The sequence below is a fragment of the Sphingomonas sp. ABOLH genome, assembly GCF_003951715.1.
GTDB classification, from domain to species: Bacteria; Pseudomonadota; Alphaproteobacteria; order Sphingomonadales; family Sphingomonadaceae; genus Sphingomonas; species Sphingomonas hankookensis_A.
Genome location: NZ_QQWV01000016.1, coordinates 1 through 57,671, shown reverse-complemented (window position 1 = coordinate 57,671; position 57,671 = coordinate 1). Strand labels below are relative to the sequence as shown.

The 57,671-nt window shown below is 67.6% G+C and carries 34 protein-coding genes (1 of these 34 running past the window's edge); 16 read left to right on the top strand and 18 right to left on the bottom strand.

From position 1 onward, the window contains the following. From CA237_RS09725 to CA237_RS09685, 9 genes are all read right to left on the bottom strand, one after another. Positions 1-2,309 carry the 5' portion of a LamG-like jellyroll fold domain-containing protein gene (locus CA237_RS09725; RefSeq protein ID WP_126013935.1) on the bottom strand. Its footprint begins 1,072 nt before the window's first position, so only the first 2,309 of its 3,381 coding nucleotides appear in the window; it begins with the start codon at positions 2,307-2,309; its stop codon lies off the left edge, out of view. Further along, positions 2,306-3,607 (bottom strand): sugar porter family MFS transporter, encoded by a 1,302-nt coding sequence (locus CA237_RS09720; RefSeq protein WP_066691231.1) that lies wholly within the window; start codon positions 3,605-3,607, stop codon positions 2,306-2,308. Before CA237_RS09720 ends, CA237_RS09725 begins: the two co-directional genes overlap by 4 nt. After that, on the bottom strand, positions 3,604-5,106 hold the full coding sequence (locus CA237_RS09715; RefSeq protein ID WP_126013933.1) for a tryptophan halogenase family protein: 1,503 nt from the start codon (positions 5,104-5,106) through the stop codon (positions 3,604-3,606). The genes CA237_RS09720 and CA237_RS09715 overlap by 4 nt, the downstream gene beginning before the upstream one ends. A gap of 233 nt (positions 5,107-5,339) precedes the next feature. Further along, positions 5,340-8,426 carry a TonB-dependent receptor gene (locus CA237_RS09710; RefSeq protein WP_066691225.1) on the bottom strand — a complete coding sequence of 1,029 codons (3,087 nt, stop codon included), beginning with the start codon at positions 8,424-8,426 and terminating at the stop codon, positions 5,340-5,342. A 142-nt stretch (positions 8,427-8,568) separates the two neighbouring features. Beyond that, positions 8,569-10,137 carry an alpha-L-arabinofuranosidase C-terminal domain-containing protein gene (locus tag CA237_RS09705; RefSeq protein WP_066691223.1) on the bottom strand — a complete coding sequence of 523 codons (1,569 nt, stop codon included), beginning with the start codon at positions 10,135-10,137 and terminating at the stop codon, positions 8,569-8,571. A gap of 87 nt (positions 10,138-10,224) precedes the next feature. Next, on the bottom strand, positions 10,225-12,612 hold the full coding sequence (locus CA237_RS09700) for a membrane-bound PQQ-dependent dehydrogenase, glucose/quinate/shikimate family (protein ID WP_126013931.1): 2,388 nt from the start codon (positions 12,610-12,612) through the stop codon (positions 10,225-10,227). 52 nt (positions 12,613-12,664) lie between these two features. Continuing rightward, positions 12,665-12,976, bottom strand: coding sequence for a hypothetical protein (locus CA237_RS09695; protein ID WP_066691219.1), 312 nt, complete (start codon positions 12,974-12,976; stop codon positions 12,665-12,667). Continuing rightward, positions 12,973-15,420, bottom strand: coding sequence for a cytochrome c oxidase subunit I (gene ctaD, locus CA237_RS09690; protein ID WP_066691217.1), 2,448 nt, complete (start codon positions 15,418-15,420; stop codon positions 12,973-12,975). Before ctaD ends, CA237_RS09695 begins: the two co-directional genes overlap by 4 nt. Then, complete coding sequence (locus CA237_RS09685) at positions 15,417-16,067, bottom strand: cytochrome B (protein WP_066691215.1); 651 nt, start codon at positions 16,065-16,067, stop codon at positions 15,417-15,419. The genes ctaD and CA237_RS09685 overlap by 4 nt, the downstream gene beginning before the upstream one ends. A gap of 39 nt (positions 16,068-16,106) precedes the next feature. Here CA237_RS09685 and CA237_RS09680 point away from each other — a divergent pair, with 39 nt between their 5' ends. After that, positions 16,107-16,631, top strand: a complete 525-nt coding sequence (locus CA237_RS09680; protein WP_066691213.1) for a DUF2231 domain-containing protein — start codon at positions 16,107-16,109, stop codon at positions 16,629-16,631. Here the strand turns inward: CA237_RS09680 and CA237_RS09675 are convergent. Further along, positions 16,601-17,092: a CopD family protein gene (locus CA237_RS09675; protein WP_066691210.1), complete on the bottom strand. Its 492-nt coding sequence runs from the start codon at positions 17,090-17,092 to the stop codon at positions 16,601-16,603. The two genes, CA237_RS09680 and CA237_RS09675, sit on opposite strands and share 31 nt — an antisense overlap. After that, a complete protein-coding gene (locus CA237_RS09670; RefSeq protein ID WP_126013927.1) occupies positions 17,089-17,799 on the bottom strand; it encodes a cytochrome c oxidase assembly protein in 711 nt (236 codons plus the stop codon). Before CA237_RS09670 ends, CA237_RS09675 begins: the two co-directional genes overlap by 4 nt. 370 nt (positions 17,800-18,169) lie before the next feature. Between CA237_RS09670 and CA237_RS09665 the strand changes: the two genes are divergently transcribed. Both CA237_RS09665 and CA237_RS09660 read left to right on the top strand, forming a co-directional pair. After that, positions 18,170-21,130, top strand: a complete 2,961-nt coding sequence (locus CA237_RS09665; protein WP_164523856.1) for a YadA-like family protein — start codon at positions 18,170-18,172, stop codon at positions 21,128-21,130. A 58-nt stretch (positions 21,131-21,188) separates the two neighbouring features. Beyond that, complete coding sequence (locus tag CA237_RS09660; protein WP_066691637.1) at positions 21,189-21,371, top strand: hypothetical protein; 183 nt, start codon at positions 21,189-21,191, stop codon at positions 21,369-21,371. A gap of 36 nt (positions 21,372-21,407) precedes the next feature. On the opposite strand, the gene CA237_RS09655 is transcribed toward CA237_RS09660, so the two are convergent. Continuing rightward, complete coding sequence (locus CA237_RS09655; RefSeq protein WP_066691635.1) at positions 21,408-22,370, bottom strand: carbon-nitrogen hydrolase family protein; 963 nt, start codon at positions 22,368-22,370, stop codon at positions 21,408-21,410. Between the two features lie 28 nt (positions 22,371-22,398). Between CA237_RS09655 and CA237_RS09650 the strand changes: the two genes are divergently transcribed. Then, positions 22,399-23,385, top strand: coding sequence for a LysR family transcriptional regulator (locus CA237_RS09650; RefSeq protein WP_198158582.1), 987 nt, complete (start codon positions 22,399-22,401; stop codon positions 23,383-23,385). A 4-nt stretch (positions 23,386-23,389) separates the two neighbouring features. On the opposite strand, the gene CA237_RS09645 is transcribed toward CA237_RS09650, so the two are convergent. Continuing rightward, a complete protein-coding gene (locus CA237_RS09645; RefSeq protein WP_232308009.1) occupies positions 23,390-24,067 on the bottom strand; it encodes a GNAT family N-acetyltransferase in 678 nt (225 codons plus the stop codon). Between CA237_RS09645 and CA237_RS09640 the strand changes: the two genes are divergently transcribed. Further along, entirely contained in the window at positions 24,060-24,299 is a 240-nt protein-coding gene (locus CA237_RS09640) for a hypothetical protein (protein WP_232308008.1), read from the top strand. The two genes, CA237_RS09645 and CA237_RS09640, sit on opposite strands and share 8 nt — an antisense overlap. A gap of 51 nt (positions 24,300-24,350) precedes the next feature. On the opposite strand, the gene CA237_RS09635 is transcribed toward CA237_RS09640, so the two are convergent. Then, positions 24,351-24,932 carry a tail fiber protein gene (locus tag CA237_RS09635; RefSeq protein WP_066691628.1) on the bottom strand — a complete coding sequence of 194 codons (582 nt, stop codon included), beginning with the start codon at positions 24,930-24,932 and terminating at the stop codon, positions 24,351-24,353. Positions 24,933-25,272: 340 nt separating this feature from the next. On the opposite strand from CA237_RS09635, the gene CA237_RS09630 reads away from it, so the two are divergent. Beyond that, entirely contained in the window at positions 25,273-33,084 is a 7,812-nt protein-coding gene (locus CA237_RS09630) for a putative Ig domain-containing protein (RefSeq protein WP_126013923.1), read from the top strand. Beyond that, positions 33,081-35,681 carry an autotransporter domain-containing protein gene (locus CA237_RS09625; RefSeq protein ID WP_126013921.1) on the top strand — a complete coding sequence of 867 codons (2,601 nt, stop codon included), beginning with the start codon at positions 33,081-33,083 and terminating at the stop codon, positions 35,679-35,681. The genes CA237_RS09630 and CA237_RS09625 overlap by 4 nt, the downstream gene beginning before the upstream one ends. Before the next feature lie 65 nt (positions 35,682-35,746). Here CA237_RS09625 and CA237_RS09620 read toward each other — a convergent pair whose 3' ends face one another. Further along, a complete protein-coding gene (locus CA237_RS09620) occupies positions 35,747-38,173 on the bottom strand; it encodes an ABC transporter permease (protein ID WP_126013919.1) in 2,427 nt (808 codons plus the stop codon). 180 nt (positions 38,174-38,353) lie between these two features. On the opposite strand from CA237_RS09620, the gene CA237_RS09615 reads away from it, so the two are divergent. The 3 genes from CA237_RS09615 (at position 38,354) to uxuA (ending at position 41,952) form a co-directional block, all read left to right on the top strand. Next, positions 38,354-39,595, top strand: coding sequence for a response regulator (locus CA237_RS09615; RefSeq protein ID WP_066691623.1), 1,242 nt, complete (start codon positions 38,354-38,356; stop codon positions 39,593-39,595). Positions 39,596-39,623: 28 nt separating this feature from the next. Then, the gene (locus tag CA237_RS09610) at positions 39,624-40,718 is read left to right on the top strand and encodes an ATP-binding protein (protein WP_241215465.1); all 1,095 of its coding nucleotides are present in this window, start codon (positions 39,624-39,626) and stop codon (positions 40,716-40,718) included. Between the two features lie 64 nt (positions 40,719-40,782). Beyond that, positions 40,783-41,952 (top strand): mannonate dehydratase, encoded by a 1,170-nt coding sequence (uxuA, locus tag CA237_RS09605; protein WP_066691618.1) that lies wholly within the window; start codon positions 40,783-40,785, stop codon positions 41,950-41,952. 63 nt (positions 41,953-42,015) lie between these two features. Here the strand turns inward: uxuA and CA237_RS09600 are convergent, their stop codons facing one another. Together CA237_RS09600 and CA237_RS09595 are read right to left on the bottom strand one after the other, a co-directional pair. Beyond that, complete coding sequence (locus tag CA237_RS09600) at positions 42,016-45,015, bottom strand: glycosyl hydrolase family 28-related protein (RefSeq protein WP_066691615.1); 3,000 nt, start codon at positions 45,013-45,015, stop codon at positions 42,016-42,018. Between the two features lie 59 nt (positions 45,016-45,074). Next, positions 45,075-45,323 (bottom strand): LuxR C-terminal-related transcriptional regulator, encoded by a 249-nt coding sequence (locus CA237_RS09595; protein ID WP_066691611.1) that lies wholly within the window; start codon positions 45,321-45,323, stop codon positions 45,075-45,077. Between the two features lie 250 nt (positions 45,324-45,573). Here CA237_RS09595 and CA237_RS09590 point away from each other — a divergent pair, with 250 nt between their 5' ends. Further along, a complete protein-coding gene (locus CA237_RS09590; protein WP_066691608.1) occupies positions 45,574-46,926 on the top strand; it encodes a gluconate:H+ symporter in 1,353 nt (450 codons plus the stop codon). A 27-nt stretch (positions 46,927-46,953) separates the two neighbouring features. Then, the gene (locus CA237_RS09585) at positions 46,954-47,631 is read left to right on the top strand and encodes a FadR/GntR family transcriptional regulator (RefSeq protein WP_066691660.1); all 678 of its coding nucleotides are present in this window, start codon (positions 46,954-46,956) and stop codon (positions 47,629-47,631) included. Positions 47,632-47,751: 120 nt separating this feature from the next. Here CA237_RS09585 and CA237_RS09580 read toward each other — a convergent pair whose 3' ends face one another. Next, positions 47,752-48,246: a gluconokinase gene (locus CA237_RS09580; protein WP_066691605.1), complete on the bottom strand. Its 495-nt coding sequence runs from the start codon at positions 48,244-48,246 to the stop codon at positions 47,752-47,754. A 234-nt stretch (positions 48,247-48,480) separates the two neighbouring features. On the opposite strand from CA237_RS09580, the gene CA237_RS09575 reads away from it, so the two are divergent. The 4 genes from CA237_RS09575 (at position 48,481) to CA237_RS09560 (ending at position 57,320) form a co-directional block, all read left to right on the top strand. Beyond that, positions 48,481-51,519 (top strand): glycosyl hydrolase family 28-related protein, encoded by a 3,039-nt coding sequence (locus tag CA237_RS09575; protein ID WP_066691657.1) that lies wholly within the window; start codon positions 48,481-48,483, stop codon positions 51,517-51,519. A gap of 127 nt (positions 51,520-51,646) precedes the next feature. Further along, complete coding sequence (locus CA237_RS09570; protein WP_126013917.1) at positions 51,647-54,616, top strand: TonB-dependent receptor; 2,970 nt, start codon at positions 51,647-51,649, stop codon at positions 54,614-54,616. 126 nt (positions 54,617-54,742) lie between these two features. Beyond that, positions 54,743-54,937: a hypothetical protein gene (locus CA237_RS09565; protein WP_066691596.1), complete on the top strand. Its 195-nt coding sequence runs from the start codon at positions 54,743-54,745 to the stop codon at positions 54,935-54,937. Positions 54,938-55,154: 217 nt separating this feature from the next. Then, positions 55,155-57,320, top strand: coding sequence for a M3 family metallopeptidase (locus CA237_RS09560; protein ID WP_066691594.1), 2,166 nt, complete (start codon positions 55,155-55,157; stop codon positions 57,318-57,320). The last annotated feature ends 351 nt before the right edge of the window (positions 57,321-57,671 follow it).

Below are 57,671 nucleotides of genomic sequence, written 5' to 3'. Positions count from 1 at the left end.
ACGTTCGACGATCCGGTGAACCAGCGCGTGCCGTCGAGCTGGAACACGGCATCGTCCAGCCCCTCGTTCAGCGCCGGATAGGGGACGCCCTCGTTGCGGCCGAACCACAGGATGATCGACGGGTGGTTGCGATAGCGTGCGATGGTGTCGCGGGCGTTGGCGAGGAACAGCGACGCATCGTCGGGTTCGATCTGGAAATTCTGGGTCGATTGCCAGAAATCGTTCAGGACCATCATGCCGTTTTCGTCGGCGAGGTCGTAGAACTCCTCCTCGGTATTCGTCCCCATCCAGTTGCGGATGACGTTCATGTGCGCCTCGCGCTGGAGGCGGAAGAAGGGGGCGAGCCAGGCATAGCTGACCCGCTTCATCGCATCGTCCATGCCCCAGTTGCCGCCGCGCGCGGCGATCCGCACGCCGTTGACGCGGATGGTCAGGTGCGGCTCGGGTAGCGTTTCGGCGATGGTCGTCACGGCGCGTGACGTCTCGCCCGCCGCGGTCAGCGATTCCGCCCATCCGGTCGGGGTCTGCTTGATCGCACCATGGCGGACGTCGATCAGCTTCTGCCCGGCAAGGCCGCCATCGGTCGTCTGGACATTGACCCGGCGCAGCGCGCCCTTCGCATCGAACAGCGACAGGTCGTAGCTGACCTCGCGGATGCCGAAGCGTCCCGCCTCGCGGTCCGACACGCCGTTCGCGTCGCTGACCTGATAAGTCGCGTGATAGAGATGCGGGTCGCCATAGCCGTTGGGCCACCAGAGTTTGGGATTGGCGACGCGCAGCGCGGGGAAGTCGGCGGGGGTGAAGCGGACGTCGCTGCGGCCGGGCGGGGCGGTAACCTGCCTTTCGACCGTCACCCCTTCGAACGCGACCTTGACCGTGACGGGGGCGGCGGGGCCGCTATTGTCGATCGGGACGGTGATGTGCACGTCGGCGCGGTCGGTGCGGGGCAGCGGCAGGTCGGTGACGACCTGCGGGTCGAGGATGCGGACCGCGCCATGCGCCAGCAGCTCGACCGGACGCCACAGCCCGGTATTGCGGTCGCGGATGCCCGGAATCCAGTCCCACCCCTCGGTCGCGACGAAGGTCGGGCCGTCGATCGCCAGCTGTCCGCCATTTTCGCCGACGCCACCCGCGACCGATTGTTCGTGCGGAATGCCGGGATGGGGCGGCGGCGATACGCGGACCGCGATCACATTCTCGCCGGCGACCGGCACGAAATCGAACTGGCCACGGATGAACGCGCCGCGCGTCGTGCCGAGCGCGGCTCCGTTCGCCCAGATTTCGGCGGCATAGTTGATCCCGCCGAACACGATGGTCAGCTTCTTGCCCGCGGCGTCCGCCGGCACGGTGAAGCGCGTGCGATACCAGTAATCCTGCCGCGCCAGCTTTTCGGGAATCTTCAGATTGTTCAGGCCGTAATAGGGATCGGGATAGACCCCGCGATCGACCAGCGTCTGCAGCACGGTGCCGGGTACGGTTGCGGCATGCCAGCTTCCCTTCGGGTTTCCCGGCCGCGACAGCGCTGCGCCGTCGCCCGCGACATCGGGCGCGGCGGCCAGTTGCCAGCCGTTGATCTGCCATCGGCCGGCGGCCAGCGGCTGGACCACCGGCGCGCCCGGCAGCGGCTTTGCCGCCGGTGCGCTATAGGCATCGCCCTTGCTCTGCGGCAGGGTCCACGCGTCCTGCTGCTGCGTCAGCCCGATATTGGCCTGTTTCTGGAACGGCCAGGTGACGCCGACCTCCCACAACTGGACATTGGCGAAGTCGGGACGCGGAAGGGCGGCGATGTCAGCCGCCGCCAGCGCGCGGTCGTGCAGCGTCACCCCGACCAGCGTACCGCCGAAATGGGGCCGACCGGGTATCGCGCGGGCGATATGCAGCGTTTCCTGCGTCGCGGCCGACGGGGCCACGCCGGTCGCGACGCGGCGGCCATCGACATAGATGGCGGCGCGGCGGCCGTCCGAACTGACGGCGACCTGCGTCCAGCGTCCGGGCGTGATGGCAGGGCCGGCAAGGGTCGCATCGCCATCGCGCAGCGCAAGACGCCCGTCGTCGAGCGATAACACGCGCCCGTCGCCGATCGCGACCAGCGGGACGGTGCCGTTCTGTCGGGCGTCGGCCTTGATCCACAGGGTCATGGCGTAGGGGGCGCTGGCCGCAGTCACCGGACCGGTGACGGGACGTTCGATGCCGATCCCGCCGGTCAGGAAGCTGGCGTTATAGGGACCGCCGTTCGCGGGCACCTGTGCCGCGGCGATGCCGCCCCATCCCGCACCGGCCAGCAGCGCTGCCAGAATGCCCAGTTTCATGCGGAAATCCTCTTTGTCAGTTCGGCGCTGATCGCTTCGAGATCGCGGCCACGGGTTTCGGGGAACAGACGCCAGACCAGCAGCGCCTGCAGCAGCATCGCGGCGGCAAAGCCCCAGAAGGGCAAGGCCCGGTCCCACTGCGCAACCAGCGGAAAGGCGAAGGACAGGACGGCATTGGCGACCCAATGGGTCGCGCTGCCGATCGCCTGCCCCCGCGCGCGCACGTCGGTCGGGAAAATCTCGCTGAGATAGACCCAGATGACCGCGCCCTGCGACATGGCGAAGGCGGCGATGAACAGGATCAGCAGCGGCAGCAGCAGGGCGGGCGAGGCCAGTCCCATATAGACCAGCGCGACGCCGCCCAGGGCGATCGCGGTGACGATGCCGCCGCCGATCAGCAGCGGACGCCGCCCGAAGCGATCGATCACGCCCATGCCGATCACGGTCGCGATCAGGTTGGCGACGCCGATCGCGATCGCCTGCACATCGCCCGACACGCCGGTAAAGCCCGCCGCCGCGAAAATGTCGTTCAGGTAATAGAGGATCGCGTTGATGCCCGACAGCTGGTTGAACAGCCCGATGGCGATGGCGAGCAGGATCGGCATGCGATGCGCGCGCCAGTGGAGCCGGCCGGTGCCGCCGCCCTCCGCTGCCGGGATCGCATCCAGCCCGAGCCGGGCGGCGGCATCGGCGGCCTCGTCGCTGCGTCCGCGCGCCGACAACCAGCGCGGGCTTTGCGGCAGACCGGTCAGCAGGATCAGGAACAGCGCCGCCGGCACCGCCGCGACGCCCAGTTTCCAGCGCCACGCGATATCGGCGGCGACTGCCTGCGCGACCAGATAGTTGCTGAGATAGGCGACCAGGATGCCGGCGACGATGTTGAACTGGAACAGGCCGACCAGCAGCCCGCGCCGCTTCGCCGAACTGATCTCGGCGATATAGACCGGGACCAGGACCGACGATGCACCGATGGCGAGGCCGCCCAGCACGCGAAAGGCGATGAAGCCGGTCAGCGTGGTGGCGATGGCACAGCCGACCGCCGACACGACATAGAGCAGCCCGATGACGCGGAGTACGGCAAGGCTGCCCCAGCGGTCGCCCGGTGCGCCGCTGAACAGCGCGCCGACCAGCGTTCCCCACAGCGCGGCGGAGACGGCGAGGCCGAGGCCCGCTTCGGACAGGGCATATTGGCTGCGCAGGGCATCGGTGACGCCGGAGATGACGGCGGTGTCGAACCCGAACAACAGCCCGCCGAGGCTCATCGCGATGACGGCGCGGGTGTGGGTCGCGCCGCTCATGCGCCTGCCACCCGGGCGAGGAACGCACCATGCGGTTCGGCATGGGACAGGGTCCGCGCGATCGCGGCGCGCATCCGCCCGAAGCTTTCGAGCAGGGCGTCTTCGCCGATCGCGTCGGCCAGCGGCGAATGCCGGTCGGGCAGGTCGCCGAACCCGGCATAGAGGCTCAGCCAGCTGGGGTCCTGGAATGTATCCCATTCGTTGCGCACGAATTCTCCTCCCGAACGCCATGCGTCCAGCTTGATCTGCAAGGGGGCGGGCGGTTCGACCGCGCGGATGGCCTGCCAGAACGGCTCGTCGCGGCCGTTGGCGAGATAATGGAGGAACAGGAAGTCGCGCAGCCGTTCGAATTCCAGCACCGATTGCCGGTTATAGGTGGCGGCGAGGCGGGGATCGCAGTCGCGGTCGGGGAACAGTGCGACGAAGCGTTCCAGGCCCGATTGGATCAGCGAGATGCTGGTCGATTCCAGCGGCTCGAGGAAGCCCGAGGCGAGGCCCAGGCCTACGACATTGCCGCTCCAGAAGCGTGCGCGGTGCCCGGTGACGAAGCGCAGGCGGTTGGGATCGGCGAGCGGGGCTCCTTCGAGCGTCGCGAGCAGCGCGTCCTCCGCATCGGCATCGGACTGGAAGCTGCTGCAATAGACGCTGCCATTGCCGATACGGTGGCGCAGCGGGATACGCCATTGCCACCCGGCCTTGCGCGCGGTCGCGACGGTATAGGGCGTCGGATCGCCCGGCGCGGCGCGGCACGGGATCGCCACCGCACGGTCGCATGGCAGCCAGTGGCGCCAGTCGACATAGGGCACGCCCAGTGCCTCGCCCAGCAACAGGCTGCGGAACCCCGACGCGTCGATCCACAGGTCGCCGGCGATCGTGCGCCCATCTTCCAGCGTCACCTGCGTCACAAGGCCGCGCGGCTGGTCGGTCGCGACCGATACGATCCGCCCGTCGACATGCGCGACCCGGTTGGCAAGCGCGGGGCGGCGCAGCAGCGCGGCAAAGGCGGCGGCATCGAAATGCAGCGCGAAGTTGAACACGCCGATATCGTTGGCCGGCCGGTCGACCGGCGGCAGGAACAGGCCGTTGCGGGCCAGTTGGGTGGCGAGGCAATAGTCGGCGAGCGGTCCGGCCTTGCCCAGCGCGTTCAGTCGCAGCCAGTATTGGTGGAAGGCGACGCCCTCCGCCCCGACGCCATACAGGCCGAAGGGGTGGAAGAAGCGGTGGCCTTCGCCGCCCCAGCCGTCGAAGCGGATGCCGTATTTGATCGTGCCGCCGGTTTCGCGCAGCACATCGGCCTCACCCAGCTCGATCGCCGACAGGAAGTCGCGGATCGCCGGGACGGTCGCCTCGCCGACGCCGACGGTACCGATCGCCGCGCTGTCGACGACGGTGATCGACAGGTTCAGATGGGCGAGCCGCCGCGCCAGATAGGTCGCCGCCATCCACCCCGCCGTCCCACCACCGACGATGACGATCGATCGAACCGGTTCGTGCGGCATCTGTCCCCCCCGTGTCGCTTGTGTCGTTCGTATCGCCTACTACCGTACCCCCGCGCAGGCGGGGTACGGCCACATTTTGCAAACATTCTGCCCCAGTCGTCACCCCAGCGCAGGCTGGGGTCTCCATGGGGCGGGTGCTGCGGTCCCCTCGCAGAGACCCCGGCCTGCGCTGCGGTGACGAAATGGCCAAGCAGGTGGCGACATGTCGGCAACCCGCCACGTCGCCACGCGGCTCAGAACTTCGCCCGCACGCCGGCGATGAAGCGGCGTTCGTAGATGTTCTCGTTGAACACCTGATCCTGCCAGGTCAGGTAGTAGCGTTCGGTCTCCGCGGTCAGGTTCGATGCCTGGCCGTAGATGCTGAAATGCGGCGTGATGTCGTAGGAGATCGACGCGTCGAGATAGTTGGTCGGTTCCTGATACTGGGCCAGCCCCTGAATGCCACCATAGTTGGACGAGGCGAGCCGCTTCGAGCGGAAGTTGTACGCGACGCGCGCCTGCAACCCGTACTTCTCGAACCAGAGGGCGGCGTTGACCTGATGCTTGCTGTTGTCCTGGAACGGCATCTTGTTGCCGGCGAGGTCGATCTGTCCGGCATCGCCCAGCGACAGCGTGTAGTTCGCGTCGACGCCGAAGCCGCCGAGGAAGCCGCCCACGCCGTAATCGGCGAGCGACTGGCGGGCCGATGCCTCGATGCCCTTCAGCGTACCGCCTTCGCCCTGCGCCAGCGTGTTGGTGACGACCGGGCGACGGATCACGCCGTCATTGTCGGGGATGTCGTTGCGCAGTTCGGTGGTGGTGGTGATGAAGCTGTCGACCGCGATGTAGAAGGCGCCGACCGCGACCAGGCTGGAGCGGCCGGTATAATATTCGAGGCTCGCTTCGGCATTGGTCGCGCGCCACGGGTTGAGGTTCGGGTTGCCGCGCGAATCCGCCGTCCGCGCCTCGAACCGGGCCGGATTGACCTGGGTATTGATCGCATAGTTGACGTTCAGGCCACCGCCCCATTGCAGGAAGTCGAGCACCGTCATCGTCTTGGAGAAGGCGGCCCGGGCGCGCAGCTTGTCGGTTACGTCGAACGCGACGTTGAAGGCGGGCAGGAAGTCGGTGAACTCCCGCTCAGTCGTCACGTCGCCGGCATCGACCCCCGACACGCCATAGGGCTGCGGCGCGCCGACGATGTTCTGGCGGACGTTCAGCCGGGTATTGACGACCTGAAGCCCGCCATTCGCCCGGAACGGCATGCCGAACAGCTCGCCCTCGCCCGAAACCTGGCCATAGCCCGAGATCTGGCGGACGTTGACGGTGAACGAGTCCGCCGGATTGACCAGATTCTGGCTGCCGGGATAGAATTTGTTCTGCCACGCCTCGCTGTCGTCCATCGCGTGCGGGTCGAGCACGTAGAGCGCCGGTGCGCCGGCGGCGGGCAGGGCATATTGCTTGACCAGTCCGGCGAAGACCGGATCGTTCGCCTGCCGGGTATAGCCCGCGGTATAGGCGTTGCCCTGCGCATCGAGCACGGCGCACTTGTTGTCGTTCAGGTTGACGTCGAACGCCTTCCACTTGACGAGGCATCCGCCCGCCGGGTTGGCGGCATTGTCGGTGTTGCCGGCATAGAAGGGCGAGACGCGGTCAAAGGTGAACTGGTCGACATTGCGTTCGCCATAGCGGCCACCGAACGACAGCTTCACACCGTTATCGGCGGTATATTCGCCATCGGCGCGCAGCGCCCACAGATCGCCTTCCTGATACACATTGCCTTCGGACGAGATCGTCTTCAGCCCGTAGCGCGAAGGATCGGACACCTGCGACAGGAAGGCCGGCGAGAAGCCGAACACCGGCGCGCCGCTGGAATAATCGACGGTCGCGGTCTGGCTGTAGATCTGGAAGCCGGTCGGGTTGAACCGACGGTCGCCGCCGAGCGAGGCGGGATAGTTGCCGACGCCGTTATAGGCCCATTGGCTGCCGTTGGTCAGGTTGAACTGGGTATAGGACTGGTCGCGGCGGCGCGACGCCTTGCCATAGATGCCGCGGATCGTACCCTTGAACTGGTCGCTCGGCTGCCAGTCGAGCTGAAGATTATAGTTCTGCGATTCGCTCTTGGTGCGGAAGGTTTCCGAATAGCTGTCAAAGTTGGGCAGGCTGTAGGTATATTGCTGCACCGTGTTGACGTTGTAGCCGCCGACGACCGCGCCGGTATCGCGCGACTTGGTCGGCAGGAACGGCGACGACAGCCAGTCGACGTTGGAAAACTGGAAACCGGCGGTGCGGTCATATTGCGTCTGCCGCGTGTAGAAGCCGTCGGCGGTCAGTTTGAGCGCATCGTTGATCTCGAACTGGAGCGAGGCGTTGGCGCCGAAGCGTTCGCGGTTGGTGATGCGGTTCCACGCGGTGTGTGACTGCGGCGTGATGAACGCGTCATTGGCATCGCCGTCGCCGTTCACGTCATAGCCGATGATCGCGCCCTGCGCATTGCGCACCGGCGTGCCGCGGCTGACGCCGTTGTTGCCGACCGCGAACGCGCCCGGGTTGGTCGCGCTACCGCCTTCGTTGTTCAGCGCGACGCCGTAATCCTGCACGCCGCGGAAGCTGTTGCCGAGCGTCAGGTCGCTATAGGCGGCCGACACCAGCACGCCGAAGCGATCGCCATGATAGGCGATCAGGCCGTTGGCCGACGGGCTCCAATTCTTGGTCTCGTCGCCATATTGCCCTTCGGCGGCCGCCGACAGCGTCAGCCCGCTCTTCAAATCCATCGGCCGACGCGTAAGCAGGTCGACCGTGCCGGACAGGCCCGCCTGTTGCAGCGACGCGGTCGGCGACTTGAACACCGTCGCGCCGGAGAAAAGCTGCGAGGGAATGTCGGTGAAGTTCGGCTGGACCGTCGTCACCGAATTGGCGCCGAGGAACTGTTCGCCGTTCATCAACGTGGTGACCTGCGGCAGGCCGCGGATGTTGACCGCGCCGCCTTCACCCGCCTCGCGGCGGATCTGTACGCCCGGAATGCGTTGCAGCGAATCCGAGATGGTGACGTCGGGGAGCTTGCCGATATCCTGCGCGCTGATCGCTTCGACCACGCTGGCGGCGTTGCGCTTGATTTCGACCGAGCGGGCCTGCGATGCACGGATGCCGGTCACGACGATCTCGTCGCCGGTGGCATCGACCTGTTCGGGGGCGGCGACCGCATCGGCGGGGGTGGTCGGCGCGGCGGGGGTGTTGCCGACCCCGGTTTGCGCCCAGGCGCCGCCCGATGCTGCCAGACCAAAAACCGATACTGCACCCAGCAATACCGAACGAACTACCGTCGACGAGTCGTAGCGCATCGGACCTCCCCAATGTTTCGTCAGGCGATCCGTTCGCCGCCTGATTCGATTAATTAAATTGATTATTCTTTTTGCGCCGCGATCTGTCAACCGGGGAGGTCATTCGGAAGGATGAATATTCGCGACGCATCTGCCCGGCCGGTCAGCGGCGGAAGTGCAGCACCGTGATCGAGTGGGCCGGGAAACTGTAGTGGTCGGGGATGGTGCCCAGCGTGCGGGACCGTTCCGCCACGACATTCTCCTCCGGCCGGTCGAGCGTATTGGCGCTGCGCGGCGAAGGGGCCGACAGTTCGTGCAGATCGACCCGGCGATAACCGGCCGGTCGCGCGATGCGGGTTGCGACCGCCCGGTCGGGATGCCGGTTGACGACGAACACGCTGATCGTGCCACCGGCATCGTCGATCGTCGCGGCGGTGTCGAGCGAGCGCTGCTGTTCCGCGCCGGGCAGCGCGAGCACCGGCGAGGGCAGGGTCGCCGACAGCCGGTGGCTGCCACAGAAGCGACGATAGAGCGCCATGACGAACCAGATGGTCTGCGCGATCGATCCGGTCGCATTGGTCAGGATCGGCGCCAGCACGTTCACCGTCTGTGCCCAGGTCGCCATGCCGATGATGTCGGCATTGCGGATCATGACGTTGTACAGCGTCGCCGTCGCCAGCGCGTGATTCCAGTCGTACCGGGTTTCCATGTTGTAGACGCCGCCGCCGGCATCTTCCCATATGCCGATTTCATCGAGCGCGATCATCATCGGCGCCGCGCGGGGCGGGAAGCGATACCATTTGTTGAATTCGGTCACCCGCGGCGGGGCGAGGCGGGCGATCTGGTCCCGGATCGTGCCGATCGTCGCCTCGGTATCGTCGGCGCTCTTGATGAGCGACAGTGGCACGCCGCCCTGCGTCTTGGGATAGAGATGGAGCGCGAGATAGTCGGCAACGGGGTGCAGCTCGTGGACGACCCGTTCGTTCCACGCCTGTCCGCCGCCCGCCGCGATCAGCTTGATCGACGGGTCCTGCAATTTCATCAGCTTGGCATAATACCATGCCTCCCGCACATAGTCGGCCGGGTCCTGCAACCGGCCGGCATCGGGTTCGGCGTCCTCTTCGTTGCCCAGCCCCCAATATTTCACGGCATGCGGCGCGTCGAAGCCGTTGCGGCGACGCAAATCGGCATAATGGGTCCTGCCGGTGCCGTTGCAATATTCGACCCAGTTCGACGCTTCCTCGGCGGTGCCGACACCCATGCTGACGGTGATGAACGGTTCGGCCTTGAGTTCGCGGGCGTAGCGAATGAATTCGTCGGTGCCGAAATGATTGTCCTCGACCCCGCCCCAGATCAGGTTGGGGCGGACACGACGCGTCGCCCGCGGGCCGATCCCGTCCTCCCAATGGTAGATTTTCGTTACCGTACCGCCGGGAAAGCGCAGGATCGTCGGTTGCAGTCCCAGCACCTTGGCCAGCACGTCACGCCGGAAGCCGTTGGCGTCGGAGAGCGGCGATCCCTCCTCGAAGATGCCGCCGGTAATCGAACGGCCGAGAAATTCGATGAACTGCCCGAAGATCAGCGGCGAGATCGGCGCCCGCCGCCCGGCGGTATCAATTTCGAGCGTGCCGACGCTCGTCCCGCCGACTTGCGCCCGTGCCAGCCGCGGAAGGCCGGTCGTCGCCACGATCGCCGATCCCGCCTTCAATATGTCGCGCCTGGCCCACATCATCGCCGCATCCCTCCGTTGCTGTCCGCCGCCCCATAGCAAGGACTGCGGATTTGTCAGAGTATTTTGCGACGAAGCGCGCTACGTCAATTACTTAGCCGGCGGGGTGGGCAGCGCATAGACCGTCAGGGCATCTCCCAGCTTCGTCTCGAACCGGGCGTGACCGGTCGCGCCGATCGCGACATATTGGCGACCGCGATGCATATAGGTCATCGCCGAGGACTGGCCGCCGGCGGGCAGTCGCGCCGACCATAGCAACCGCCCGGTGGTGGTTTCGAACGCGCGCAGATAATGGTCCTGCGCGGCGGCGATGAAGGTAAGGCCCCCGGCGGTCGTTACTGCGCCGCCCAGGTTCGGCGTACCGATGACGATGCGCAACTGCGACGGAATGCCCAGCGGCCCGGTATCGCGGCCGGTTCCCAGCGGTTGCGACCAGAGCAGCCGACCGCTGCGCAGGTCGGTCGCGGCGATATAGCCCCAGGGCGGCGCGATGCAGGGCACGCCCAGCGGCGACAGCCACATCGGCCGGTCGACGCCATAGGGTGCGCCCTTCTGCGGGGCGACCGCCTGGTCGGGGCGACGTCCGCCATCGCCGATCGCCGGATCGGCGACATCGGCGCGGGGGATCAGCTGGACACGGTTGGGCAGGCGGCTGTGGTTGCTGATGATGACGCCGCGCGCGGGGTCGAGTGCGATTCCGCCCCAGTTCATGCCGCCGACGGTGCCGGGGAACAGCAAGGTCCCTAGGCCCTTGCCGGTCGGCGGGGTGTAGATGCCGTCATAGCGCATGCGGTGGAACTGGATCCGGCACAGCGCGGCGTCGAGCGGGGTCAGGCCCCAGCTATGACGCGCATCGATGCGTTCGGGATCGCGTTCCGGACGCCCCGACAGATTGGGATATGCTACCGATTGCGGTTGTACCGGCGACAGCCGGTCGCCCGGCATGCCGTCGGTCGGGACCGGGCGATAGTCGACCGGCGTGACCGGGCGACCGGTGCGGGCATCTAGGACGAACAGCGACCCGGTCTTCGTTGCCTGGATCACCACCGGCCGTGCCGCGCCGCCCACCGGGAGCGTCGTCAGCACCGGCTGTGCGCCCGAATCATAGTCGAAACGGTCCCGCTCGACGGTGCGGAATGCCCAGCGGGTCGCCCCGGTCGCCAGGTCGACCGCGACGACCGCGCTGCTGAAACGGTCGTCCTCCGGATCGCGATTGCCGCCCCAATGGTCGTTGCCGGCATTGCCGGTCGCCAGCAGCACCAGCCCGAGCCCGGCATCGCCCGAGATGACGTTCCAGACGTTCGGCGTCCCCTTGGGCCAGGTCTGGTCCGCGTCGAGCGGGGCTCGGGCGTCGCTGCGCTTCGCGTCCCACGCCCAGCGCAGCGCACCGGTGGTGGCGTCATAGGCGCGCACGACGCCGGACGGCGCGTCGCGGCGCTGGTTGTCGCTCACCTGCTGCCCGACGACGACCATGTCGCCGATGACCGATGGGCCGGAATTGCTCGACGCATGGCCGGGTTCCTTGAGGCCCATGCCGGCGGTCAGGTCGACCGTGCCGTCGCGCCCGAAGCCCGGGCAGCGCCGCCCGGTCCGTGCGTCCAGCGCGATCAGCCGGCCATCGGCGACTGCGACGAAGATGCGGCGGGCGCAGATTGCTGCGCCCTCGCCTGGTGCCGCATGATAACCAACGGTGCGGCATGCGACCGAGAAGGCGGATTCGAGCGTGCGCGGCACGATGGTCGGCACGAACCGCCATTTCTCGCGCCCGGTCGCCGGGTCCAGTGCGAAGACACGGTTGCGTGGCGAGCATAGAAAGAGGGTGTCGTCGGCCTTGAGCGGGGTGTTCTGCGCCGAGAAGAAGACGCGTCCGTCCTGTTCGGGCAGGTCGCCGGTGTGGAACCGCCATGCTTCGCGCAGGGAGCCGACATTGGCCGGCGTGATCTGCGTCGCCGGGGAATAGCGCGTGCCGGCATTGGTGCCGCCGAAGGCGGTCCAGTCGGTGTCGGCTGGGCCGGGGGCAACCGCGACGGCGGTTCGCGCGGTTCCGGGACGCTCCCAGAAGAAGGCGAGGGTGGCGGCAATGGTCAGCAACAGGCCGACCGCGCCGATCGCGACGGTGCGCAACGGGCGGGTGCCGAGGGGTATCAGCCCGACGACGGCGGACGCCAGTACCAGCGCGCCGAGCAGGCCGACCCGACCGGCAAGGTCGAAGCCCCAGGACTCCATCCACCCCTTGCCCGCGATCTCGACCAGCGACCACAGCAAGGTGACGAGCAGCGCGACCCCACCGGCCACGACCGCCGTTGCCGGACGGCCGCGCCATGCGACGACGGCGCCTGCGACCAGCAGCAGGCCGGTGACGAGATAATAGGCGGTGCCCCCCAGCGTCACGAGCCACAGTCCCAGCGCCGTCATCGCTGCGCCGAGCAGGCCGGTAAGGGTCTGTAGCCCCAGGAACAGGATGCGGCGAGCGTTCATGCGGCCAACTCCCGGGAGGTGCAGCGCAAGGCGGCGGAGGTATCGTCGCGCATCACAGACACGCCGGCACGACGGCGATCGGGGCGAAGGTAATGAGCGTCGCGGCGAACCCGACCCACCCGAGCGCGGCTGCCGCACGATCGAGGCTGGTCGCGCGGAACCGCCGCAGCCACAGCGCGATCCCCGCCGTCGCGGCGAGCGAGAATGCCCAGCCGGCCAGCAGGACGGCGCGATGGACGCTCATACCGCCGACGCCGGCTCCCGCCCACCCGCCGGAGCAGCCGAGACCATGCAGGGCGTAGATCAGGCAGAAGGCCACGGCCCATCCGATCAGGCCCGCCGAAAGGCGCAGCAGCACGATCATGCGAGCCACCCCGGCAGCACGAGCAGGATCGCGACGAGGACGCCGACCCCGGCGGCATGATCGCTCCACAGCCGGACGATCCGCGCCTCGCCGCCACGCGTCGCCGAATGAAAGCCGCTGCGCGCCCGCGCCACCAGGAACCCACCCATGATCGCGGCCAGCGCGGCGTGGAAGACCGCATAGGCTACGAGCATCGCGCTGACCGCGGCATAGGCATGGGTGGTGGGGCCGGGGGCTCCGGTCAGCAGCCAGCCCAGCGCCGCCACGATCGCGACCTGCCCGCCCAGCAGCAGCGGATGGTTCCCCCCGCGCCCGCCAAGGCCCGCCGCGACCGCGCCAACGACCGCGACCAGCGGCACCAGCAGCGATGGTTCGATCAGCCGGGGCGGGGGCCAGTTGGGCGCGATGGTCCACAGAAAGGCATAGCCGAACAGCAACGACGCGAAGAGCGTCGCGCTGGCGCACAGTGCGAAGATGCTGCCCCACCAGCCGGTCGTGCGCGCGGCCTCGAAGCTGGTCGGCAGCGACAGGCCGTCACCGACCGCGACCGTCCCCACGTCGCGGCGGATGCCGTTGCTCCACGCCCAGCGCCAGCCGAGCCAGACCACGCCCAGCAGGAACACCGGCGCGACGATATAGACCCCGGCCAGCATCGCGAGGAAGAAGCCGCCCAGCATCGCGGCGGTGCCGATCGGCAGCCAGCTATTGCCCGGCAGGATCGTGACATGGTCGGGCGCGCCGGTGGTCATGTCCACCGCCAGCGTCTCGCGCCAGCCGTGGCGCGGCGTCGCCAGCAGCCCCCGGCCGCGCGCGAGCGACACGCCCAGATCGGGATCGTCGGCCAGCGGATCGCGGGTCGCCACCGTCGGCAGGCTGGCGAAGTTGTACGCCGTCGACGGGATCGGCATCGCCCATTCCAGCGTCGTCGCCCCCCAAGGGTTGCGGCGATGGATCCGCCCCAGCCAGATCTGCAGCACGACGTCGATCAGGAACAGCGCAAAGCCGAACGCCTGCAGGAAGCCGCCGACCGACGACAACAGGTTCAGCCATGTCCAGCCCATCCCCTCGGGATAGGTATCGATCCGCCGCGGCATCCCCAGCAATCCGGTCAGGTGCATCATGAAGAAGGTGAGGTTGAACCCGATGAAGATCAGCCAGAACGCCGCTTCCCCGATCCGCATCACCCGTTCGCGCCCGGTGATGTGCGGCAGCCAGTAATAGGCGGCGGCCAGCATCGGGAACACGAACCCGCCGACCAGCACGTAATGGAGATGCGCGGTGACGAAGGCGGTGTCGTGCGCCTGCGCGTCGAACGGCACCATCGCCAGCATGACGCCGGTCAGCCCGCCGATCACGAACACGATGAAGAAGCCGATCAGGTAGAGCATCGGCAGCTTCATTTCCGGCCGCCCCTGCCACAACGTCCCCAGCCACGCGAACACCTGCACCGCGGTCGGCACCGCGACCAGCGCGGAGGCGGCCGAAAAGAAGCCGAGCGCCATGTGCGGGATGCCGGTGGTGAACATGTGGTGCACCCACAGCCCGAAGCTGAGGAACGCCAGCGCCATGATCGCCGCGACGATCGCGCCGTGCCCGAGCAGCCGGGTACGCGCCATCACCGGCAGGATGGTCGATACCGCGCCGGCGGCGGGCAGGAAGATGATGTAGACCTCCGGATGGCCGAACAGCCAGAATAGATGCTGCCACAGCAGCGGCGATCCGCCGAGTTCGGGTGCATAGAAGGGCCAGCCGAACGCCCGCTCGACCTCCAGCAGGATCGACCCCAGGATCAGCGGCGGAAAGCCGAAGACCATCATCCCCGCCGTCCCCAGCAGATACCAGGCGAAGATCGGCATCCGGTCGAGCCGCATGCCCGCCGCGCGCAGTTTCAGGATCGACACGGTGATCTCGATCGCGGCGCACATCGCCGAGATTTCGACGAAGGTGATGCCGAGCAGCCAGACGTCGGAATTGATACCCGGCGTATAGGCCTTGCCCGACAGCGGGGGATACAGGAACCAGCCCGCATTGGGCGCGACCCCGGCCAGCATCGCGACGATGATGATCGTGCCGCCGAACAGGTAGCACCACCAGCCGAGCGAGGAGAGGCGCGGAAACGCCAGGTCGCGGCTGCCGAGCATCTTGGGCAGCAGATACATCGTCAGCCCTTCGAACATCGGGATGGCGAACAGGAACATCATGATGCTGCCATGCATCGTGAACAGCTGGTTATAGACCTCCGGCCCGACAAAGGCGCTGCGCGGCGTGGCGAGCTGTGCGCGGATCAGCATCGCCAGCACACCGCCGATCGCGAAGAAGACGAAGGCCGCGACGATGAACCGCTTGCCGATATCGCTATGGTTGACCGATCGGAAATGACCGCGCCAGCCCGGCTCCGTGCGCCAGATCGCGGTCAGTTCGCGGTGCAGTTTCAGCGCGCTCATCGTTCCCCTCCCGTGAACGCGGCCCATCCCGCCGCGTCATGCGCGACGACGGTGAAGCCATGGTCCTTGTGCCCGACCCCGCAATATTCGGCGCATTTGCCGCGATAGATGCCCGGCGCATCGGCGATCACCCGCAACCGGTTGGTATGGCCGGGGATCGCATCCATCTTTCCGGCCAGCCGCGGGATCCACAGGCTATGGATCACATCGGTCGAGGTGATGACGAGGTCTGCGGGCCGTCCGGCCGGGATGTGCAGCACGTTCTGCGTGGCGATGCCGCCCGGATGGACGACGTCCCACGCATATTGCCGCGCCGCCACGCGTATCTCGACCGCCGCCGCATCGGCCGTCGGCAGCGTGCCGATGCCGACGCTGAGCGCATAGCCGACCAGCGAGAGCAGCACGACGCCGGGCATGGCAAGGCCCAGCACGCCGATCCACAACCGCCCCGATGCCGCGCGGCGCTCGGCACTCCGGCGGCGGAACGCGAGCGCGAGGAGCACGAAAACCAGCCCGGCAAGGAGCGTCGATCCGCCCAGCATCACCCACCACATCGTCGCGACCGAACGGGCATGGGGACCGGCCGGATCGATCGTCGACAATTCGCCCGTGCAACCGGACAGCGCGACGAGCGTTGTCGCGCACATGCCGGCGCGGCCCGCCCCGGCCCGGAGAATAGCTGCCCCATGTCGACCGATTCCGCGCACACCGACACGGCCGAAACCCGGCTGGTCGATCCCATCGAGCAAAAGGAAGCGTTTCATCGCACCGAATCCAAGATCGCGGTGGCGGGCCATCCCATCCACGCCATGCTGGTCGCCTTTCCCATCGCGCTGACCACCTGCACGCTGGGCGCCGACCTGTTGTACTGGTGGACCGGCGACACTTTCTGGGCGCGCGCCGCTTTGTGGGCGTCGGGCGCCGGGTTTCTGTTCGGCGTGCTCGCCGGCATCGCGGGGACGGTCGAGCTGTTGCTGGTGCCCGGCATCCGTGCGCGTTCGGCCAGCTGGACGCATTTCATCATCGCGGTCATGCTGTTGTCGATCCTCGGCGCGAACTGGGGCCTGCGGCTGACCGGATATGAACAGGCGGTGCTGCCCTACGGGCTGCTCCTCTCGCTCTTCGCGGTCGCCTTTACGGGCTTCACCGGGTGGCACGGCGGCAAGCTGGTGTTCGAGTATCAAATCGGTGTCTCTTCGACAGGAAGCTGACGGTTCTGCGGTGACTTGAGCCAGGCCGGCGCGATGTCCGGCACGACCGGCTTGGCGAGCACCAGCAAGAGGACGACGGTCATCGTCAGGATGCTGGCGACGACCAGGGGCACGGCCGATGGCGGCGCATATTCCCCGCGCCGCTCGCTCATCAGCAGCACGACATGGCCGACAAAGGCATGAAGGCACACGAGCAGGCCGACCGCGACGAGCTTGGCGAACATCCACGGTTCGAACACGCCGCGCAGATAGATCAGCGCGGTGCCCGCCGCGATCGCCACGACCGCCGCCGGGGTGACGATCATCGTATAGCTGTCATGCGTCAGCAGTCGCAGCCGGGCATAGGTCGTCTGCGCCTCGTCGCGGCTATGTTTGGCGAGCACCAGCGGCAGCGCGATCAACCCGGCGCACCACAGGATCAACGCGGCGATGTGCAGCGCCTTGACGATGCTCAGGATCATGCCGCCACCATTCGGCGCCACGACGACCGCATCACCAGCGCCCCGATGACGGCATAGGGGATCAGGCCGAGCACCCACATCGCCAGACCGGCCAGCTGCTGATCGGCCAGCGGCCCGATGCCGAACGGCACCGTCGTCGACAGGTGCGTGGCATACAGGGGCCGCGCGACGAAGGTCAGGATCGCACCCAGCATCCCCATCTGTGCCGCGCCCACGCCGATCAGGGCGAGTGCCAGTGGCGGGGCGGCGTGGCGCACCGCCCGCCAATAGACCCAGGCGCTGCCCAGCAGGCTGGCCTGCATCACCCAGTACAGCGCCCTGTTGGCGAGGGCGGCGTCATAGGCGGCGGGCAGGTGCCATGCCCACAGCACGCTGGTGGAAAGCGCGAACGCGATGCTCGGGCTCGGCGCGCTACGTCCAGGCAGCGCGGCGGCCAGCAGCGGGGCGGCGACGCCGATCAGGAGCAGGTGGTGAAGCGTCCGGGCGGAGAACAGCGCCACCGACAGCGCGCATAGCGGCGACAGGAAAGCGATCCCCAGGACGATCGTCGCGACGATACCGCTCGACCGCCGCCTCGCTGGCAGGCGCGTGAACATCGCCGCCGAAAGTATCAGTAAAACAACGAGAAACAGATCGGTGTTCCACCGCCAATACCATGTCGCGGCGTCAGGCGCAGTACCGCAATAGCTGCCCAGTATATCGATCATTGCTTCCCCTCTTTTACACGTAACGCGTGCGACAATTCCCGGGTCCGTGACGGGTTTGAAACAAAATGTTGCTGCGATATTTTCCGGGGAACTCAGAATCTTGGCGGCGATGCGTGGTGATCGTTGCCGGACGCTGCAATAGTGATCGCATCAGGCGTAATCTGCTGATGGCGCCAGTTGCGGATATTGCGTCGGTTATACCTTATAACGCCGCACCTGCGGCCGACGCAGTGCGCGGAATCAACCTGCGTTGGTTAATTCCGTCCGCAAAATGCTGGAAACGCAACGGCTTGCCGTAAGCAGAATCGCGACCGGCGTTCGATCATCCTCCGTCGACCCAGTCCAACAGTCGGGTGACACAGGAGGATGTATGCGAGTTTCCCATACCCAGGCGCGTTCCGGCCGGTCGAACCGGTTGCTGAAGATCCTGCTCGGCACGACCATCTCCATCGGCGCCGCCACGGCGCAGCAGGCGGCCGCACAGACGCGCGTCGTCAGCGCCTGTAGCGGCGTCCAGCTGCCACGCTCGGTCGTGACCTATATCGTCGCACCGGTGGTGACCGGGATTACCGCGCCGATCGAGCAGACGGTGAACGGCATCCTGAACCTGCAGCTGCTCGGCGCCGTCCTGCCGCCGCTCAACACCAATGCGACCGGCCTGCTGAACCAGGCGGCGTCGGGCGCGCCGATCACGTTGCAGGTGCTCGACACCAACGGCAACATCGTCGGGCCGAACGACCAGTGCCAGATGACGGCCGATGCGATCAGCCTCGATAGCTCGGCCGGCCTGTCGATCGGCGGCAACCGGATTTCGGGCCTGGGCCTCGACGGTACGCCGTCCTTTGCCGCCGACGTCAACGCCATCGCCTTCGGCAACAACGCCCGCGCCGAAGCCGGTGCGACGGGCAGCATCGCCTTTGGCACCAATGCACAGGTGACGGCGGCGAACAGCGTCGCGCTGGGCGCCGGGTCGATTGCCGGGCGGGGGGCGCAGACCGGTTATACCGCGATCGGGCTGACCGGCACGCAGAACTCGGCCGGTGAAGTATCGGTCGGGACCGCGGGCGGCCTGCGGCAGATCACCAATGTCGCGGCGGGATCGGCGGCGACCGATGCGGCGACCGTGGGTCAGGTTACGGGCGTAGCCGATCGGGTCACCGCACTGGCCGCGAACACCATCGGCTATGACGACGCGACCCGGGCACGCGCGACGCTGGCCGGGGCGGGTGGCACCGTCCTCGCCAATGTCGGGGCAGGCGCGCTGAATGCGACGTCGACCGAGGCGGTGAACGGCGCGCAGCTGTTCGCGACCAACGGCCGCGTCGATGCGAACACCGCCGCGATCGGCGGTCTCGACACCCGGGTTACCGCCAATACCCAGACCATCGTCCCGCTGCAGGGGTCGACGGCCAACGCGGTTCGCTACGACGTCGATGCCGCCGGGGTCCGCACCGGCGGCGTCACGCTGGTCGGCACCACCCCCGGTGCGGCGGTTCGGCTCGGCAATGTCGATGCCGGCGCGCTGTCGGCGACCTCGACCGATGCGGTCAACGGGTCGCAGCTCTTCGCGACCGACCAGCGGTTGGGGGCGGCGGTCGCGTCGCTCGCGGCGCTCGACACGCAGGTCACCGCCAACACGTCGCAACTGGCGGCGCTCGGTGCCAGCGCGGTGCAGTATGACAATGTCGCCCGCGACCGGCTGACGCTGGGCGGTAGTGCGGGCACGGTGCTCGCGAACGTGGCGGCCGGCAGCGTGTCGGCCAATTCGACCGAGGCGGTGAACGGCGCGCAGCTGTTCGCGGTGAATGCCCAGGTCGCCGCCAATACCAATGCGATCGCCCAGATGGGGAACGGATCGCTCGGCCCGGTCCGCTATTCGACCGCCGCCACGCCGACCACCCCCAATGGCGGCACGGTGACCGACGACCTGACGCTGGTGGGCGCCAGCGGCGGGGCGGTGGCGCTCCACAATGTCGCCGGCGGGACCGTCGGCGCAGGGTCGACCGACGCGGTGAATGGGGACCAGCTGAACACCACCAACCAGGCAGTGGGCGTGCTAGCCGGACGGACGACGACGCTCGAAACCGTGGTCGCCGGCCAGACGACGCAGATCGCGGGCAACACGGCAGCGATCGCCGACTTGCAGGCCAACGTGACCGGCACGGGGTCGGCGGTGACCAATCTGACGACGCGGGTAGACGCCAATTCGACGGCGATCACCAATTTGCAGACGCAGGTCGGCAACCAGCCGCTGAAATATGCCGATGCGGCTTCGCCGACTACGCCGAATGGCGGTACGTTGACCGACGATGCAACCCTGGTGTCGGCCAGCGGCGGTGCGGTCGGGCTGCACAATCTCCGCGCAGGCAACGTCGCGATCGGTTCCACCGACGCCGTCAATGGCGGGCAGCTGGCCGAAACGAACCTGCAGGTTGCCGCGAACACCAGCGCCATCTCGACGCTGGCCAATTCGCTGGCGGGCAGCACGGTCAGCCCGATCCAGTACAGCAATCCGGACAGCCCGACCGCGTCGAACGGCGGCACGCTGACCAACGATGTCACGCTGGTCGGCGCCAATCCGGCTGCCGCGGTCACGCTGCACAATGTCGCAGCTGGCAGCGTTGCCGCCGGATCGACCGACGCGGTCAATGGCGGGCAGTTGTTCGCCGTGGCGCAGCAATCGTCGAACAGCCTGCAATATGACCGGGATGCGACCGGTGCCCGCACGAACCAGATCACGCTGGCCGGTGGAAATGCGGCGGCGCCGGTGACGATCGCCAATGTCGCCGCCGGTACGGTTGCCGCCGGTTCGACGCAGGCGGTGAATGGCGGGCAGCTCTATGCCGTCAACCAGACTGCGCAGGCGGCGCTGACATTGGGGGCGAATTCGGTTCAGTATGACGGGTCGGGCAACGTAACGCTGGGCAATGCGGCCGGTACGCCGGTGGCGCTGCGCAACGTCGCGGCCGGAACCGCGGCGACCGATGCGGTCAATCTGGGCCAGTTGCAGGCCGGGTTGCAAAGCGTCGCCAGCCAGACTGCGAACTATATCGACAGCCGGATCGCCGATATCGGGTTCGACCTGGGCACGTTGCGGCGCGACCTGAGCGCCGGATCGTCGGCCGCGATGGCAGTCGCCGCGCTGCCGCAGGCGATGGAGCCGGGCGCGACGATGATTGCGATGGGCGGCGGCACCTATCGCGGGCAATCGGCCATCGCATTCGGCGCATCGCGCGCCTTTGCCGATGGCCGCGCAGTGGTGAAGGTCGGCGGAACCTATGACAGCCGGGGATTTGGCGGTGCCAATGCCGGGGTCGGGTTCCAGTTCTGAACAGACAGACGCCGGGGCCTGACACGGCCCCGGCGTCCTTTTGCGGGAGGGCAATGGAATGGGACTGTTCCTGAACTGGCTGAAGCTGCACGCCACCGCCAGGCGGCCGCCCCGGACGGCCGGTCACGACTATCACGCGGCGCGATGTGAACAGGAACTTGCGATGGCCCGCACCGCGCGGTCGTCGGCCGCGGCGGACGCGCATCGCAAGCTGGCCGCCGCGCATCGATCGGCGTCTTAGCGGGAACGGGGCGGCAGCGTGGGCGACCGATGATCCCTAGACCGGATCGTCGTCGCCCGCGGCCGGCACATCCGTCCGGACGACAAGCTGCGACCGGGGCGTCGTATCGACCTGCAGGGTGAACACATCCGGCCGCGAATAATGGCCGGCGACGTCGAGGTCGTAGCGTCCGCGCACCACGTCGTCGAGGTCGACCGTCGCGGCCAGCACCCCTTCGCGACCGTGCAGCGGACCGGCGACGACCTCGCCCATCGGGTTCACGATGATGCTGCCGCCCTTGATCCGCTCGGTCGCCGGGTCTTCGCCGGCAAAGGCAGCATAGTCGTCCGGCGCATCGGCGCGGGTCATGTACTGGCACGCGCTGAGCATGAACATCCGCCCTTCATAGGCGATATGGCGCATCGACGCCTGCCAGATATCGCGTTCGTCCACGGTCGGCGCACACCATAGCTCGATGCCGCGCGCATACATCGCCTGCCGCAAGGGCGGCATGTAATTCTCCCAGCAGATCGCCGCGCCGATCCTGCCGACCGGCGTGTCCAGCACCGGAAGGGTCGATCCATCGCCCTGACCCCAGACCAGCCGTTCGCTGGCGGTCGGCATCAGCTTGCGATGCTTGCCGATCAGCGCCCCGTCCGGACCGAAGAAGAGCGCGGTGCAGTAGAGCGTCGTGCCGTCGCGTTCGATGACGCCGGTGACCAGATGGGCCTTCATGTCGGCCGCAAATCCGCCGATCGTGCGGACTTCCGGCCCGTCCATGTCGATCGCCGCGCGCCAGTAGCGTAGATAATCCTCGCGCCCCTGCGGCGTACGCGTGCCGACCCGGGCGCCGAAGTCGAGGCCCTTGGGATAGCCGCCGATATAGGCCTCCGGAAACACCGCGAGTTCGACGCCTTCGCCCTTGGCGGCGTCGCAATGCGCGGCCATCCGCTCCAGCGTGCGGGGGGTATCGAACAGGGTCGTTCCGGCCTGGACGACGGCGACGCGATGTTGGCGCATGCTGAGCTCCTTTGATGATGGCACCAATTTGACGCGGTCCACCGCATCGTTCAAACCGCATATCGCGATGCAGATTATCGGTCTCAACGATACCGCGCGGGTGGATTACAACCTGGTCACCGCGTTCCTGGCCATCTGGCGCGAACGCAGCGTGTCGCGTGCCGCCGCGCACCTGAACCTCAGCCAGTCCGCGGTGAGCGGATCGCTCGCCCGGTTGCGGCGGATGGTCGACGATCCGCTGTTCGTGCGCAGTCGTGACGGAATGCAGCCCACCCCCAGAGCGATCGAGATCGCGCCATCGCTCGAAGCGGCGCTGGCGCAGATGCACGATGCCTTGTCGCCGCAGCGGGCGTTCGCGCCGGCCGAGCTGGCGCGCGCGGTGACGATCGGCATGTCGGACGACTTCATGCTCGCCTGCGGGCCGGCGCTGCTGCACCGGGTCGCGGTCGCCGCGCCGCGTGCGTCGATCATCATCCGCCAGTGCAACCGCCAGACCATCGAGGACGATCTGGAATCCGGCCGGATCGAGCTGGCAATGGTCGCAAGCCCCGCCCGTCGCAGCCGGACGACCCGGCAGCTGGAAATCGGCACATCGGGCTATCGCTGCCTGGTCGATCCCGCGTGGGTCGACGTGCTGCACCCGATGACGCTCGACGCCTATGTCGGCCTGCCGCATGTCCTCGTCTCCTATTCCGGCCGATCGGGGGCGGTCGATCAGGCACTGGCGGCGATCGGGCGCACGCGCCATGTCGCCGCGGCGCTGACGCAATTCGCGGCATTGCCGTCCTTCCTGCTCGGATCGGCGCGGGTGGCGACGCTGCCGTCGCATGCCGCGCTTGCGCTGTGCCGTCACGCCCCGCTGCACAGTTTCGACCCGCCGATGGCGATGGAGCGCTATCCGGTAGCGCTGCTGTGGCGACGCGACCGGGACGCCGACCCGACCAGCGGCTGGCTGCGGGAGTTGCTGCGCGACGCCTGGCGGGAGGGCGGTGCGGAGCCGGCCGACGCGCGCTAGGCGGCTACCGGTTGCCGCGGTCGGCCATCGTGGGATGCGTTGCATCGGACCGGAGGTGGGGCAGGTAGTCGGCGGCTGGCGGATGCCATATCCATCGGAAATGGGTGCAACTGTCCTTCCCCACGGGCCCGAACCCCGCGCGACGGTACAATGCCTGCGCCCGGACATTGTCGCGGGCTACGTCCAGCAGGATCGCGGCACGCGCCGGAATGGCTTCGTCCATCAGACGGTTCAGTACGATCCGGCCGATGCCGTGGCCCTGCGCTTCGGCGACCAGAGCGAGGTCGACGACCAGCCAATGGCGGGCGTCACGAACCAGGCATATCCGGCCGACCGCCATCCCGTCGTACAGGATCATGCGTCGATCGGCGTCCGGATGCACCGTCGCGATATGATGTTCCTGCAATCGGTGCTGCTGGTCGAGCAGTTGGGCGAGCAACGCCGATGGCAGGTCGACGCCGGGCGGTGCACGCCAGTGGCCGGCATGGGCGTGGCGAATCACGGAAGTATCGGTGGCGCATTCGTGGCGGAAACGGATCCTGTCCGGTCGTATCTCTGCCCGGTCCTTCTTGCCCCATTCAGCCTGATCGTCGATGGTGGTCATGGAGAGGGGACCCGCTATGCATTTGATGACGCCCGAAGATTTTCTGCCGTGGGTCGGCAGGACGGTGAAGGTGAACACCCTGCCGCAATCGGTCGAGGTGCGGTTGGACCGCGTGGAGACGTCGCCGCGCCTGCCCGCCGGTCTCGACTTCCGGCAGCCCTTTTCGCTGGTCTTCGAAGCGCCGCTGAACGTCGTGTTGCTCGACCTTGCCTACGAATTCGATTGCGGGCGCGGCGGGCCGTACAGCATTTTCATCAGCCAGCGTCCGCCCCTGCGCGATCGTCGCATCTATCAGGCGGTATTCAACTGATTGGCAAATAGCCGGCACCCCGTCCCGCGGGACAGGATGCCGGCCGCTTGCTCAATCGCGTGGGGGGTAGAGGCCCTGAAGGCAGATGACCGCATTCATCGCCAGATAGGGCTGCATCAGCGACATGGGCTGGCTTGCACCGGCGATGCCGGTCGTACCTGCCGGGTTTCCGGCCAGGTTAACCGTCGTGGTGCCCGATCCTGCCGGAACATAGATCGCCGCGCCGCTGACGTTGGGATCGATCAGGTTGCCCAGACGGGCACCCGCGCTGGCGGTGGTGGTGCTGTCATCCACGGTATTGTCGGTGACAACGGCCATGCCGGGCTGCTCCGGAACGGCGTGGACGTGCGCGGGCATTTGCGTGGTAAGGATGGTGGTCTGCTCAGTGCCGCCCGTCTCACCTGCCTGATAGTTATGGCTGATTCCCGGCGCCTGGCCCGTGCCGACGGGAACGCGCCCGCCCAGATGGGGCAGCCCGAAGGTGCTGGTGCCATTGCCGCCATAGGTGTTGCCCAGCAGGGCGTAGACGGCATTATATTGCGCGATGCCGAGAATCTGCCCCTGGCATAGCGACCAGCCATAGGGGGCATAGCTGCCGGCGGTGAACATCACGTATCCGATGTAAGCTTCCATATCCGCTCCCTTTCGCGCGCCGCTGGTGCTTTCTTGGCGCGTCCGCCGATATTGTTGACTGCGCGAGACAGGAACACAAATCCATATCCGATCTATCGCGTAAGTATTCGGTATTATAGGATAGGCAGGATTGCTTGGTATAATATCCAGTTAATTTTGTATTTCTGAAGTGTAGCATTTTTGAAACCGGTATGTACCACACAGGATGCTGAGACCTTTATTTTGTAAAAGCCGATGATTCCTTAGCTATAACATTGACTCCGCCGGAAATTTGGCGTCGGGTGCGACGTCCATTGCCGAATGGCGATGTTCTCAGGGGCAAGCCGGGGGGCTATAGACCATGTTTGGCGCGTTTATTCGTGCGCTCGGCCGTGTCGTGAAGACCGGCGTCACTGTCGATACGGCGCCGGGAGTCGCTTTGTCGTCGGACCAATTTGCGTCGGATAAGACGGATGTCGCGTCGCGCGCCTCGCGTCGTATCGTGCGACCGGCGATCGCCCTGTCGGCGCTTGCCATCGCGGCGATGCCCTGCGCGGCGGCTGCCGAGAGCGCGGCGTGCACGGCCATCAATAACGGCGAATTGAACTACTCCGCCAATTTCAGTTCGACGGCTGCACCCAATCCTTCGGGGCGCGCCAAAGGCGTTTCCGCCACGGCCTCGGGAATCCGGTCGTCTGCTTATACGGCAGCGGGGGTCGCCTTTCCCGCCAGCTACAACGGCTTCAGTCCGACGCTTTACGATTTCGACGAGGGCGAGGTCATTCGGATGACCGTGCGGACCGATGCTCCGACGCAGCTGGCATCGACGAATGGTTTTACGGCATATCTGTATGTGTCGAACGCGAATACGGGCGCTTTTACGAACCAGTCCGCCAACATCAATGCGGTTGGCACAGCGACGCTGACCGTGACCACCACGGCCACGAGCAATGCGGTGCTTGCCCGGATCGGACGCGCGGGCACCAACGATCTCGGTGCCTTCACCGTATCCGCCACCTGTGTCGGCACGCCGCCCCCCGCGATCTCGGGCATCACGCCGACCTCCGGGCCGGCGGCCGGTGGAACCTCGGTCACCATCAACGGCAGCAACTTCACCGGCGTCGATCAGGTGCGGTTCGACACCACCCTCGTCTCGGTCACGCCGGCATCGGACACGCAGATCGTCGCCACCGCGCCCGCGCATGCGGCGGGCACGGTCGGCATCGCCGTCGTCAAGAACGGAACCGCCTCGGCGACCTTCACCGGCTATACCTATATCGCGGCACCGGCCGTGACGGCGGTCGCGCCCGCTTCGGGAGGAGCGGGAGGCGGCAACAGCGTGACCCTGACCGGCACCGGCTTCACGAACGCGACCGCCGTCAGTTTCGGCGGCAGCCCGGCGTCGAGCTATACCGTCAACAGCGCGACGCAGATCACCGCGACCGCGCCCGCCGGTTCGGGCACCGTCAATGTGACGGTCACCACGCCGGGCGGCACATCGGCGACCGGGTCGGGCAACCAGTATCGCTATGTCGCCGCACCGACGATCAGCGCGATCTCGCCGACCGGCGGGTCGAGCGGGGGTGGCACGCCGGTGACGATCACCGGCACCGACTTCGTCAGCGGCAACAGCTATAGCGCCAGCTTCGGCGCGACGACGGTCCCGGCAACCTATGCCAGCGCCACGACGCTGACCGCGACCACGCCGGCGGGGGCCGGCACCGTGGCGGTCGGCGTGACCGACACCACCGCCGGCCAGGCGAGCACGGGCAGCGTCAGCTACAGCTTCGCCGCGCCGACCGTGACCGCGCTGAGCGTCACCTCCGGCCCGGCCAATACGGCGCGCAACGTGGTGATCACCGGCACCAATTTCACCCCGGCCGCGACCGTGTCGATCGGCGGCACCGCCGCGACGGGCGTCACCTACACCAATGCGAACCAGCTCAGCGCGACGCTGCCCGCCAAGGCGGCGGGCACCTATGACGTGCAGGTCACCACCGGCAGCGTGACGAGCGCGGCCGGCCCGGGCACGCAATACAGCTATATCGCGGCGCCCACCATCACCGGTGCGACGCCGGGTTCGGGGACGACCGCCGGTGGCACCAGCGTGACGATCACCGGCACCGCGCTGACGGGGGCGAGCGCGGTGACCTTCGGCGGCAATGCGGCGACCAGCTTCGTGGTCACCGGCGATACGCAGATTACGGCGGTAACCCCGGCGGGCGCCGCGGGTGCGACGTCGATCGCGGTCACCACGCCGGGCGGCACCGCCACGCTGGCGAACGGCTATAGCTATGTCGTGCTCAACCCGCCCGCGGTGACCACGCAGCCGGCTGGCCAGACGGTCGCGGTCGGCGCGACGGCCAGCTTCACCGCTGGCGCCTCGGGCAGTCCGTCGCCCAGCGTCCAGTGGCAGGTGTCGAGCGACAGCGGCGCCAGCTTCACCAACATCGCCGGCGCGACCGCCGCCACCTATACCACCCCCGCGACGATAGCGGGCGACAATGGCCGCCAGTACCGTGCGGTCTTCACCAACAGCCAGGGCAGCGCGACCAGCAGCGCCGCGACCCTGACCGTCATCCAGGCGCCGACCGCCAACGCGCAGAGCGTGACCGCCACCTTCAACACCGCGACCGCCGTGACGCTGACGGGCAGCGACCCGAACACGCCGGCCCGGACGCTGACCTATGCTATTATCGGCAGCCCGCCGGCGCATGGCACGCTGAGCGGTACCTTGCCCAACCTCACTTATACGCCGTCCGCCAATTATATCGGGGCGGACAGCTTCACCTTCACCGTCTCCAACGGTCTCGCGACCTCCAGCGCCGCGACGGTGACGATCACCGTGGCGGGGCCGCCTGCGCCGGCCGCGCCTGTGCTGACCAGCCCGGCCAACGGATCGACGCTCAATACGGCGACACCGGTCGTGACCGGCGTCACCGCGGGCGGCACGACCGTCCAGATCTTCATCGACGGCACGCTTAACGGTAACGCGACCGTTTCGGGCGGCAATTTCAGCTACCCCGTGGTGAGCGCGCTGGGCCAGGGATCGCACAGCGTCTATGCGGTCGCCTCGGCATCGGGGGTGGCGTCGCCGGCCTCGAGCAGCAATGTCTTCATCATCGACACGGTCGCGCCCGCCACGCCGGTCATCACCGCGCCCGCCAATGGCGCGACGCTGGCCAACCGGCGGCCGGCGATCACCGGCACGGCGGAGAGCAATGCCAGCCTTACGATCCGGATCAACGGGGCGGCGGCCGGCACGACCCCCGCGACGGCGGGCGGCACGTACAGCTATGCGCCAGCGGTCGATCTGCCGCTGGGGGCCAATACGGTGTCGGTCACCGCGACCGACGCGGCGGGCAATGTCTCGCCGAACGCGACCAACAGCTTCACCATCGTCGCGCTTCCCACGGTCAGCGGCGTGACCCCGGCCGAGGGCGGTACGGCGGGCGGCACGACGATCACCGTCATCGGCACCAACTTCACCAGCGGCAGCACCGTCACGGTCGGCGGTACGCCCGCGACCGGCGTGACGATCGCCAGCGCGACCAGCCTGACGGCGATCACCCCGGCGGGCAGCGCCGGCCCCGCGACGGTGCAGGTCACCAATGCCGCCGGCGCCGGCACCACGACCGGCAGCTTCACCTATGTCGGCGCACCGACCGCGAGCGCGCAAGCCGTGTCGACCGCGTTTCAGACCGCGCGCAGCATCACCCTGGCGGGCACCGATTCCAACACGCCCGCGCGCACGCTGAGCTATGCGATCACCGCCGCGCCGGCCCGGGGTACGCTCAGCGGCACCGCGCCGAACCTGACCTATACGCCGGCCGCCGGCGCGCGCGGCACCGACAGCTTCACCTACACCGCCAGCAACGGGGTGAGCACCTCCGCGCCCGCGACGGTGACCGTGACGATCGGTGACCCGACGCTGACCATCGCCGCGCCGCCCGCGAGCGGGACGGTGGGCACGGCCTATACCGCCACGCTCAGCACGACGGGCGGCACCGCGCCCTATCGCTATGCGGTGACGGCGGGCGCCTTGCCCACCGGACTGACGCTGGCGGCCGACGGCACGCTGGCGGGCACGCCGACCAGCGCGGGGGCGTTTGCCTTCACCGTTACCGCCGAGGACTCGACCGGCGGCAATCCGCCGGTGGCCCAGTCGCAGGCCTTCACCATCACGATCGGGCGGGGGGCGCAGACCGTGCGCTTCACCTCGACCCCGCCCGCCGGCGCGATCGTCGGCGGTACCTATCTGGTCGCCGCGACCGCCAGCTCGGGGCTGACCCCGGCGATCGCCATCGATGCCGCCTCGCGCGCCATCTGCTCGATCACGGGCAACAGCGTGCGCTTCGACCAGGTCGGCACCTGCGTCGTCACCGCCAGCCAGGCGGGCGACACCAGCTTCGACCCCGCCACCCCGGTGCAGCAGAGCATCGCCATCGGCGCGCCGACCATCGCGCTCAGCCCCGCCACCCTGCCCACGCCGCAGGTCGGCATCGCCTATAGCCAGCGCCTCACCGCCAGCGGCGGCACCGCGCCTTATGGCTTCGCGGTGACGGCGGGCGCGCTGCCCACCGGGCTGACGCTGGCGAGCGACGGCACGCTGTCGGGCACGCCGAGCGCGGCCGGGAGCTTCACCTATACGATCACCGCGACCGACAGCGCGAGCGGCAGCGGCGCGCCCTTTGCCGGCCAGGCCAGCTATACGACCAGCGTCCAGCCGCCGGTGCTGACGCTGTCGCCCGCCGCGAACACGGCCACCGCGACCGCGCTGCCCGCCGCGACCGGCGGGACGGCGTACAGCCAGACCATCACCACCAGCGGCGGCATCGCGCCGTACGGCTATAGCGTCGTCGGCGGGGCGCTGCCGCCCGGGCTGACGCTGGCGAGCGGCGGGGTGATCTCGGGCACGCCGAGCGCGGCGGGGACGTTCACCGTCCGCCTCCGCGCGACCGACAGCGCAACTACGCCGTTCGGCGTCGAGGGGCTCTACGCCATCACCGTCGCCGCGCCGGCCATCGTCGTGACCCCGGCGACCCTGCCGTCCGCGACCGTCGGCCAAGCCTATGACCAGACCGTCACCGCCAGCGGTGCCGGGACCAGCTACAGCTATGCGGTCACCGCGGGCGCGCTGCCCCCCGGCGTCACGCTGGCCAGCGACGGCCGCCTGACGGGGACGCCGGGGGCGGGGGGCAGCTTCGCCTTCACGCTCACCGCGACAAACGCGGCGGGCTTCACGGGCGCGCGCGCCTATACGCTGAGCGTCACCGCCCCCACGCTGGCGCTCTCGCCCGCGAGCCTGCCGGCGGGAACGTCGGGCGTGACGTATAGCGCGACGCTGTCGACCTCGGGCGGGATCGCGCCGTACGGCTATGCGGTGACCGCCGGCGCATTGCCGGCGGGCGTGACCCTGTCGAGCAGCGGTGTGTTGGCGGGGACGCCGACGCAATCGGGGAGTTTCACCTTCAGCGTCACCGCGACCGACAGTTCGACGGGCTCGGGGCCGTACAGCGCGACGCGCAGCTACACCCTGGTGATCGGCGCGCCGGCGCTGACGCTGGCGCCGTCAACGCTGGCCAACGCGACGGTGGGTGCGGCGTATAGTCAGGCGCTGACCGCGAATGGCGGAACGGCACCGTACAGCTATGCCGTCACGGCGGGCGCGCTGCCGGCGGGGGTGACGCTTGGCACCAATGGTACGCTGAGCGGTACGCCGACCGCTGGTGGCAGCTACAGCTTCACCGTCACCGCGGCGGACGCGACCACGAGCGGCAATGGCGGGCCTTACACGGCCGCGCGCAGCTATACCCTGACGGTCGCGACCGCGACGGTGGCGTTGTCGCCGGCGAACTTGCCTGCGGGTGTGTCGGGAGCGGCGTATAGCGAGACGCTGTCGGCGACCGGTGGCACCGCGCCCTACAGCTATGTGGTCACCGCAGGCGCGTTGCCGACGGGGGTGACCTTGGCGAGCAATGGCACGCTGGCGGGTACGCCGACGCAGTCGGGCAGCTTCACGTTCAGCATCACCGCGACCGACAGTTCGACAGGGTCGGGTCCGTATAGCGCGACGCGCAGTTATACGCTGGTGATCGCAGTTCCGGCGCTGACGCTGGCCCCAACGACGCTCACCAATGCGACGGTGGGTGCGGCCTATAGTCAGGCGCTGACCGCGAGTGGCGGGACCGCGCCCTATAGCTATGCCGTCACGGCCGGTGCGCTACCGGCAGGCGTGACGCTTGGTACCAACGGTACGCTGAGCGGCACGCCAACCGCTGGTGGCAGCTACAGCTTCACGGTTACAGCAACCGATGCGACCACGCGTGCCAATGGCGGGCCCTACACCGCCGCACGCAACTACACGCTGACCGTCGCGGTCGCGACGGTGGCGCTGAGCCCGGCCAATCTGCCGGCGGGAACGTCTGGCGCTGCGTATAGCGAAACGCCGTCGGCGACTGGTGGCACCGCGCCATACAGCTATACCCTGACCGCCGGCGCCTTGCCGGCGGGTGTGACGCTGTCGAGCAGCGGGTCGCTTTCGGGGACGCCGACGCAGTCGGGTAGCTTCACCTTCAGCATCACCGCAACCGACAGTTCAACCGGTTCGGGGCCGTACAGCGCGACGCGTAGCTACACGCTCAGCATCGCGGCGCCTGCGCTGGCGCTGGCACCGGCGTCACTGGCCAATGCGACGGTGGGGGCGGCCTATAGCCAGGTACTCACCGCGAGCGGCGGGACCGCGCCCTATAGCTATGCCGTGACGGCGGGTGCGCTGCCGGCGGGCGTCACGCTTGGTACCAACGGCACGCTGAGCGGCACGCCCACCGCCGGCGGCAGCTACAGCTTCACCGTCACGGCGACCGACGCGACAGCGACTGGCAATGGTGGGCCTTATACGGCGAGCCGCAGCTATACGCTGAGTGTCGCGACCGCGACGGTGGCCTTTGGTCAGGCGAGCTTGCCGGCGGGTGTGTCGGGCAAGGCCTTTAGCGAGACGCTGTCTGCCACCGGTGGCACCGCGCCTTACAGCTATGTGGTCACCGCTGGCGCACTGCCGGTGGGCGTTACCTTGGCGAGCAACGGCACGCTGGCGGGGACGCCGACGCAGTCGGGCAGCTTTACCTTCAGCATCACCGCGACCGACAGCTCGACCGGCTCGGGTCCGTACAGCGCGACGCGCAGCTATACGCTCAGCATCGCGGCACCGGCGTTGGCGCTCGATCCGGCGACATTGGCCAATGCGACGGTGGGGGCGGCCTATAGTCAGGCGCTCACCGCGAGCGGCGGGACCGCGCCCTATAGCTATGCCGTCACGGCCGGTGCGCTACCGGCAGGGGTGACGCTTGGCACCAACGGTACGCTGAGCGGAACGCCCACCGCCGGCGGCAGCTATAGCTTTACCGTCACCGCGACCGACGCGACAGCGACTGGCAATGGTGGGCCTTATATGGCGAGCCGCAGCTATATGCTGAGTGTCGCGACCGCGACGGTGGCCTTTAGTCAGGCGAGCCTGCCGGCGGGCGTGTCGGGCACGGCCTTTAGCGAGACACTGTCGGCGATCGGTGGCACCGCGCCTTACAGCTATGCCGTGACGGGGGGGACCTTACCGGTGGGCGTCACCTTGGCGAGCAACGGCACGCTGGCGGGGACGCCAACGCAGTCGGGGAGCTTTACCTTCAGCATCACCGCGATCGACAGCTCGACCGGTTCGGGGCCGTATAGCGCGACGCGCAGCTATACGCTCAGCATCGCGGCACCGGCGTTGGCGCTCGATCCGGCGACATTGGCCAATGCGACGGTGGGGGCGGCCTATAGTCAGGCGCTCACCGCGAGCGGTGGGACGGCGCCCTATAGCTATGCCGTGACGGCGGGTGCGCTGCCGGCGGGCGTCACGCTCGGCACCAACGGCACGCTTAGCGGTACGCCGACCGCCGGTGGCAGCTATGGCTTCACCGTGACCGCGACGGATGCGACGGCGAGCGGCAATGGCGGGCCTTATACCGCCGCGCGCGGCTATACCCTGTTCGTGGCGGGCGCGAGAGTGGCGGTCGGGCCGGCGAGCCTGCCCGATGGACGCTATGAGGCGGCCTATAGCCAGACGCTCACCGCATCGGGCGGCACCGCGCCCTATCGCTATGCGGTCACCGACGGCGCGTTGCCGGCGGGGTGACGCTGGCGGCCGATGGCACGCTGAGCGGAACGCCGAGCGCGTTCGGGCGCTTCGCCTTCACCATGACCGCGACCGACAGCTCGACGGGGGCGGGGCCGTATAGCGGGGCCAAGGCCTATAGCCTGGTCATCGCCGCACCCGACGTGCCGGTCGCGGCCAATGTCAGCCTGGCGGTCGGTTACAATGCGGCGGCCACGGTGGTTCCGCTGAAGGTGAGCGGCGGTGCGGCGACCGGTGTCGCCATCGCCACCGCGCCCGCGCACGGCACCGCGACGGTCAACGGCACCGCGATCAGCTATACGCCGGCGGCCGGCTATGCCGGGGCCGACAGCTTCACCTATACCGCGTCGAATGCGGGCGGCGCCTCGGCCCCCGCGACGGTCAGCATCACCGTCGCGCAGCCGAGCCTGGCGCTCACCCCGGCGACGCTGCCGGCGGGCCAGGAGGATGTCGCCTATAGCCAACAACTGAGCACCAGCGGCGGCACCGCGCCCTATGCTTATGCGGTCACCGCCGGGCGGCTGCCGGCCGGGGTGACGCTGTCGACGGGCGGGTTGCTGGCGGGCACGCCGCAGGAGAGCGGGCGCTATACGGTCACCGTCACCGCGACCGACAGCTCGTCGGGCATTGGCCCCTTCACGGCGGCCAATGCCTATACGCTGGAGATCGCGCTGCCCGCCCCGCCGGTCGCTCGGCCGGGTTCCGCCGCGACCGGCGCCGCCACCACGGCGCAGAACGGCGCGGTGGCGATCGACCTGTCGGCGCTGGTCACCGGCGACTATCGCCAGATCCGCATCACCACCCAGCCGCAGCACGGCACGGTGTCGATCGACGGCGGCCAGCAGGGTGTGGCCGAGACGAGCCCGCGCATCACGCCACCGTCGCAGGGTCTGGTCGCTGCCGCCCGCCCGCAGGCCGCGACCGGGTCGAGCCCGCGCATCACCGCCACTTACACCCCCGAGCCGGGCTATATCGGCGAGGACGGCTTCGGCTATGTCGCGATCGGCGACGGCGGGACCTCGAACGAGGCGCGCATCGCGGTGACGGTGACCGGCAGCGCCCCCATCGCGCCCGCGGTCAAGGCCGGCGTCGCCAACGGCCAGACGCAGATCGTCGACCTGACCGGGACCGCGATCGGCGGTCCGTTCGTCGGCGCCGCCATCCTGTCGGTCACGCCGGCCGAGGGCGTCGAGGCGACGCTGGTCGAGAGCGGCAGCGTCGGCGACCGCCGCTATCAGCTGCGCATCACCCCGCGCGGCCGGTTCAGCGGCACCGCAACCGTCCGCTACACGCTGACCAACGCCTATGGCACCTCCGCCCCGGCCGTGGTCAGCATCAGCGTCGTCCAGCGCGCCGACCCGTCGCAGGACGCGACCGTCACCGGCATCTCGGCCGCGCAGGCTGAGGCGACGCGCCGCTTCGCACAGGCCCAGCTCGACAATTTCCAGCGCCGCAACGAGCAGCTGCACAATGGCGGCGCGGGCAGCATGGCCCGGCCGATGGGGATCAGCATCGCGGGCGGCAACAGCTTCGGCGGGCGCGATCCCGATCCGGCGTCGAGCGCGCTCGACGTGGCGATGCTGAAGTCGGAACATGCGACCGAGGTGATGGGGCGCGAGCGGGCGGCGGGGATCATCGCCATCGACGGCGACGGCCGCACGATGCCGGTCGCCGGCCTGGCGGCCGCACGCAGCGAACGGGGTCGGATGCTGCCGGGCGACCGTGCCGCCCCCGCAGGCGCGGACACGAACGATGCGATCGAAGGAACCGGCCGCCCGGTCGGATCGACCGCGCTCTGGTCGGGCGGGGCGATCCTGCTTGGTACGCAGGATGCGACGCGTGGTCGTGGCAAGCTGACCGTCTCCAGCGGCGGGCTCAGCAGCGGCGCCGACGTGAAGCTGTCCGAAACGCTGACGGTGGGCGTCGGCGGCGGCTATGGCGGCGAGCGGACCGAGGTCGGCCGCAACCAGGGTCGCGTCGACAGCAGCAGCTGGATGGGCGCGATCTATGGCAGCCTCGCCCCGGCCGATGGCCTGTTCCTTGACGGCGTCGCCGGCGCGGGGCGGCTGGCGTTCGATACGGTCCGAACCGTGACCGGCGGCAATGCTGTGGCGCGCGGCCATCGCAGCGGGACGATGCTCTTCGGTTCGCTGACCGGCGGCTTCGACCGGACCCGCGATACCCACGCCCTGTCGGCCTATGGCCGGGTCGACCTGCTGTCGGCCGATCTGAACCGCTACACCGAAACCGGAGTCGGCACCGCCAACCTGGTGTTCGACCGTCGCAACCTGACCTCGCTGTCCGGCGTGCTGGGCCTGCGCGGATCGTTCGTCACCGGGCGTTTCGTCCCGCGCCTGCGGGCGGAATGGCGGCACGAGTTCAGGAACGGCGGCGTCCAGGCGCTTGATTATGCCGATCTCGGCGGGTTCACCTATGCCATTCGCGGCGACGACTGGACCCGCGACAATGTCTCGGTCGAGCTTGGCACCGACTATGTCTTCGACAATGGCTGGCGCATCGGGCTGGGGCTAAGCGGTTCGCTGGGACAGGGCAGCCGCTACGCGACCGAGACGATCACGATCCGCAAGCAGTTCTGACCGGTCGGGATCGGGGGGTACGCCACGACGCATGGCGTACCCCCGGTCATCGATCGCTCCGGTCGCTAATCGTGGCGCAAGGCCCAGGCCGGCGCCGCCCGGCTGGCGCGGATCGCCTGTGCCAGTACCGTCAGGACCGCGATGGCGAGTGCGAGCAGCCCCGCTCCGACGAAGTACAGCAGCGACAAGGCGATCCGGTCCGCAAACCCCGCCAGCCACGCCCGCATCGCCAGATAGGCCAACGGCCACGCGATGACGTTGGCGATCAGGACCGGGCGCAGGAACTGGCCGAACAGCAGCCGGACGATGTCGCCCGACGACGCGCCCAGCGTCTTGCGAATGCCGATCTCGCGCGTCCTGCGCGCGGTGTTGAACGCGGCCAGTCCCCACAGGCCGATACAGGCGATGGCCACGGCCAGTCCGCCGCCGATCGCGAACAATCGCATGGCTTGTTCGTCGGCGCGGTAGAATTCTGCCAGCCGATCCTCGGCGGTCTGTGCGACAAAGGGCACGTCGGGGATCAACCGCCGCCACGTCGCCCGAACCCGGTCAAGCATCGCCGCCGGATCGCCGGTGAAGCGGATCGCGGCCACCGGCTTGGCCACGCCATCGCGGTTATACTGATAATAGGTCGCTTGGTCGGCGATCCGCGGCGTGAAGAATCGCAGCGTGTCGATCACCCCGACGATCGTGCGCGGCATGGCGCCGTCCACCGTCCGGCCGACCGCGTCGGCAGGCGAGCGGAACCCCAGCGCGGCCACCGCCGCACGGTTGAGGACGATGTTGCGCCCCTGCGGCCATCGGGTCCAGTCGCTCGCATCGTCGGAACGGTGGGCGTCGTCGAAGAACCGCCCGGCCAGCAGAGTCGGGCTGTAGGTCCGGAAGAATCCGGGCCCCACATTCTGCGCCATCACCGTCACCCCCGGGCCGGCATCGGCCGGCATCGCGATGATATCGACATTGGTCTCGCCATCGCCACCCGCGCCGGTGCCGCCTTCACCCACCGCTACCACCCCCGGCAATTGCCGGAATGCCGCCAGCACCGGACGCGCGCGATCGGCAAAGATCCGCTTGTCGGCCAGCGACGGTACCACCAGCAGCCCGTCCCGACGAAAGCCGAGATCGGCCTGTCGCAGATGTGCGACCTGCACCGACACGACGGCCGTACCGATGATGAACGCGATCGCCATCCCGAACTGGACGATCACCAACGCCTCGCGCAGTCGGTTGCCGACGCGTCCGCCACCAGGACTGTGCGCGGCGGCCAGCACGGCGGCAGCGGGAAAGCGCGAGAGCAGCAGCGCGGGATACAGCCCGGCCAGCACCCCGATCACCAGCACCAGCACGATCAGGACCGGCACCACCAGTGCATAGGGAAAGGCGAGCGTCAGCCCGCCGGCTGCGTTCAACAGCGGCAGGCTCAGTTCGGCCAGCACCAGCCCGGCAAAAGCCGCGATCGCCACCGTCACCATCGCTTCGCCCAGAAACTGCCGGACCAGCGTAGCGCGGTCCGCGCCCAGCACCTTGCGCATCGCCACTTCGCGGGCGCGCAAGCCGGCACGGGCGGTGGCGAGGTTTACATAATTGACGACCGCGATCAGCAGCGTCAGCACCCCGACGATTCCGAGCGCCACGACGGTCAGCCGCCGCCCGCCGCTCTCCGCGCCCGGCGGTTCCAGGTGCATTCGCGTGATCGGCAGCAGCGACAACGCGATGACCTTGTCCGGCGTCGGCCCCAGATCCTGTTTCGCGCGTCGCCGGACGAACGCGGGCAGCTTCGCCGCAAACGCCCAGGCGTCGGCCGTATCGGCGAAGCGCAGATAGGTGCCGACATCCGCCGTACCCCATCGATACCAGGTCCATTGCGCGGGCGGCGGGGTACGCGGGATGGGTATCACGACCGACAGCTTCATGTCGCTATTGGCCGGCAGGTCGTCGAAAACGCCGACGACATGATAGCGCTCAGGCGCATCGACCGCGATGGTCAGCGTCTGGCCGATCGGGTCGCCATCGCCGAACAGCCGCTGTGCCTGACGGCGGCTGACCAGCGCGGCGGTCGGGTCGGACAGCGCGTCGCCGCCGCGCCCCTGGACGATCGGCAGGGCGAAGATGTCCAGAAAGGTAGGATCGACTTGCGCGACATCGGCACGGATAGCCTCGCCGTCGCGTAGGATCGTGCCGCCATCCGTGCCGCCACGAATGCGCGTGCCGACGACCCCCGGAAAATCCTGCCGCATCTGTTCCAGCATCCCGGCCATCGTACCGGGATAGGCACCGTTCAGCGGACTGCCCGGCAGATGCAGTTCGGTCTGGACCAGATAGATTTCGTCATGGTGCGGCAGCCATGTCTCGAAACTGGTTTCGAACCGGACGTAGAGCGCCAACACGCAGAACACCGCGATGCCGAGCGCCAGCCCGCCGATATTGAGGGTCGCGTACAGCTTGTGACGGACCAGCGAACGGTAGAGCGAAACCCAGGCGGAGCCGTTCATTCCTCGCCCTCCGTCATGGCGTGTCGGCCCCGGTGCCCGCCGATCCGGGCGGTTGCGTCTGTTGCATCTTCGGTCATCATGGACCCGGTTATCACTGTCCAGCTCCGGAAATGCCAAGTCGTTATGAATGAACCGCTTTCCTCCATCGACCTTGCCGATTCGGACGGGGCGTTGGACAGAATGTCCGGCGACGGACACCCGGTCGCCGCGTCAAGCGGCTGGAACATCCTGTTGATCGAGGATGATCCGGTCGTCGCCCGGACGACCAATATCCTGTTCCGCCTTGCCGGACACCGGGTCGAATTGGCCGGCCATCCCGACACAGCCTTTTCGTTGCTCGCGCGGCGTCGCTATGACGCGATCCTGCTCGACCTGAACTTCACGATGGGGCGTTCGGACGGGGCGGAGGGGCTGGCTTGCCTGCGCCGGATCATGGCCGGCGATCCGTCCGCCTGCGTCGTGGTCATCACCGCGCATAGCGGCATCCGCATCGCCATCGAAGCGATGCAGGCGGGTGCCCGCGATTTCGTGATGAAGCCGTGGCGTCGTGAGGTGCTGCTGGACAAGGTCGCCGGCGCGGTCGGCCGGTCCGTACGGCCGGCAGCGGGCCGTCCGACCGGGAATCAGGGTTCGTCCGGTCCCGTGCTGCTGGGTACGTCCGTGCAGATGGCGGCGATCCGCGATCTCGTCCGGCGGGTTGGGCCGACGATTGCGTCGGTCTGCATCTCCGGCAGGTCGGGGACGGGACGGTCGCTTGTCGCGGCGGCGGTGCATGCCGCGTCCGGCGATGCCGACCGGGTGCCGCTGCGCCTCGACCTCCGATCGGCCGAGGACTGGGCGTTGCTCGACGGCGCGAGCGGCACCGCGTTGTTGCGCCATGTCGATCGGCTGGATGCGGTGGGGCAGGGGCGGCTGTTCGATCGCCTGCCCCCGGGCCTGCGGGGTATCACTATCGTCGACGATGCCGCGCGGCTGCTGCCCGCGCTGCGGCGGCGGCTGTGCACGGTGGAGATTGCGGTGCCCCGCCTGATCGATCGGCGCGGCGATGCGGTGCTGCTCGCCCGCCATTTCGCGGCGGTGGCCGGGGAAAGCTATCGGCGGCCTGCGCCGGCCCTGACCCCGGCGGCGGAGGCGATGATCGCCGCGACCGATTGGCCGGACGAGGTACGCGGGCTGGCAATGGCGATCGAGCGTGCGGTGCTGCTGGCCGATGACGGCGTGATCGACGCGGCGGCGATCCGTCCAGCGGATGGCGATGCTCCGCCGCCTGTGCCGGGTACGCCCTTCGGTCTGGGCGATGCGGAACGGCTGCTTATCGCCGCTGCGCTCAAGGATCATCGCCACAACGTATCACGCGCGGCGACGGCGTTAGGGATCAGTCGCGGCACGCTGTACCGGCGCATGGCCCAATATGGCCTCTGACATCTCGCTCACTCACCGGGATCGTGCCGTGCTCGTCGCGGCCCTGCTGCTCGTGCTGTGCGGCGCGGCGATGGGCGGTGCGGCGGCGCATGGCCTGTGGCTGGCTTGCGGCGCGGCGCTGATGGTGGCGCTATGGCTCGGCGGGCATCTGCTCGGCCGGGTCCGGCAACCGCCGATTTCGCCGGCGGTAGCCGCGCCGGTGGAGCGCGACGGTATGATCGACCGCCTGCTGCTCGACGCCGCTCCCACGCCGCTGGTGTCGGTGGAGCAGGGAGTCGTCCGGGTGTTGAACCGCTCGGCCCGCACGCTCTTTGCCGCCGACGATCGCGTCGTTTCGGCACCCCCGGCGCTGTTCGACCGCACATCGACCCATGTCCGCTACGCTGCGCGGCATTGGCGGATGGATCGGGTCGCGGTCGGTCCGAACGACGTGGTCGCGCTGATCGATATCGAGAGCGAGGAACGGACCGCCGAGGCGCGGGCGAGCGCGGACATGGTGCGGGTGCTGGGGCATGAGATGCTGAACGGGCTGGTGCCGATCGTGTCGCTTGCCGAATGCGGGGTGGCCGCTGCCGATCCGCAGCGGGGCGATCCGGCATTGCTGCCGGAGATATTGTCGACCCTCGCCCGCCATGCCGAAGGGTTGCAGCGTTTCACCGAAGCCTATCGCGCGCTCGCCCGGCTGCCGCCGCCGTTCCGGCAGACGGTGTCGGTGGCGGAACTGGTCGACGACCTCGCGCGGCTCTTTGCCGGCCGCTGGCCCGACGCCCGCCTGACCGTCCGCGTCGGTCGCGATCTCTGCGCTGCGCTCGACCGCGATCAGCTGAACCAGGCGCTATGGGCGCTGCTGCAGAACGCGGTCGAGGCCGCCGAACCCGGCAACGCGGCCATCGTCCACCTCAACGCCTATGCCGCCCAGGGCAAGTTGATCCTGGAAATCCAGGACGAAGGCCCCGATTTCCCCACTGACACGTTGAAGATCCGTCGCCCATTCCACTCCACCAAACCCACCGGCACCGGCATCGGGCTCAGTCTGGCTCGGCAGATCGTGCAGGCCCATGGGGGCGTGCTGACGTTTTGCCGAACGGACGTGACGACGTTTTCCTGTACTGTCCCGCTGTAACGTGCGGCCCTATGAAGCAAACCGGTCGCGTGCCGCTCGGGCGGTTGGAGAAGGACGGATAGTCATGTTGATGACCCAGACGATGCGCTGGTTCGGGCCGAACGACCCGGTCCGGCTGCGCGACATCCGACAGGCGGGTGCGACCGGGATCGTGACCGCTCTGCACGAGGTGCCGAATGGCGCGGTGTGGGAGCGGGACGCGATCGCCGTGCGGAAAGCGATGATCGAGGACGCGGGGCTCGAATGGCGGGTGGTCGAAAGTCTGCCGGTCGACGAAGGGATCAAGACCCGTTCGGGCGACTGGGACCGGCTGATCGACCATTACCGCCGCAGCCTGACTCATCTCGCGGCGTGCGGCATCGACGTCGTGACCTACAACTTCATGCCGTTGCTCGACTGGACCCGAACCGATCTGGCGTGGGAGCTACCCTATGGCGCCCGGGCACTGCGGTTCGAAGCGGTGGCGGTCGCGGCATATGATATGTTCATCCTGAAGCGTCCCGGGGCCGAGGCGAGCTATTCGGACGCGATGCGCGCCGCAGCCGAGAAGCGCCACGCATCGATGGACGAACGGGCAAGGATCGCGCTGGAACGCACGATCATCGCCGGACTGCCGGGCAGCGAGGAGGGGTTCACGTCGCCCCAATTCCTGGCGGCGATCGAAACCTATGCCGGGATCGATGCGGCACGGCTACGCGACAATCATGTCGCGTTTCTGGAGGCGGTCTGTCCGGTCGCCGACGATCTCGGCATCCGACTGGTCGTGCATCCCGACGATCCGCCCTTCCCGATTTTCGGCCTGCCGCGCGTGGTCAGCACCGAGGCAGATGTGGCCGAGCTGTTCGCGCGCGTGCCGAACGCGTCGAACGGCCTGTGTTTCTGCACCGGATCGTTCGGCGTGCGTGCCGACAATGATCTGCCGGGCATGGTTGACCGGCTGGGCAGCCGGATCGGATTCCTTCACCTGCGATCGGTCGAGCGCGAGGCGGATGACGCGTTCCACGAAGCCGACCATCTGGGCGGGGACGCCGGCATGGCGGCAGTGGTGGCGGCGGTCCATCGCCTGTCGACCTGCGAAGGCCGCAGCATCCCGATGCGGCCCGATCACGGGCACCAGATGCTCGACGACCTGAACCGCACCGCCAATCCCGGCTATTCGCTGCTCGGCCGGATGCGGGGGCTGGCCGAATTGCGCGGGCTTGAACGCGGGATTGCGCACGGCGCGGCATCATAGCGTCGGCGGCGACCGCTTTCGTGGCCGACATCCGCCGACGCGCCGTACGCCTATCAGGACCGATCAAAGATCGATCGCGTACAGCGCATGATGCGCCAGGATGAAGAGCGTGCGCGACTCCTTGCCACCGATCAGTAGCTGGAGGGGGCGTTCGGGCACGTCGATGCGCCGTATTTCGCGACCGTCCTTGTCGTACACCCATATCTGCCCATTGGCGACGTACAGTTCGCCGCCCGGCCCGCGTACCACGCTTTCGCCGCCGCGCGGGGCGACGACGCGCAGGTCGGTCAGCGCACCGCCGGTCGTAACCCGGCCGCTATAGGTAAGGTTCTCCGATGCGTTGGTCAGGGTCACCCGCTCGCCCATCCGTGCGGTGACCAGCCCGTAGCTGTCGAGCGTGTCGGACCAGCGCCAGCCCTGATGATCGTCCGGCCCCTGGTTCCAGACGCGGAAGGCCGGGATCGCGACCGATCCGTCGGGGGAGACATAGGCTTGTCGCTTCGCCTCGGCCATCTTGCTGGTGAAGAAGCTCGACAGCGGCAGGAAGGCGTAGGTCTTCTGGTCGATACGATCGGCGAACTCGCCATTGGCCCAGACATTGACCGGCAGGGCGATGGCGTTCTCGGAGCGAAAGCTCGTGGCCGGGATGGCGCGGACATCGTCCGGTGCCCTAGGATCGATGCTGTAGACCGTCCCGTCCCGCCCGGCGCTGGAGAGGATCAGCAACCGTCCCGATCGATCGATGGTCAGGTTCACCGGGTCGAGGCTCGCCTGCGAAACGGTGGTGAGCCCTTCGGCGGCCGACCAGCCGTGAATGCGCTGATGGAACCGGTCGATGAAGTAGAGCTTGCCCTGCGCATCGATGGCGCCGCCGGCGATCGAATAGAAGCCGTCCGCCAATCGGGTCACGCCGGGTGTCGCCGGCACCGCAGCAACGGTGGCGGGGCGCGGCGTAGCGGCGGGCACGTCGAGCTTTGCGAATTCCCGCTCGCGTACTTCCTGTCCGGTGGTCAGGTCGCGGATCGCGTTCTCGAACGGATATTTGCTCGCCCGGACAAAGGTACCGCAGCCTTCGGTGTCGCAATGGGCATAGGCGCTTTCGGCATTCACATGGACGTTGCGGAAGCGGATGTCGCCCGAATTGACCAGCCGTACCGCCGTGTCCATCGGCTTGGCGGTCCGGGTGACGCGGTAGCCATGATAATTGGCGAACAGGATGTTGCGGCTGTTGTGGAACTCGGTCGACACCGCATAGACGCCGTCGCGCACCTCCTGTTCGGTCTGGGGGGCGAGAAACTCCCAATTCTCGACGTTGCGCAGCACGATCTCGTTCTTGAAATGATGCTCGGCCGACAGTTCATAGACATGGCCGGGCGTCTTCGTATCGCTGACATAGAAGCCGGTGGAGGCGAGCCCGTTCGGCGTCCAGATGGCGTTGAACGTGCCGCCGCCGCCATCGGTCACCCAGATGCTGGCCTTTTGCCCGTCCCAGCGCGCCTCGGGGTCGATCCCGCCGCCGCTCGCCTTGCCCTGGTTGTAGATGACCGGCCCGTGGATGCGGACGTCGTTGACCATTGACCCTTCGCCAGCGCGCCAGATAATGTTGGACGCACGGGGGTTCACGCCGCCGGCATAGAGACCGAGGCCGTAGACGATCGCGTTACCGCCCTTCGCGCTTTCCACCATCGCCTTGGCCGCGCCGACGCCGGCAAAGCGCGGGGCGTTGTCGGGCAGATAGAGCTGCGTCCGGTTCGGGTGGAGCGCGATCAGCACGCTGTCGGGGCGGAGCTTCAGCGTGTCGCTGATGCGGTAGCGGCCGGTCGGCAGGTACACGACGCGGTGCTTGTCCACCGCGCGTTGCAAGGCGGCCGTGTCGTCGGTCCGGTCGTCGCCCCTGGCACCGAGCGCGCGGGCGTTGGCCCATTCGCTGACCGGGGGCAGCAGCGGGAGCGCAGGGGCTGAACGCGCCGGAACCGTGGTCAGCGGGCTCATGGTAATGTCGGTCGCGGTCCTGCCCATCTCCCCGACCCGCGCGAGCTTCAGCCCGTGCGAAAAGTCGGCGACACGCCATTGCTGGCCGGCTCCGGCAATGGTGCGGCCGCTTTCCCGAAATCTTGCGAACACCGGCGTGTTGATGCCGATGGCGTTATCGAAGCCGACCTGGGTGAATACGCTCTGTTCGCTGGAGATGACGACGCCGGCATCGCGGACGTTTTCGAACCGCACATTCTTGCCCCAGAGTGAGTCCGAATAGCCGCGATCGATCTCGATCCCGACGGGTGTATCGCGGATCGCGACGTTGACCAGCGTCAGGTCGACCTCATGTTCGCGGATCGCGGCGTCGCGCTGGCCGGTAAACTCCGAATCGATCAGCGTGAACTGCCACGCCGGCGACGTCTTTTCGGTGACGATGCCATAGCGTCCGCCGAAGAAGCGCAGATTGTCGGCTTCGTTCCCCGCCTGGTAAATGCCGGCAAAACCCGAGCCGAGCCGGAAATCGATGTGGCGCAGAAAGCCGTGTTGCGCGACGCGGAAGCGCACCGCGACCGCACCGGCATTGCCCTCGCCGATCTCGAAATCGACATTGGCCAGCGCCGAATAGAAGGTGGTCGAGGTCGCGTCGAACACCGCGTCGTTGGCCGGCACGCTGGTGGGCGGCGGCACCGGCGGCTTGCCCGCACGATATTGATCCTCCCCGGTGAAGCTCAGCATCGCGCCGATGCCCGACGCATAGCCCGGCGTATGGTCGGCGAGCAGCAGCACGGGGCGGGTCGGACCGACGCCGAACATCCGCACGCCCGATCGCAGGAACAGGGTGCGCGAGATGCGATACCGGCCGGACGGAAGGAACACGACGCCGCCACCGCCGCTCTGCCGGTCGGCGGCGACCGCGTCGATCGCCCGCTGGATGGCGGCGGTATCGTCCGCGCGACCGTCGCCGATGCCGCGGACGGTCACCGCACGCGGATCGTCCGGGGCGGTAAGGAAGACCGACGTCGATTGCGCGGCGGCAGGCATGGGGGCGAGCAGGATCGCAGCGAACAGCAGGCTGTGCACCTTCATGGGGAAGCTCCGTCGATGGAGGAGCCCGGTGCAGGGATCGGCCCCGTACCGGGCAGGGGTCAGGCGGTGTGCGGCACCAGCGATTGTGCCGCGATCGCCACCTGTGTGCGGTTCTGCACGTTCAGCTTGCGCATCAGCGCGGTCATGTGCGCCTTCACCGTCGCCTCGGCGATGCCCAGGTCGTGTGCGATCTGCTTGTTGAACTGTCCGGAACGGACGCCGTGGAGCACCTTTGCCTCGGTCGGTGTCAGTCGCACCCGGGTGCCGACGTCGCGTGCCGATGGCTGTGCGGTTGCGAGCGCTACCATTGCTGCCCTTTCATTGCTCTCTCTCCCTCGTCATACGGATCTGACGCGCGGGCAAAGCCGCCGGAAGATCCTGCCATTACGTTCCGGTTGGTCCGGAATCGGTTGGACAGGTTTGAGTATGTCTGACTATAACTGCTTTGTTCAAGCGGTTTTTTCAATGAAGTCGGTTTGATCTGTTGGACAACTCGCGCAACAGCGAGGGCCATGGGGAGGGTGTGATGACGCAGCGGAATGTGCGTGGAGGGGCGGAATGACGGGTGGCGACGACCTGCGGCTGGCGGTGGCGGCAATCGCCGGGATCGCGCTGGCGATCATCCTGATCGTGCGTGGCCGGCTGCATCCTTTTATCGGCCTGTTGTGCGGCGCCTTCGCCGTCGGCCTGTTTGCCGGACTGCCGCTGATCGACACGGCGAAGGCGGTTCAGAAGGGCGTCGGCGATATCATCGGCGGCACCGGGCTGGTGGTGGCGCTCGGCCTGTCGCTCGGTGCGATGCTGCATCTGTCGGGCGCGGCATCGGCGCTGGCGACCAGTGCGCTGCGTCTCACCGGCCCGCGCGCCGCGCCATGGGCGACGCTGGGCATCGCCATCGTCATCGGCCTGCCGCTGTTCTTCGAAACGGGACTGGTGCTGCTGCTGCCGATCGTGGTCGCCGCCGCCAAGGAAATGGCGAGCGGAGCGACGGCGGAGGAGCGCGATGCGGCGAAGCTGCGGCTCATCATGCCGGCGCTTGCGGGGTTGGGCGTCGTCCATGCGCTGGTGCCGCCGCATCCCGGACCGCTGCTTGCGGTCGAGGCGCTGGGCGCCAATCTCGGCCTGACCATGCTCTATGGCGTGGCGATCGCCATTCCGATCGCGATCCTCGCCGGCCCGGTGCTGGCCCGGTTCGTCACACCCGGCATCCGGCTGACCGAACCGGTACTGAGCAACCCGGTGACCGATCTGGTCACCCCGTCGCGCGCCAGTGCGCTGTTCATCGTGCTGCTGCCGATCGTGCTGATCGCCAGCGGCGAACTGGCCAAGCTGGTCCCGGCGCTTGTGGATTCGGCGATCCTTGCGGCGGCGGCGAACCCGGTGCTGGCGCTACTGATCGCCAACCTCGTCGCGCTGCCGGTGCTGTTCGGGCGGCGGTTGAGCGAAGCGGCGATCCAAGAATCGATCTGGCACGAAACCATGGGTGCGGCCGGCGCGATCCTGCTGGCGATCGGGGCGGGCGGGGCATTGAAGCAAGTGCTGGTCAGCGCCGGCCTGTCCGACCTGCTCGCGCGACTGGTAATGATGTACCCGATCTCGCCGCTGCTGCTCGGATGGCTGGTCGCGGTCGGCATCCGCCTGGCGGCAGGGTCGGCGACGGTCGCCACCATCACCGCGGTCGGCGTGATGCCGGGCGTCGTCGCCGCCTCGGGCGCCTCGCCCGAACTGGTCGTGCTGGCGATCGGCGCGGGGTCGGTGTTCTTCAGCCATGTCAACGATCCGGGCTTCTGGCTGGTGAAGGGCTATATGGGCACCAGCACCGCTGATACGTTCCGCACCTGGTCCTTGCTGGAGACCGTGATTTCGGTCGCTGGACTCATCATGGTCGCAGGGTTGAGCTACATCGTCTGACCGGATGCAATGGAGATACGGAAGCGCGTGACGGGGGAACGACTGGCGGATCGCGCCTATACGGCGATCGTCCGCATCATCGACGAGGACGACCTCGCCCCCGGCGACCGGCTGCCGTCCGAGGCGCGGCTGGCGGAAATGTTCGGCATGTCGCGCACCATCGTGCGCGAGGCGCTGGTCCGCCTTGCCGCTGATGGCATCACCGAGGCGCGGCGCGGCGCCGGTTCCTATGTGAAGCGGCGCCCGTCCGAGCGGCTGGGCGCGCATGTCCCGCTCGACGGACTGGCCGCGACGCTCGGCACCTATGAGGTGCGCTTCGTGGTCGAGGCGGAGGCGGCACGGCTGGCGGCGCAGCGGCGGTCGCACCACGACCTCGAAGTGATCGAGAAGCGGCTGGCGGCACTACGCGGCGCGTTGCTGTCGAGCGCGCCGGCGCATGAAGAGGACTGGCAGCTTCACCGCGCCATTTCGGAGGCGACCGGCAACGACGCCTTCGTCGCGATCTTCGACCAGTTGCAGGAAGGCGTGATGCGCATCCTGCGCGCCGGCGTCGACATTTCCCGCGCCCGTCCGCCGCACGTGATCGAGGCGATGATGGAGGAGCATGACGCTATCGTCGACGCGATCCGCACGCAGGACGGCGACGGTGCCGCCCTGGCGATGCGCTGGCACCTGTCGCAGGGGCGCAAGCGGTTGATGCCGTAGGGGGGATCGAACCGCCCGACCCCAACGTCACCCCGGGCTTGACCCGGGGTCCCGCTTCTTCTCCGCCCGCCGCAGCAAGCGGGACCCCAACCTTCGCTGGGGTGACGTCTGGATCGAACGTTAGATCGCAGCCTCGCTCCGCACCCGACCCAGCACCGCATCACGCAGCCGCCTGACCGGCCACGAACAGGGCAGCACCACCGCCCTCTCGTCAACCGCAGGCCGTTCCAGCGTGGCAAGCTGGCTGTCGAGCAGGCTGGGCGGCATATAATGCCCCTTGCGCCGCCCAAGCCGCTCCGCGAAATCGGCCCGCTCGCCGTCGAGCAGCACGAACAGCAGCGGCACCCCCGCCGCCTGTTCCAGCCGCTCGCGATAGCTCCGCTTCAGCGCCGAACACGCCGCGACCGCCTGTCCCTCGCTGCGCACCGCATCGCCGATCGCGCTGCCGAGCCGGTCGAGCCACGGCCAGCGATCGGCATCGTCGAGCGGATGGCCGGCGCGCATCTTGGCGACGTTCGCCTCACCGTGGAACGCATCCCCTTCGAACCCCACGCAGTTCAGCCGATCCGCGAGCTTGCGCATCAGCGTCGACTTGCCGCAACCGCACACGCCCATGACGATGATGGCACTATGGCGCAGGGCAACGCGGGGCGGGGGCGATGACAGGTGATTCGTCCTTGCTGGCGACCCGGCCGGGTTCGTTCGTGCGTGCTGCCCGCTTCGGCGCGTGCTGACCACCACGACCTTGGTCGCGGTCACGCAGGCGCTGTGCAGTGCTAAGGCCGATAATGATAGAGCGGAAAGGAAGTTTCGATGGGCAGACTGGCATTCTCGATCTGGAGCGGCGTCATGCTCGCCGCGCTGCCCGTCGGTGCAGCCGCCATCGCCCAGCCGACGCGGGGACCATCGGTGTTTCAGAGTGCGCCGAACGATCCCCGCGCCGTCACGGTTCGGGCGAAGGGCGATGGCGTCGCCGACGACAGCGCCGCGCTCCAACAGGCGATCGATACCGCGTCGGCGAAGCCCGGCGGCGGGATCGTGTTCCTGCCCGCCGGCAAATACCGCATCACCCGCACGCTGTTCATCTGGCCGGGCGTGCGCGTGTTCGGCGTGGGACGAACGCGGCCGGTGCTGATGCTCGCGGCCAATACGCCCGGCTTCCAGCGCGGCGTCGGCACGATGGTGCTGTTCGCCGGCAACAATCCGCGCGGGGTGACGCTCGACAATTGGGGCAATCCGATCAAGGGCACGCCGACCGTCCCGGTGCCGCCGCCGAACAGCGTGCCGTTCGACGCCAGCATCGCCGACGCCAATTCGGGCACCTTCTATTCCGCGCTGTCGAACGTCGATTTCGAGATCGGCGAGGGTAATCCGGCGGCGACCGGCGTACGGCAACATACCGCCCAGCACACCTATCTGGCGCATATCGACTTCCGCCTCGGCTCGGCGCTGGCCGGGGTGTATCAGGTCGGCAATCTGGGCATGGACCTACGCTTCTTCGGCGGGCGTTATGGCATCCTCGCCGAAAAGACGTCGCCGGCATGGCAGTACACGCTGCTCGATTCGACCTTCGACGGACAGCGTGATGCGGCGATCCGCGAACATGACGCCAGCTTCACTCTCGTCAACACGCTGATCCGCAATACGCCGGTCGGCATCGACATCGACCGGGGCCATAGCGACCGCCTGTGGGGCAGCGACGTCCGGTTCGAAAATGTGTCGCAGGCCGGTGTCGTCATCAGCAACGAAGGCAGCGTCTTCACCCAGATCGGATTTGCCGGCGCGCTGGCCAGCAATACGCCGACCTTCGCCCGGTTTCGCGACAGCGGCCGCACGGTGGCGGGGAAGGGGGCGCGCTACCGCGTGGGCGAGTTCACCCATGGCTTGACCGTCGACGGCCTGAACCAGCCGGGCAGCTACCAGACGCGCTTCGACGCTGCCCCGATCACCAGCCTGCCCAAGCGTCGCGACCCGGCGATCCGCGCGCTGCCGCCGGTGTCGAGCTGGGTCGATGTCCGCACGCTGGGCGTGAAGGGCGACAACACGGCCGACGATACGCAGGCGATCCAGCGGGCAATCGACCGCAACCGCGTGCTCTATTTCCCCGCCGGCTTCTACCGCGTCACCCATACGCTGAAGCTCCGCCCCGATACCGTGTTGATCGGCCTGCATCCCGGGCTGACCCAGATCGTGCTGCCCGACGACCTGCCGAACTACCGCGACGTCGGCTCGCCCAAGGCGCTGATCGAAAGTGCGAAGGGCGGCGATGCGATCGTCAGCGGCGTCGGGCTGTTCACCGGCGGCGTCAATCCACGCGCGACCGCGATGCTGTGGCGGGCGGGCGAACGTTCGCTGGTCGACGATGTGAAGTTCCAGGGCGGGCACGGCACCACGCTGGCCGATGGCAGCCGGTTCGAACCTTATAACCCCAACCATACCGCCGACGCCGATGTGACCAAGCGGTGGGACGGGCAGTTTTCCAGCCTGTGGGTCACCGACAATGGCGGCGGCACCTTCAACGGGCTGTGGACGCCCAATACCTATGCCCATGCCGGGCTGTACGTGTCGAACACCAGCACGCCGGGCCATGTGTACGAAATGTCAGCCGAGCATCACGCCCGTGCCGAGATCGTGCTCGATGGCGTGCGCAACTGGAATTTCTATGCACCCCAGACCGAGGAGGAAGCGGGCGAGAGCCGCAATGCCGTCGCGCTGGAGGTGCGCAATTCGCGCAACATCCTGTTTGCCAATTTCCACGGCTATCGCGTCACCCGATCGATCCAGCCCGCCCCGGCGGCGGTCAAGCTGTACGGGTCGACCGATATCCGCTTCCGCAACGTCCATGTGAACGCGGAAAGCGGCTTTGCGACCTGCGACGACAATGGCTGCGGCACCTATTTGCGGGCGAGCAAATTCCCTTACGAGAATGCACTGACCGACGTGACGCGCGGCGGAAGCGTGCGGGAGCGCGAATTCGCGGTGCTCGATATCTCCGATGCGACCGGGACGATCCCGACCACAGCGACGATGGCGCCGGTCAGCAAGCTGGCGGACGGATTCTATTCGATCGGTGGCGGCGCGGTGGACCAGAGTGGCAAGCTGTATTTCATCGACCGCCAGTTCCAGCGCATTCATGGCTGGAGCGACCGGGACCGGCTGTCGGTCGTCGCAGACGCGCCGCTGGACGCGATCAATCTGGCGGTGGACGGGTCGAGCGACCTGCTGGTGATGTCGTCGGATGGACCCGAAACCACGGTCTATGCGATCGATCCCAAGACGCCGAACGCGGTTCGCCCGATCGCTCCGACAGCTGCACGGGGCGGACGCAGCGCCCGCGTCGCGCTGCCCGGCAGCTTCTGGAACAATGGCGAGTTCCGCGACCAATATGATCCGGCGCGCGACCATTTCACGACGCTGCCCGAAATGTTCGCGCGTGACATGGCCGCACCCAAGCCCCGCGAATATGTCTCGCCGGACGGCAGCTTGGTCCTGCCCGCCTGGCGCGTGTGGCAGCAGGGGCCGGCCAACCATCTCGGCTGGCGTTTCTCCGACCTGCTCGACACCTATGGCTGGATCACCGGCAAGGTCGGCGACCGGATCCACGTCATCAACGCGTCGGAGAACCGCACCTATAGCGGTTTGCTGGGCGCGGGCGGGGCGGTCAGCGACCTCAAACCCTTCGCCCCGCGCGGCGGGGAGAGCGTGGCGGCCGGTCCCGATGGCCGCGTCTATGTCGCGAATGGGCAAGTGTTCGTCTATGACGCCGCAGGTGTCGAGGTAGGCCGCATCGACGTTCCCGACCGTCCGCTCCAGCTATTGTTTGGGGGAGAGGATAAGCGGACACTGTACATCCTGACCCACCATGCGCTTTACTCTGCCCGTCCCTGACGACAGCTGATTGCCAATACCCAAGACCATGGTCGTAGATGTTAGCGCGAACAGTATCCGCTACATCTGATTCAACGGTCTGCTGCTGAAAAGTTGACGGACCGGCCATGAACTTGGGGGTTGGATCATGTATCGTTTCTCGCCGGATCACCGTCGCCTGGGAACTGCGACGAGCCTGTTCGCACTGGCCTTCGTCCTCGGCACATCGCCGGCCGTCGCACAGGATAGTGCGAATGTCGCGACGGCTGCGCCGCAGGAGGCTCCCGCTGCCGATCAGGACCGGGATTCGTCCGAGATCGTGGTCACCGGAAGCCGCATCGTCGCCAACGGCTTCAATGCGCCGACGCCGACCACCGTGATCGGCGAGGAGCAGATCGCCAACAACGCCCAGCCCAACATCTTCAACACCATCCAGCAGTTGCCCTCGCTGCAGGGATCGACCGGCGCATCGACCGGCACGTTCAGCACGTCGAGCGGGACGCAGGGCCTCAGCTCCTTCTCGCTGCGCGGCCTGCAGCCGATCCGGACGCTGACCCTGCTCGACGGGCAGCGCGTCGTTGGTGCCAACGTCACCGGCGTGCCCGACATCAGCATGTTCCCGCAGCTGCTCGTGAAGCGGGTCGACATCGTCAATGGCGGTGCATCGGCGTCCTATGGCTCGGATGCGGTCGGCGGCGTGGTGAACTTCATCACCGATACCCGGTTCAAGGGGTTCAAGGCCAATGTGCTGGGCAGCATCACCACCTATGGCGATGACGAGACCGCGCTGGTGCAGGCCGCCTATGGCACGTCGCTGTTCGGCGACCGGCTGCACCTGATCGTCAGCGGCGAATATGATAATGAGGGCGGGGTGGGGCCTGGCAATTACGGCATCGACCTGGCCGGTCGTCGCGACTGGCATCGCGCCTCGACCTTGCTCAACACCGGCATCACCAACGGACCCGGGCCGCAGTTCATCTATTCCGATTTCGCGCAACCCTATCAGTACGCGAAATACGGCCTGATCAACAATGGCCCGCTACAGGGGATTGCGTTCGACGCGAACGGGACGCCGGTCAATTTCAACTATGGTTCGGGCGGCGTGCCGCTGGGCAATGGTCGCGTGTCGAACTGCTATCCGGGCAACAGCTTTTGCGTCGGTGGCGACCTGTCGGGTGCGCCGGGGTCGAGCGCGTCGCTCAAGTCCAAGCTGGAACGGATCAACGGTTATGGCCGGATCGGCTACGACCTCGACGCGACCAACGAGGTCTATGCGACCGTCAACATCGCGCAGGTGCAGACCAGCAACCAGCCCAGCCCGGGCTATAACCGTCCCAATCTGACCGTGCAGTGCGCCAACCCGTTCCTGCCGCAGCTGATCCGCGATCGCTGTGCCGCTGCCGGGATCACGTCGTTCAACTTCGGGTCGAGCAATGGGCAGCTGCCCAACCAGCTGGTCCAGACCGACCGCGACCAGTATCGCTTTGTCGTGGGCGCCAAGGGCAAGGTCGACCTGGCCGGCACCGGCTGGACCTATGACGCCTATTATCAGCACGGCACGACCAAGGTCGCGATCGATGTCGACCGCATCGTGCTCCAGCCCCGCTATGTCGCCGCGACCAATGCGGTGGTGCTGAACGGCGCGATCGTCTGCTCCGACGAACGCGCCCGCGCGCTGGGGTGCCAGCCGATCAACATCTTCGGCAATTTTCGGCCGAGCCAGGCGGCGCTCGACTATATCATGCCGCAGGCGGGGCCGCTCCAGCGCACGACGTTGAAGCAGGATGTCGTCAGCCTGAACTTCTCCGGCCAGCCGGTCGACCTGTGGGCCGGGCCGCTGTCGGTCGCATTCGGTGGCGAATATCGCCGCGAATATTATCGGGTGCGCGGTGACGCCTATGGCGCCGGAGTCGCGGCGGTCAGCCCGAACAATGCCCTCTATCCCGCCGACCCGCTGCTGAATTCGGCGCAGGGCAGCAACTGGGCGGCCGGCAACTATAAGAACGGCACCGGCAAGTACGACGTTCTCGAAGGGTTCGTCGAAGTCGATCTGCCGCTGTTCGACAGCGACGCCGCCGGGCGCGCCAACCTGAACGCCGCCGCGCGCCTGACCGATTACAGCACCTCGGGGACCATCTGGGCGTGGAAGGTCGGCGGTACGTGGAACACGCCGCTCGACGGCCTGACGTTGCGCGCGGTGACGTCGCGCGACGTCCGTGCGCCCAACCTGTCGGAACTGTTCGCCGCGCCGACCGTCACCACGCTGCCGAGCTTCAACGATCCGTTCCGCAACGTCGCGGTGCAGGTGTTCCAGAACACGGTCGGCAACCCCAATCTGAAGCCTGAAACCGCGCGCGATACCGAACTGGGCATCGTCTATTCACGGCCGTCGTGGCTGCCGGGGCTGAGCCTGTCGGTAGATTACTACCAGATCAAGCTGAGCGGCGTCGTCTCCAGCCTCTCGCCCGATCAGATCGTGCGCTTCTGCTTCGAAGGCGACCAGACCTTCTGCGGCGGGTTCCAGCTCGACGGGCCGCAGGGCAGCAATTTCGTCAATGTCCAGCCGTTCAACCTGGCATCGTGGAAGACGAGCGGCTTCAATCTCGAGGCGAGCTACCAATGGCGGCAGCCGCTGGGCCTGCCGGGCAACTTCACCGTCCGGGCGCTCGGCACCCATGTCCGCGATTTCATCGTCGATGCCGGGATCGCGGGCGTCGCCAAGCGGGACGATGCCGGCGCGAACAGCGGCGCCATCCCCGACTGGAAATGGCTGGCGACGCAAACCTATGACAGCGGCCGCTTCACGTTGACGGTGCAGGAACGCTGGTTCTCGGATGGCGTGTTCAATAACAACTATGTCGTCTGCCAGACGAACTGCCCGGTTTCGACCGGCAACTACAACACGGTCAATTTCAACAAGATGAAGGGCGAATTCTATCTCGACCTCGGCGCGTCGTTCAAGATTACCGACAATGCCGTCCTGTACGGCAAGATCGACAATGTGGCGGACAATGATCCGACCCCGTCGCCGCAGACCAATACCGGGCTCGACGTGAACCCGGCGCTCTACGACACGCTCGGGCGGACCTATCGCGCCGGGATCCGGTTCAACTTCTAGGACCGGAGTCCGGCTTCGGTCGCGCGATCCGCGCGACCTGACGCGACCGTGCCGTTGGCGAGGGAGCGCTATGGCACGTCGCTCGTTTCGGCACGACGCGCATTTTCGCGCATCGACGGAGTTTCCATGACCGACCCCACGACTGTCACCGAAAGCAACCCCAAGACCGGCCTGACCGACGCATTCCGGGAGCATTTTGCCGGCGACGCCCCGATCACGCAGAAGGCGACGAACTTCGCCAAGGCGCGGCCGTGGACCAGCGCCGCATTTGCCGGGGTCGCCGTCATGGCGGTGCTGAACAGCCTGCGCGGTCGCCGCTGAACCCGGCCACGGGAGGGCCGAAGCGTCCTCCCGTCGGTCGCAATCTTCAGAGCATCACGGAGGCCGGATGGGCAGGCGTTTGCCCTATCGTCCAATGCGCCCGTTGCCGCTAAACCGGCTTATCCACCTTAGCCGGAGCATCAACTGCCTGCCACCCCATTGATCCGACGCCGCGCCGGGTGCACACCGCGGGCATATTCGATTGATGGGACCTTCGATGCGTCATTTCGCCTCCGCCGCCTTGCTTCTGCTCATGTCGTCCACGGTACTCGCGCAAGGCACTGCGCCTTCGGCGACGCCCGCTACCGCGCTGCCGGCGTCCAGCCCCTTCGCGAAGGCCAGCACCTTGCCGTTCGAAGCGCCGCCGTTCGACCGGATCAAGAGCACCGATTACAAACCCGCGCTGCTCGCCGGGATGGCGGCACAGCGGGCGGAGATCAATGCGATCACCCGGGCGCGTAGCGCGCCGACGTTCGAAAACACCATCGCCGCGATGGAGCGGTCGGGACGCCTGCTCGAACGTGCCAGCCTGGCATTCTATGGCGTCGTCGGGGCGAATACCGACGACACGCTGCAACAGACGCAGGCCGACCTGGCGCCGGTGTTCGCCGCGCATCAGGATGCGATCAACCTCGATCCGGCACTTTTTGCGCGGGTGAAGACGCTGTACGACCAGCGCCGGACGCTGGGCCTCGACGCCGAACAGCTGCAGGTGCTGACCCTGACCTATCAGGGGATGGTCCGGGCCGGTGCGCAGCTGTCGCCGGCCGACAAGGCGACGCTCAGCCGGTACAATGGTCAGCTCTCGACGCTGGAGACGGCGTTCCAGCAAAAGCTGCTGGCGGCGGCGAAGGCTGGCGCACTGGTGGTCGACGACAAGGCAAAGCTCGCCGGATTGTCCGAGGGCGAGATCGCCGCCGCGGCCGCTGCGGCCAAGGATCGCGGGCTGGCCGGCAAATATGTGCTGACGTTGCAGAACACGACGCAACAGCCCGAACTGGCGACTCTCAAGGACCGGGCGACGCGCGAGGCACTGTTCAAGGCCAGCTGGACGCGGGCGGCGAAGGGCGATGCAAACGACACGCGCGCGACGATCGCGGATATCGCGCTGCTGCGCGCGCAGAAGGCGAAGCTGATCGGCTTTGCGACCTGGGCCGATTACGTGTTGCAGGACCAGATGGCGAAGACGCCGAAGACCGCGCTGGGGTTCATGCAGCAGCTGGGTACCCCGGTCGCCGCCGAACAGCGTCGCGAGGCGGCGGAGCTGCAGGCGCAGATCAAGGCGACCGGCGGCAATTTCGAACTGAAACCATGGGATTGGGATTTTTATTCGGAACAGGTCCGCAAGGCGAAATACGACCTGAACCAGGACGAGCTGAAGCCCTATTTCGAGATCAACAAGGTCCTGACCGACGGCGTCTTCTATGCCGCCAACCAGCTGTACGGCGTGACGTTCAAGCGCCGCACCGACCTGCCGGTCTATCACCCCGACGTCATGGTCTATGAAGTGAACGAAGCGAACGGCGCGTCCGTCGGCCTGATGTATTTCGATTTCTGGAAGCGCGACAATAAGAATGGCGGCGCGTGGATGTCGAACTTCGTCAACCAGTCGAAGCTGCTCGGCACCAAGCCGGTGATCTACAACGTCTCCAACTTCACCAAGCCGGCGGCGGGACAGCCCGGGCTCATCAGCTTCGACGACGTGACCACGATGTTCCACGAATTCGGCCACGCGTTGCATGGCCTGTTCGCGAACCAGACCTATCCAAGCATCTCGGGCACCAATACGGCGCGCGACTTCGTCGAATTCCCGTCGCAGTTCAACGAACATTGGGCACTCGATCCCAAGGTGCTGCCGAACTACGCGGTCAATTATCGCACCGGGCAGGTGATCCCGCAGGCGCTGGTGGACAAGATCAAGCGCGCCGCGACGTTCAATTCGGGCTATTCGTTCGGCGAAGCGCTGGCCGCGGCCGAGATGGACATGAGCTGGCATTCGCTGAGTGCGGTGCAGGGCAAGCAGAACCCCGATGCGTTCGAGGCACAGGCGCTGGCCGCCACCGGACTCGACATCGCCAACGTGCCGCCGCGCTATCGCTCGACCTATTTCCTGCACATCTGGGGCAACGGCTATTCGGCCGGCTATTACGCCTATAGCTGGACGAAGATGCTGAGCGCGAACGCGTTCAACTGGTTCGAGGAACATGGCGGGATGACCCGCGCCAACGGGCAGCGCTTCCGCGACATGATCCTGTCGAAGGGGCATACCGAGGATTACGCTACGATGTTCCGCAACTTCAACGGCGCCGATCCGCAGGTCGGTCCGTTGTTGAAGGACCTTGGGCTGAACGCGGATGGGTCGCGGATCAAGACGACCGGCTGATCAGGTATCGCGTAAAAATAGACCTTGGCAGGCACCAGTTTCGGCGACTGGTGCCTGCCGACCGGTCGCGCCGATAGAACCGGCGCTTCGAGAACATCACATAGTCCAATCCGAAACCGACAAAAGCCCACACCTATTTGTAACATACGTGCATGCTTGACAGTATGTTTGTTGGGTGGCAGCGTGCTCCTCAGGCCGCGGATGACGGCGTTGGGAGAGGGAATTGAGCTGCCCCCTTCTGAGTGGTCCATCGACTATGACAGTCTGGATCAAGGAAGGGACGACGCATGCCTGCCAAGAAGCACAAGCCTGAGGAGATCATCGGGAAGCTGCGTGAGGTCGAGATCATGC

What these genes read in the sequence shown, in the direction of transcription:
- CA237_RS09720 (WP_066691231.1), bottom strand. Translation starts at nt 3,607, where the DNA reads ATGAGCGGCGCGACCCACACCCGCGCCGTCATCGCGATGAGCCTCGGC.
- CA237_RS09715 (WP_126013933.1), bottom strand. Translation starts at nt 5,106, where the DNA reads ATGCCGCACGAACCGGTTCGATCGATCGTCATCGTCGGTGGTGGGACG.
- CA237_RS09710 (WP_066691225.1), bottom strand. Translation starts at nt 8,426, where the DNA reads ATGCGCTACGACTCGTCGACGGTAGTTCGTTCGGTATTGCTGGGTGCA.
- CA237_RS09705 (WP_066691223.1), bottom strand. Translation starts at nt 10,137, where the DNA reads ATGATGTGGGCCAGGCGCGACATATTGAAGGCGGGATCGGCGATCGTG.
- CA237_RS09700 (WP_126013931.1), bottom strand. Translation starts at nt 12,612, where the DNA reads ATGAACGCTCGCCGCATCCTGTTCCTGGGGCTACAGACCCTTACCGGC.
- CA237_RS09695 (WP_066691219.1), bottom strand. Translation starts at nt 12,976, where the DNA reads ATGATCGTGCTGCTGCGCCTTTCGGCGGGCCTGATCGGATGGGCCGTG.
- ctaD (WP_066691217.1), bottom strand. Translation starts at nt 15,420, where the DNA reads ATGAGCGCGCTGAAACTGCACCGCGAACTGACCGCGATCTGGCGCACG.
- CA237_RS09685 (WP_066691215.1), bottom strand. Translation starts at nt 16,067, where the DNA reads ATGTGCGCGACAACGCTCGTCGCGCTGTCCGGTTGCACGGGCGAATTG.
- CA237_RS09680 (WP_066691213.1), top strand. Translation starts at nt 16,107, where the DNA reads ATGTCGACCGATTCCGCGCACACCGACACGGCCGAAACCCGGCTGGTC.
- CA237_RS09675 (WP_066691210.1), bottom strand. Translation starts at nt 17,092, where the DNA reads ATGATCCTGAGCATCGTCAAGGCGCTGCACATCGCCGCGTTGATCCTG.
- CA237_RS09670 (WP_126013927.1), bottom strand. Translation starts at nt 17,799, where the DNA reads ATGATCGATATACTGGGCAGCTATTGCGGTACTGCGCCTGACGCCGCG.
- CA237_RS09665 (WP_164523856.1), top strand. Translation starts at nt 18,170, where the DNA reads ATGCGAGTTTCCCATACCCAGGCGCGTTCCGGCCGGTCGAACCGGTTG.
- CA237_RS09660 (WP_066691637.1), top strand. Translation starts at nt 21,189, where the DNA reads ATGGGACTGTTCCTGAACTGGCTGAAGCTGCACGCCACCGCCAGGCGG.
- CA237_RS09655 (WP_066691635.1), bottom strand. Translation starts at nt 22,370, where the DNA reads ATGCGCCAACATCGCGTCGCCGTCGTCCAGGCCGGAACGACCCTGTTC.
- CA237_RS09635 (WP_066691628.1), bottom strand. Translation starts at nt 24,932, where the DNA reads ATGGAAGCTTACATCGGATACGTGATGTTCACCGCCGGCAGCTATGCC.
- CA237_RS09630 (WP_126013923.1), top strand. Translation starts at nt 25,273, where the DNA reads ATGTTTGGCGCGTTTATTCGTGCGCTCGGCCGTGTCGTGAAGACCGGC.
- CA237_RS09620 (WP_126013919.1), bottom strand. Translation starts at nt 38,173, where the DNA reads ATGAACGGCTCCGCCTGGGTTTCGCTCTACCGTTCGCTGGTCCGTCAC.
- CA237_RS09615 (WP_066691623.1), top strand. Translation starts at nt 38,354, where the DNA reads ATGTCCGGCGACGGACACCCGGTCGCCGCGTCAAGCGGCTGGAACATC.
- uxuA (WP_066691618.1), top strand. Translation starts at nt 40,783, where the DNA reads ATGTTGATGACCCAGACGATGCGCTGGTTCGGGCCGAACGACCCGGTC.
- CA237_RS09600 (WP_066691615.1), bottom strand. Translation starts at nt 45,015, where the DNA reads ATGAAGGTGCACAGCCTGCTGTTCGCTGCGATCCTGCTCGCCCCCATG.
- CA237_RS09595 (WP_066691611.1), bottom strand. Translation starts at nt 45,323, where the DNA reads ATGGTAGCGCTCGCAACCGCACAGCCATCGGCACGCGACGTCGGCACC.
- CA237_RS09590 (WP_066691608.1), top strand. Translation starts at nt 45,574, where the DNA reads ATGACGGGTGGCGACGACCTGCGGCTGGCGGTGGCGGCAATCGCCGGG.
- CA237_RS09580 (WP_066691605.1), bottom strand. Translation starts at nt 48,246, where the DNA reads ATGGGCGTGTGCGGTTGCGGCAAGTCGACGCTGATGCGCAAGCTCGCG.
- CA237_RS09575 (WP_066691657.1), top strand. Translation starts at nt 48,481, where the DNA reads ATGCTCGCCGCGCTGCCCGTCGGTGCAGCCGCCATCGCCCAGCCGACG.
- CA237_RS09570 (WP_126013917.1), top strand. Translation starts at nt 51,647, where the DNA reads ATGTATCGTTTCTCGCCGGATCACCGTCGCCTGGGAACTGCGACGAGC.
- CA237_RS09565 (WP_066691596.1), top strand. Translation starts at nt 54,743, where the DNA reads ATGACCGACCCCACGACTGTCACCGAAAGCAACCCCAAGACCGGCCTG.
- CA237_RS09560 (WP_066691594.1), top strand. Translation starts at nt 55,155, where the DNA reads ATGCGTCATTTCGCCTCCGCCGCCTTGCTTCTGCTCATGTCGTCCACG.